General features: G+C 42.1%; 51 protein-coding genes and 1 tRNA gene (1 of these 52 running past the window's edge). 7 read left to right on the top strand and 45 right to left on the bottom strand.

Annotation, left to right across the window (positions count from 1 at the left end):
- The 11 genes from F6K64_RS08005 to F6K64_RS07955 all read right to left on the bottom strand — a co-directional run.
- Positions 1 to 277: the 5' portion of a glycosyltransferase family 4 protein gene (locus F6K64_RS08005; RefSeq protein WP_008179240.1), read on the bottom strand. It extends 1,019 nt beyond the left edge of the window; only the first 277 of its 1,296 coding nucleotides appear in the window; the start codon lies at positions 275 to 277; its stop codon lies beyond the left edge, outside the window.
- A gap of 173 nt (positions 278 to 450) precedes the next feature.
- Positions 451 to 1,638 carry a glycosyltransferase family 4 protein gene (locus F6K64_RS08000; protein WP_008179242.1) on the bottom strand — a complete coding sequence of 396 codons (1,188 nt, stop codon included), beginning with the start codon at positions 1,636 to 1,638 and terminating at the stop codon, positions 451 to 453.
- Positions 1,639 to 1,806: 168 nt separating this feature from the next.
- Entirely contained in the window at positions 1,807 to 2,826 is a 1,020-nt protein-coding gene (locus F6K64_RS07995) for a glycosyltransferase family 2 protein (RefSeq protein WP_008179244.1), read from the bottom strand.
- 259 nt (positions 2,827 to 3,085) lie between these two features.
- A complete protein-coding gene (locus F6K64_RS07990) occupies positions 3,086 to 4,321 on the bottom strand; it encodes an O-antigen ligase family protein (protein WP_287265237.1) in 1,236 nt (411 codons plus the stop codon).
- Complete coding sequence (locus F6K64_RS07985) at positions 4,315 to 4,488, bottom strand: hypothetical protein (protein WP_287265236.1); 174 nt, start codon at positions 4,486 to 4,488, stop codon at positions 4,315 to 4,317. Before F6K64_RS07985 ends, F6K64_RS07990 begins: the two co-directional genes overlap by 7 nt.
- 95 nt (positions 4,489 to 4,583) lie before the next feature.
- The gene (locus F6K64_RS07980) at positions 4,584 to 5,834 is read right to left on the bottom strand and encodes a glycosyltransferase family 4 protein (RefSeq protein WP_008179248.1); all 1,251 of its coding nucleotides are present in this window, start codon (positions 5,832 to 5,834) and stop codon (positions 4,584 to 4,586) included.
- A complete protein-coding gene (locus tag F6K64_RS07975) occupies positions 5,831 to 6,679 on the bottom strand; it encodes a class I SAM-dependent methyltransferase (protein ID WP_008179250.1) in 849 nt (282 codons plus the stop codon). Before F6K64_RS07975 ends, F6K64_RS07980 begins: the two co-directional genes overlap by 4 nt.
- 317 nt (positions 6,680 to 6,996) lie before the next feature.
- Entirely contained in the window at positions 6,997 to 7,911 is a 915-nt protein-coding gene (locus F6K64_RS07970) for a hypothetical protein (RefSeq protein ID WP_008179252.1), read from the bottom strand.
- Between the two features lie 50 nt (positions 7,912 to 7,961).
- Positions 7,962 to 9,173 (bottom strand): glycosyltransferase, encoded by a 1,212-nt coding sequence (locus tag F6K64_RS07965; RefSeq protein ID WP_008179253.1) that lies wholly within the window; start codon positions 9,171 to 9,173, stop codon positions 7,962 to 7,964.
- A 145-nt stretch (positions 9,174 to 9,318) separates the two neighbouring features.
- Complete coding sequence (locus F6K64_RS07960) at positions 9,319 to 9,444, bottom strand: hypothetical protein (RefSeq protein WP_267871980.1); 126 nt, start codon at positions 9,442 to 9,444, stop codon at positions 9,319 to 9,321.
- A gap of 116 nt (positions 9,445 to 9,560) precedes the next feature.
- Positions 9,561 to 10,790, bottom strand: a complete 1,230-nt coding sequence (locus F6K64_RS07955) for a glycosyltransferase family 4 protein (protein ID WP_008179255.1) — start codon at positions 10,788 to 10,790, stop codon at positions 9,561 to 9,563.
- A gap of 26 nt (positions 10,791 to 10,816) precedes the next feature.
- Here F6K64_RS07955 and F6K64_RS07950 point away from each other — a divergent pair, with 26 nt between their 5' ends.
- Entirely contained in the window at positions 10,817 to 10,990 is a 174-nt protein-coding gene (locus tag F6K64_RS07950) for a hypothetical protein (RefSeq protein WP_008179257.1), read from the top strand.
- Positions 10,991 to 11,123: 133 nt separating this feature from the next.
- Here the strand turns inward: F6K64_RS07950 and F6K64_RS07945 are convergent, their stop codons facing one another.
- The 7 genes from F6K64_RS07945 to F6K64_RS07915 all read right to left on the bottom strand — a co-directional run bounded on the left by F6K64_RS07945 (position 11,124) and on the right by F6K64_RS07915 (position 19,579).
- Positions 11,124 to 12,395 carry a polysialyltransferase family glycosyltransferase gene (locus tag F6K64_RS07945; protein WP_008179259.1) on the bottom strand — a complete coding sequence of 424 codons (1,272 nt, stop codon included), beginning with the start codon at positions 12,393 to 12,395 and terminating at the stop codon, positions 11,124 to 11,126.
- A gap of 532 nt (positions 12,396 to 12,927) precedes the next feature.
- Positions 12,928 to 13,434, bottom strand: coding sequence for a KdsC family phosphatase (locus tag F6K64_RS07940; protein WP_008179261.1), 507 nt, complete (start codon positions 13,432 to 13,434; stop codon positions 12,928 to 12,930).
- Complete coding sequence (gene kdsA / locus F6K64_RS07935) at positions 13,431 to 14,273, bottom strand: 3-deoxy-8-phosphooctulonate synthase (protein WP_008179263.1); 843 nt, start codon at positions 14,271 to 14,273, stop codon at positions 13,431 to 13,433. The genes F6K64_RS07940 and kdsA overlap by 4 nt, the downstream gene beginning before the upstream one ends.
- A gap of 301 nt (positions 14,274 to 14,574) precedes the next feature.
- Positions 14,575 to 15,447, bottom strand: a complete 873-nt coding sequence (locus tag F6K64_RS07930) for a hypothetical protein (RefSeq protein ID WP_008179264.1) — start codon at positions 15,445 to 15,447, stop codon at positions 14,575 to 14,577.
- Between the two features lie 356 nt (positions 15,448 to 15,803).
- Positions 15,804 to 16,877: a hypothetical protein gene (locus F6K64_RS07925; protein ID WP_008179265.1), complete on the bottom strand. Its 1,074-nt coding sequence runs from the start codon at positions 16,875 to 16,877 to the stop codon at positions 15,804 to 15,806.
- A 38-nt stretch (positions 16,878 to 16,915) separates the two neighbouring features.
- A complete protein-coding gene (locus F6K64_RS07920; protein WP_008179266.1) occupies positions 16,916 to 18,337 on the bottom strand; it encodes an MBOAT family O-acyltransferase in 1,422 nt (473 codons plus the stop codon).
- 225 nt (positions 18,338 to 18,562) lie between these two features.
- Complete coding sequence (locus F6K64_RS07915) at positions 18,563 to 19,579, bottom strand: glycosyltransferase family 2 protein (RefSeq protein WP_008179267.1); 1,017 nt, start codon at positions 19,577 to 19,579, stop codon at positions 18,563 to 18,565.
- A gap of 66 nt (positions 19,580 to 19,645) precedes the next feature.
- Here F6K64_RS07915 and F6K64_RS07910 point away from each other — a divergent pair, with 66 nt between their 5' ends.
- Complete coding sequence (locus F6K64_RS07910; protein ID WP_267871981.1) at positions 19,646 to 19,780, top strand: hypothetical protein; 135 nt, start codon at positions 19,646 to 19,648, stop codon at positions 19,778 to 19,780.
- A 107-nt stretch (positions 19,781 to 19,887) separates the two neighbouring features.
- On the opposite strand, the gene F6K64_RS07905 is transcribed toward F6K64_RS07910, so the two are convergent.
- The 17 genes from F6K64_RS07905 to patR all read right to left on the bottom strand — a co-directional run bounded on the left by F6K64_RS07905 (position 19,888) and on the right by patR (position 39,905).
- Complete coding sequence (locus F6K64_RS07905; protein ID WP_008179269.1) at positions 19,888 to 20,529, bottom strand: TVP38/TMEM64 family protein; 642 nt, start codon at positions 20,527 to 20,529, stop codon at positions 19,888 to 19,890.
- Between the two features lie 136 nt (positions 20,530 to 20,665).
- The gene (locus F6K64_RS07900; protein ID WP_008179271.1) at positions 20,666 to 21,658 is read right to left on the bottom strand and encodes a glycosyltransferase family 2 protein; all 993 of its coding nucleotides are present in this window, start codon (positions 21,656 to 21,658) and stop codon (positions 20,666 to 20,668) included.
- 129 nt (positions 21,659 to 21,787) lie between these two features.
- Positions 21,788 to 23,350: a glycosyltransferase family 39 protein gene (locus tag F6K64_RS07895; RefSeq protein ID WP_008179272.1), complete on the bottom strand. Its 1,563-nt coding sequence runs from the start codon at positions 23,348 to 23,350 to the stop codon at positions 21,788 to 21,790.
- A gap of 146 nt (positions 23,351 to 23,496) precedes the next feature.
- The gene (locus F6K64_RS07890) at positions 23,497 to 24,435 is read right to left on the bottom strand and encodes a class I SAM-dependent methyltransferase (RefSeq protein ID WP_008179273.1); all 939 of its coding nucleotides are present in this window, start codon (positions 24,433 to 24,435) and stop codon (positions 23,497 to 23,499) included.
- 101 nt (positions 24,436 to 24,536) lie between these two features.
- Positions 24,537 to 26,180 carry a glycosyltransferase family protein gene (locus F6K64_RS07885; RefSeq protein ID WP_008179274.1) on the bottom strand — a complete coding sequence of 548 codons (1,644 nt, stop codon included), beginning with the start codon at positions 26,178 to 26,180 and terminating at the stop codon, positions 24,537 to 24,539.
- A gap of 69 nt (positions 26,181 to 26,249) precedes the next feature.
- Positions 26,250 to 26,984: a 3-deoxy-manno-octulosonate cytidylyltransferase gene (kdsB, locus tag F6K64_RS07880; protein WP_008179275.1), complete on the bottom strand. Its 735-nt coding sequence runs from the start codon at positions 26,982 to 26,984 to the stop codon at positions 26,250 to 26,252.
- A gap of 425 nt (positions 26,985 to 27,409) precedes the next feature.
- On the bottom strand, positions 27,410 to 29,623 hold the full coding sequence (locus F6K64_RS07875) for a carbohydrate-binding protein (RefSeq protein ID WP_287263263.1): 2,214 nt from the start codon (positions 29,621 to 29,623) through the stop codon (positions 27,410 to 27,412).
- Between the two features lie 63 nt (positions 29,624 to 29,686).
- A complete protein-coding gene (locus F6K64_RS07870) occupies positions 29,687 to 30,682 on the bottom strand; it encodes a KpsF/GutQ family sugar-phosphate isomerase (RefSeq protein WP_044492175.1) in 996 nt (331 codons plus the stop codon).
- A gap of 70 nt (positions 30,683 to 30,752) precedes the next feature.
- Positions 30,753 to 31,562, bottom strand: coding sequence for a hypothetical protein (locus F6K64_RS07865; RefSeq protein ID WP_008179278.1), 810 nt, complete (start codon positions 31,560 to 31,562; stop codon positions 30,753 to 30,755).
- 229 nt (positions 31,563 to 31,791) lie between these two features.
- On the bottom strand, positions 31,792 to 32,625 hold the full coding sequence (locus F6K64_RS07860) for a glycosyltransferase (RefSeq protein ID WP_008179279.1): 834 nt from the start codon (positions 32,623 to 32,625) through the stop codon (positions 31,792 to 31,794).
- A gap of 27 nt (positions 32,626 to 32,652) precedes the next feature.
- Entirely contained in the window at positions 32,653 to 33,357 is a 705-nt protein-coding gene (locus F6K64_RS07855; RefSeq protein WP_008179282.1) for an acyltransferase, read from the bottom strand.
- Positions 33,358 to 33,381: 24 nt separating this feature from the next.
- A complete protein-coding gene (locus F6K64_RS07850; RefSeq protein WP_008179284.1) occupies positions 33,382 to 34,659 on the bottom strand; it encodes an ABC transporter ATP-binding protein in 1,278 nt (425 codons plus the stop codon).
- A gap of 2 nt (positions 34,660 to 34,661) precedes the next feature.
- Positions 34,662 to 35,471, bottom strand: coding sequence for an ABC transporter permease (locus F6K64_RS07845; RefSeq protein ID WP_081431980.1), 810 nt, complete (start codon positions 35,469 to 35,471; stop codon positions 34,662 to 34,664).
- 709 nt (positions 35,472 to 36,180) lie between these two features.
- Positions 36,181 to 36,312: a hypothetical protein gene (locus F6K64_RS07840; protein WP_008179291.1), complete on the bottom strand. Its 132-nt coding sequence runs from the start codon at positions 36,310 to 36,312 to the stop codon at positions 36,181 to 36,183.
- Between the two features lie 102 nt (positions 36,313 to 36,414).
- The gene (locus F6K64_RS07835; RefSeq protein ID WP_071107460.1) at positions 36,415 to 38,208 is read right to left on the bottom strand and encodes an SLC13 family permease; all 1,794 of its coding nucleotides are present in this window, start codon (positions 38,206 to 38,208) and stop codon (positions 36,415 to 36,417) included.
- A 461-nt stretch (positions 38,209 to 38,669) separates the two neighbouring features.
- Entirely contained in the window at positions 38,670 to 38,837 is a 168-nt protein-coding gene (locus tag F6K64_RS07830; protein ID WP_154659665.1) for a hypothetical protein, read from the bottom strand.
- A gap of 6 nt (positions 38,838 to 38,843) precedes the next feature.
- The gene (gene patR / locus F6K64_RS07825; protein WP_229414284.1) at positions 38,844 to 39,905 is read right to left on the bottom strand and encodes a heterocyst master regulator PatR; all 1,062 of its coding nucleotides are present in this window, start codon (positions 39,903 to 39,905) and stop codon (positions 38,844 to 38,846) included.
- A gap of 300 nt (positions 39,906 to 40,205) precedes the next feature.
- On the opposite strand from patR, the gene F6K64_RS07820 reads away from it, so the two are divergent.
- Entirely contained in the window at positions 40,206 to 41,054 is an 849-nt protein-coding gene (locus tag F6K64_RS07820) for a tetratricopeptide repeat protein (RefSeq protein ID WP_044492237.1), read from the top strand.
- 74 nt (positions 41,055 to 41,128) lie between these two features.
- On the opposite strand, the gene F6K64_RS07815 is transcribed toward F6K64_RS07820, so the two are convergent.
- From F6K64_RS07815 to F6K64_RS07805, 3 genes are all read right to left on the bottom strand, one after another.
- A complete protein-coding gene (locus F6K64_RS07815; RefSeq protein ID WP_008179299.1) occupies positions 41,129 to 42,856 on the bottom strand; it encodes a succinate dehydrogenase/fumarate reductase flavoprotein subunit in 1,728 nt (575 codons plus the stop codon).
- A 184-nt stretch (positions 42,857 to 43,040) separates the two neighbouring features.
- Positions 43,041 to 43,352 (bottom strand): hypothetical protein, encoded by a 312-nt coding sequence (locus tag F6K64_RS07810; RefSeq protein ID WP_008179300.1) that lies wholly within the window; start codon positions 43,350 to 43,352, stop codon positions 43,041 to 43,043.
- A 757-nt stretch (positions 43,353 to 44,109) separates the two neighbouring features.
- Positions 44,110 to 44,182: transfer RNA gene (locus F6K64_RS07805), tRNA-Arg, on the bottom strand.
- Between the two features lie 650 nt (positions 44,183 to 44,832).
- On the opposite strand from F6K64_RS07805, the gene F6K64_RS07800 reads away from it, so the two are divergent.
- The 3 genes from F6K64_RS07800 to F6K64_RS07790 all read left to right on the top strand — a co-directional run bounded on the left by F6K64_RS07800 (position 44,833) and on the right by F6K64_RS07790 (position 47,636).
- On the top strand, positions 44,833 to 45,492 hold the full coding sequence (locus F6K64_RS07800) for an Npun_F0813 family protein (RefSeq protein WP_008179302.1): 660 nt from the start codon (positions 44,833 to 44,835) through the stop codon (positions 45,490 to 45,492).
- A gap of 93 nt (positions 45,493 to 45,585) precedes the next feature.
- Positions 45,586 to 46,620, top strand: a complete 1,035-nt coding sequence (locus F6K64_RS07795; protein ID WP_008179304.1) for a hypothetical protein — start codon at positions 45,586 to 45,588, stop codon at positions 46,618 to 46,620.
- On the top strand, positions 46,617 to 47,636 hold the full coding sequence (locus tag F6K64_RS07790) for a helix-turn-helix domain-containing protein (RefSeq protein ID WP_008179306.1): 1,020 nt from the start codon (positions 46,617 to 46,619) through the stop codon (positions 47,634 to 47,636). Before F6K64_RS07795 ends, F6K64_RS07790 begins: the two co-directional genes overlap by 4 nt.
- A 179-nt stretch (positions 47,637 to 47,815) precedes the next feature.
- Here the strand turns inward: F6K64_RS07790 and F6K64_RS07785 are convergent, their stop codons facing one another.
- On the bottom strand, positions 47,816 to 48,745 hold the full coding sequence (locus F6K64_RS07785) for an ADP-ribosylglycohydrolase family protein (protein WP_008179308.1): 930 nt from the start codon (positions 48,743 to 48,745) through the stop codon (positions 47,816 to 47,818).
- 549 nt (positions 48,746 to 49,294) lie between these two features.
- On the opposite strand from F6K64_RS07785, the gene F6K64_RS07780 reads away from it, so the two are divergent.
- Complete coding sequence (locus F6K64_RS07780; protein ID WP_044492238.1) at positions 49,295 to 51,217, top strand: glycoside hydrolase family 10-like protein; 1,923 nt, start codon at positions 49,295 to 49,297, stop codon at positions 51,215 to 51,217.
- 129 nt (positions 51,218 to 51,346) lie between these two features.
- On the opposite strand, the gene F6K64_RS07775 is transcribed toward F6K64_RS07780, so the two are convergent.
- From F6K64_RS07775 to F6K64_RS07750, 6 genes are all read right to left on the bottom strand, one after another.
- Positions 51,347 to 54,391, bottom strand: a complete 3,045-nt coding sequence (locus F6K64_RS07775) for a non-ribosomal peptide synthetase family protein (protein ID WP_008179311.1) — start codon at positions 54,389 to 54,391, stop codon at positions 51,347 to 51,349.
- A gap of 98 nt (positions 54,392 to 54,489) precedes the next feature.
- Positions 54,490 to 54,864, bottom strand: coding sequence for a four helix bundle protein (locus F6K64_RS07770; RefSeq protein WP_071986791.1), 375 nt, complete (start codon positions 54,862 to 54,864; stop codon positions 54,490 to 54,492).
- A gap of 88 nt (positions 54,865 to 54,952) precedes the next feature.
- On the bottom strand, positions 54,953 to 55,708 hold the full coding sequence (locus F6K64_RS07765) for an SDR family NAD(P)-dependent oxidoreductase (protein ID WP_008179315.1): 756 nt from the start codon (positions 55,706 to 55,708) through the stop codon (positions 54,953 to 54,955).
- A 25-nt stretch (positions 55,709 to 55,733) separates the two neighbouring features.
- Entirely contained in the window at positions 55,734 to 56,141 is a 408-nt protein-coding gene (locus tag F6K64_RS07760; protein ID WP_008179317.1) for a cupin domain-containing protein, read from the bottom strand.
- A 57-nt stretch (positions 56,142 to 56,198) separates the two neighbouring features.
- The gene (locus tag F6K64_RS07755; protein ID WP_008179320.1) at positions 56,199 to 57,140 is read right to left on the bottom strand and encodes a methyltransferase; all 942 of its coding nucleotides are present in this window, start codon (positions 57,138 to 57,140) and stop codon (positions 56,199 to 56,201) included.
- A 24-nt stretch (positions 57,141 to 57,164) separates the two neighbouring features.
- Complete coding sequence (locus F6K64_RS07750) at positions 57,165 to 57,539, bottom strand: formyl transferase (RefSeq protein WP_008179321.1); 375 nt, start codon at positions 57,537 to 57,539, stop codon at positions 57,165 to 57,167.
- Between the last annotated feature and the right edge of the window lie 132 nt (positions 57,540 to 57,671).

The raw sequence follows: 57,671 nt of genomic DNA, 5'->3' as shown, positions 1-57,671 counted from the left end.
GAATTTCAACGGTGATACGCATAGCAATAATCCCAAATTTATTTCCTTTAAATATCCACCTATTAAAGGAAAAAACTGGTAAATTATGGTAATAAAAATTCAAATTATTGAGGGAGTTTTTAGAGATGAATTGCTCAATACTGGGCTGATTGTTGGCTTCAGTAATCACCCAGACTTCATGCCCCATCTGTGAGAGTTGAAGAACCCACGACCAACCAAGTTCATCCTCAGAACCTTTTTCAGGATTGCAATTGAAAGCAGATATCAGTATTTTCATCTTAAATATTTTCCGAAAATGGTAATTAATTTTCTGAGCTGTACCCAGATCGGTTAGATATCTAGAGCAGTTGTTGTTATCAACATCTGAGCCAGGTAAGTTTTAGACAGAAGAAGCCTGAAGTCATCAAACTACATACCTATAAATATATATTAATGTATATATTTATGTTTTTATTTTAAGACTGAACGATAGACCTCGCTCATAGAAGTCCAATAATTTTTGACATCTAGGGGAACAACACTCGTTCTTGCTTTAGCTCCTAAGGAAATTCTCAAAGACTTATTTTCAATCAGAGACTTCAAGGTATCTGATAGCTGTTCAATATCCCCTGGATTTATGATTAGTCCATTCTCTGCGTGAGTAACTACCTCGGGTATCCCCCCTACTGGTGTGGTGATCACAGGTAAGCCCCAACCCATTGCTTCCAGCAATGCCATCGGCAGACCTTCGTTGTAAGACGGCAAGACAAATATGTTAGCTTTTGCTAAAAGAGCATCCCGTTGCCCTGAGTCTATCCCGCCAGGGACTTTGATATAGTCTCCTAAATCCAGACTCTCAACTAATTGACAGGCTTGTTCTACTTCTCCATCCCCTGCTAATATTAATTTTGAGCAGGTTTTATGTTCAGGAGGGAGGGAGGCAAATGCCCGGATCAGATCAAATACTCCTTTGCGTTGACCGATTTGTCCCAAAAAAACCAACATTATCTGGTTGCAGCTTGTGCGCTCTGGAATTTTCGAGGGGAACTCTACTGGGTTAGGAAGGATTACAACCTGTTCTGCTTTTAGTCCGAAACTAGACTGGTAAAAGTTTTTCCAGCTCTGTGATAGAACAATCAAGTAAGCAGATTGTCGAAACAGCGAGCTAATTATTCGTTTAGCCCATTGAGGCAGCCCAGTGTAAAACAACTTATACTCGCTACCATGGGCGTGCAAAACTACAGGGACATCAAACGCTAGTGCAACGAGCATCAAAATCATTTTCCGGAGCGTGCTACCCCTTTGACAAAAATGCACGTGAATAAGATCAGCTTTTTTTCTTGATAACTTCCACAGCAACTTGCCTAGAGCTTTCCCAAAAGCTAAGATCTTACGAGTAATTGATCCGTTTTCCCCATCAGTACAGGTAGTAGGAATGTGCTGAATTTGAACGTGAGAGGGTGCATTACGAAGAATAAGTTTCTGCACTGATGCGATACCACCCTTGATCTGAAGGTTGTCACCTAACATTAATACCTGCCATGCCACGACAGAAACAGGATTTTGTGTTTTAAGTTCTAAAGTTTTGTCTTGATTTGTGTCTTGACTTGTGTCTTGACTTGTGTCTTTAATTATGTGTAAAGACGGATAGTTAATCATAATTTTTCATAATTTTAATACTTTCAGGACTGCTGCAGTAACTCTACTTGTATGGTTACACGCCGTGTGCTCCTACTACCTATAGAGTTTCAAGTCCAGTTTTGGGTAAATCCTGACTTTAAGGCCCTCACCAAGGCTATAGGGTTAAATAGGTAGTTAAATCGGTAATCAAATCCACTTTGTCCACCTGAGTGCCCAAACTTTTTCAACACCATAAAATGGAGCTAATAGTAGTGTGAGTGCAACCCATACTGGTCCGACTATGTATAACCAAATACCGCCACGATGACGTTTGATAAAACCCTCCAAGGGATAACGTAGTCGTCTATGCCAATAGGTTAGAGGGATCCATTCTTTGGTGTAAGTTTTGTATATCTGCTCTAATTCATAAGTGGCTTTTACACCAGCAATGCTGGTTTTATTATCACCACTTACTGGAGCAATGCTTAGCACCTCGTCGATAACGCGCCAGCGCACACCACAGGAGTAGAAATAATTAAATAGCTCAATATCCATGGTGTACTCATAACTTTCATTTAAAGGTTGAGGTCGATCAAGCAGCTTGCGCCGATAAAAGCAGCTAGGTTGGTGAATTGGACAAGCAACAGCGATTAAGTCAATTTGTTTGAGTGTAGGAGCTTTGATGTAGATCTGGTTTTCTGCATCCTTGATCATAGGTCGTGAGCCTAATCCTAAGGGCAAGACTCGCCCAAACAGGCTCATCCAAAAATTAGCTCCCTTGAGTGGTTGACCTAAATTTTCAGTCCTATATTCAATTTGGCTGCGACCAACTAGGACATCAATATCAGGTGACTCGGCAAAGTATTTGCCCACTGTGTGCAAGGCATCTGGTGCTAGGAGGTCGTCACTGCACAGCCAATTAACGATATCACCATTACACTTAGCAAAACCTTTATTAATGGCATTAGATTGACCATTGTCCTTCTCACTAACCCACCAGGTAATGTATGGTTCAAACTGCTTAATTACCTCCACACTGTTGTCAGTGGAGCCGCCATCCACTACAATGATTTCCAGCTTGGGATAGTTCTGATCGATTAAGCTTTGCAACGTTGCACCGATAGTTGCTCCGCTATTATAGTTAGGAACAACTATCGAAATGGTCGGAAGTTTGGCTAAGTGAGGGGCTTCTTGTTCACAAATGGTACTTTGCTCTGAATTTGTCATGGCTTACTATCCCGTTTAAATTAATGAAATAAATTAATAAAATAAACTTTTAATTATCAGGATAAGTTTAATGATATAGCATTTAAAATTATCTCATTAAACTTAATACTTAGTTAGTAGATAGCGTTTATCGTACTTATGAGGTACAGTCAATTTTATTTCCCCTACTCCCTACTCCCTGCTCCCTACTCCCTGCTCCCTACTCCCTGTTCCCTTTACCCATCAAATCTAGTTTCACATCTCAACTAAAAATGCTAGATCAGACTTGGGCAGCTTTCATTAAGTGGCGATTTTTGACAATTCGACTCTGGTAAACACCTGCGGAAAGAGCGGTTGATACGTATACAGTCCACAATATGTCCTCGACAAGAATTGATGGTTCTAGGCTAAAGTTAGCAATACTGAAAAATATTAGGTAGAGAAACATCCATAAAAATTCTATTTTTTTCCTTAAGCTTAGTAATTTAATTATCCTAAATAATGCCGTCAATAAACTAACCACAAAAAGTAAAACACCTAAAAATCCAAGTTGCAGAGCTAACTCAAGATAACCACTATGAGAATGACCATGTCCTCCATGGGCAAGCCATGTAGAGTTGATTACAGAGTAACCGGCGTCGGAAGACCAGAATCCCTCAAAACCGTAACCTAACCAAGGTCGTTCTAAAATTCTCTCAAATAACAAAGTCCAAATAGGTAAACGCCCGTTAAATTCAAGATCTTTGCCTAGAGTATCAACTACTATGAATTCCAGGTTCCATAAAATTAATATAGATGCAACAAAAGCCAGTAGAGCTGAGACCATGTAAAGAAAAGTTTGTAACTTATAGTGCTGTTTTACAAACTTGTGAAGGGGCAGGAGGGTAATCATAACTAAAAAGATTACCAACGCTGATTTTCCTTGAGAAAGCAGGAGCATCAAAACAGACAAGCTAAATCCAGCCCACCCTACCCAGCGATATTTCCGGTGGTTGAGGGCGGTCAATAAAGACATTATGGCATTTAGGGACATCAGACGAGCCAAATGATTTTTATGCCTAAGGATACCCTGAGCGGGAGCTCCCCCGAAGCCATTACCTAGAGTGACCAATAAGCTTAGAATCGCCACTATGCCTAGCACCCATGCCAGAAGACGCATTTGCTCCTTAGGGTTATAGCGAGCTGCTAAGTATCCTCCGAGGGCAGTTGCACGTAACACAGCTCTAAGTAATGCTGGAATACCGGGAACGGCAGACCATGCAATCGACCACACAGCAGTCCCCACTAAGCATAGTAAAGGTATATCCTTTGTAAAAACATATGCAACTCTTTTCCATCGCCAAATAAGTAAAAAAAACAAGATTAGATAGCTAGCAAGTTTTAAAAGCGTAAGTATAGAGCCTGGTATGTCAAGAAACATGCCAGAAAATAAGCAGATGCCAATCAGAAAAGGTTCTAACTTTAGCAAAAAAAAAGTTATTAATTGATTAGGCGATAACCTTTTGAAATTCACCATAAACTATCTATTAATACGACTTTTATAGCCCTAGTTATCTCAGGAATAATATCTCTCATATTAGTTATATAGCGTTGCTCGCAGTTATGAGGTACAGTCTTCTTTGACACTGATTCCCTGTCTTGATGCAGTCGCTGATGGGGGGAACCCCCAAGACCGCGCTGCATCGCTTAAAACCCTCTTTACTATTGCTAGCATGCCTATTGCCTATTGCCTTAAAGGGATAAGTAATGTCCCTCACTCGTCCTGAGAACTGCTATAATTATACCCCCGATAAAATTTCATTAAAAAGAGATAAGTAGCGTCTTGCTTGAATTTCCAAGGTAAATTCTTTTTCTACCTTCTCGCGGGCGCGGTAGGATAGTTTTTGATGTCGCTCTGTGTTCTCTAGCACCCAAGCAATTCCTTGAGCCAGAGCCTCAATTTTGTAAGGTTGGGCTAAATAGCCGTTTTTCTGGTGCTCAATCAGATCGGGCATCCCGCCAATGTTGAAGGCGACGCAAGGAGTTCCACAGGCGATCGCTTCCATCACTGTGTTTGGCAAGTTATCTTGAAGGGAAGGGGCAACAAATACATCTGCTGCTGCATAGACTAGTGCTAGGGAGAGATCATCGCTCAATGTACCTAAGTAGTGAGTCTTAAAACCAAACTCAGGTGGATTGTCTGGCTGAGAGTCACCAAAAATAACCAACTCTAGTTGATCTCGCCACCCGGATTGGCTCAGCTCTTGCAGCGCTGGTTGTAACAATTGAAACCCTTTTCGTTTGTCACTAGTGGCATTTACTGCTCCAAACAGAATAAGTTGCTTATCCTGGGGCAAACTAAGTAATTCTCGCGCTACCTGCTGATGGATGGGTCTGTACTTTTGAGTATCAATCCCATTGGGAATTAGCTCAATGGGCAGATCCTGGAAAAGGGAACTGGCACTGGCACATTTGGCTAACCATGAGCTAAGGGCGACAACTGTCAGGTCAAGATTTCTCCAAGCCTTGGCTTTGCGCTGCCATACCCAACGGGATAAATCCCAGTCTTTGCTGCTGTGAAGTTGAGGACAAGCACCACAGGAGGCTGTATAGCGATCGCAATCGTGATTGTAGTGACATCCCCCTGTGAATGGCCACATATCATGAAGAGTCCAAACAATCGGTCGCTTTAGTTTCGCAATGGTTTCAATTTGCACATAGCCAGCACAAATCCAATGGAGATTAATAATATCGGGCTGAAGTCGGGCAACTTTGGGGACAACTGCATCGGGAAGCCACTGGGTAGTAAACGTGGTATCTTCCCGTTGAGGGTAAAGCTTTTGAGGTAAAGCGCCAAACGTCCATCTCATCCTGGCTAGGCCCTCTTTCAACTTGATTGTCGGTCCAATTACTGTTTGATCATGACTAAATTTTTCCTGCACTAGGATTTGGGAATCTAAATTAATGCTTTGCAAGCCCTGATGTAATCGATAGGCAGCACGAGCAGCTCCACCAGATATATCGAAACTACTAACAATTAGAGTCTTCATGGTTTAATACCTTCCATGAATAGTGAATCAGGTTTACGCACTTTGCCATCAACCATATCTAGACCGTAGCTATTAAAATCTTGAATACGGCTTGAATCAGCACTACAAACGCGCACCTCCACAAATCCTGAGCGCTCAAGCAGTCGTCGTAAAGAAAAGCGGTCATACATCCAATAATGAATTTCACCTGAATTCCGAAACAACCCTACTTCAAATGCCCGTCGTGCTTCATTGCCTGCGATCAGAGTCACTAGATATTTGGCAATACTATTTCTGAGATTAAAGCTTCTAAAGGTTTTGTAAAACCAATAGGCATCCTTAGATGCTAGTCGCTCTATCAATGATTGTTTTTCAGAGTTTTTATCCAAAAATAGATCGGCATTGCTACCGATACGAGATACTATAAACTCTTTATTAGTAAGATTAGAGTCAGCTAGATAACTAGCCATTTCACCACCTTTAACGTGGCGAACTGTCTGGTCATAAAGTTCTAACATTATCCAGTCATAGTTAGCCTCTGCTTCCGTAAGACCAGACTCAACCTGTTCTAGAGTAGAGATATAATTTCTAGCTATTGATTCTAGATCAGGGACAACTGCCCTAATTATTCCCCGTGGCTTAAGAACACGCCAACACTCAGCCATAAGTTGATCAGCTTCATGCTGCTTGAGGTGTTCTATTACATGAGAACTATAGCAAGCATCAAAATAAGCATCAGGGTAGGGCAAATTTTTCCTGATATCATGATTATCAATATGGGATGATTGTGGTGCTAAATCAACGTTCGTCCACGCAGGATGATTAGAATATGTAGAGCCACAACCTATATTTATTAGTTTGAACATATACTTACCATAAAAATCACATCACTCAAGATAACTATTGGTTCATAAGACCTCTTGGCAAAGGATTGTTTGGATACGACTTTATCAAAACAATCTGAATATTAGTTGGTGTTATCATAAATCATCAACCCCAATGATGATTTATTTGTCAATGCTATAAATAAAAAATGATATCATGCTTTTCAACAGGATTTTTTATTTGTCATACCAAGTTATAGTTTAATATTAACTAATAAATTATTTTCAAAAAATATAATGAATTAACTTTTTTTGAAAATAATTGTTAATTCAACTTTATTTTAATGCTGTCAGCGACATCAAGTTTTGCCTAGGTTATAAAACTTTTTTAATATTTTTTGTATTTTTTTAATTTTCGAGCGTTTAATAAAATTTTCGTAATAGTTTTTATCATAATCTCGATCTACCGCTGTAAAATTGTTATATTGGATCGGAAAGTTAAGACTTAGTGTTTTAAGTTTTGCTAGTTCGTTATCCGTTGATAAGGTATGAGTTGCATCTTCACCAAAACCAATATTTGAAATCAGGTTTACAGCAGGAACAACTGATAATCCAGACTGGGCAAGTATTGCAAAAGTCCATCGGTAATCCCAAGTATCATACTTACCGTTTAGTGTATATTCAAAAGATTTTTTAAGTGCTTTGTAATGCTCTTTATTTGCCAAGACATCCCTGATCCGATTTTTGATCTCAGGATTTGACCAAAGACTCATATTAATATCATAATAGTTCCATGCCCTTCGCCAAGAAGCCCAACCCCAAGTTGCAGTATAATATGAGAAATGATAACTCTGAATATCAGAGTTCCATTGACCTAGAAAGTTACTACCACTAATGAGCATGATTCGCTCATCATCTCGATATCTCTCTAAGAGATTTTCACAAAATGGAAAAAAATCGGGATGTGGAAGACAATCATCTTCAAGAATAATTGCTTCTTCAACGGTGTTAAAAACCCAGTCTATGCCACTTGACACTCTCTGACAGCAGCCCATGTTTACATCAGAGTAGTTTTCCAAAACCTCACAATCCCAATCGACGCGCTCAATAATTGCACGAGCTGCAGCACACTTTTCTGCTTCACCTGGTCGATCGGCACGAGGTCCATCAGCAATGACTAAAAGTTTGGGAGGTTTGGCTTGGCGAATTACCTCAAATACTCTCTCAGTAGTATCTGGTCGTTTGAAGATTATGAACGCAACTGGAGTTTTCATCTCGATCTATAGAATTAATCTAGAAATTATTAGTTTTCAATAGCGACCTGTTAAATACTATTTAAAATAGTCTGAAGTTTCTCTATGAGCTGATCAGTAGAGTGAAGACGTCTATAACCCTGAAAATCCGGTTGCACTTCTTGGTTATATTTTTCCAGTTGACTACAGAGGCGACCGATAGCATAAATACATTGCAGCACATCCCCCTCATTGATACTTAAACCCAATTTAAATTTGCGAACTCTCTCTGCCATACAAAAGTTGCTGCTCACAATCACAGGTTTTTCAAAGACTGCTGCTTTAGTCAGGATATTGCTACTGTGGGGGAAGTTATTATAGGCAGCAAATAAGATATCGCAATTACTAACTAAAGCGTTAAATTTTGCTTCATCAGGAATACGCTCAAAATAAAAAAAGCAGTTAGGTAACTTTAAGTTAAGAATAGTCTGGAGTCTGGCTTGCTCCTGGGAAGTGTAGGTCTGCTTGGATAACTGACCAGCGAAGACAAAAAAATAGTCTTCTTTCACCATCTGCTGAGCAACTTCTAAAAGTGTCAGAACTCCTTTGCGCTTGGATTGTACCCCTAGTAATCCAATGATTTTTTTGCCATCGGCTTGGGCTTGAATTTGTTTCACGATTGACCAATTAAAGTCTGGGGCTGACTCGTCGGCAAAATCGGGAAAAGTAATTACATTTTTACCATTGATTTTGCTTTGTAATTTGTTAGCAATCCCTTCGTCGAGAACAGCAATAGCTGGGCAATGAGAGGACTTTAAAACACCATGAGGTTTTAGAGGACCTCTATTGATAGACCAAAACTTTTGTTTAAGCCTCAAATGACGAGGGTGAAAATAGAGACCAGACCAACGGTAAGGGAAAATCCTGTCTACTACATGGTGTAGCAGGTAAGGTGCTAAGCAACTATCAACCCAGGGAAAAAACACTAGATCGGGTACTTTACCAATCTTCGATGAAGCATGCTGAATGCTAACTTTGGCGTAGCACCAACGTTTTACTGCATTCAGGGCTGCGCGAATTCCATTGATCGGAAATGAGCTAGGCTCTGGTGTTTGACATTCAAAAACCTGGAATTGCTCTTGATACTTAGAGCAGTTAAAGGCAACCCATTCACTCAATTCTGATGGTTCTGGGCAGAAGGCTATCACTTGATGACCAAGCTCAAGCAAAGTTTTGGTGAAAACCTTGAGGTATATTGGACGGTGCCCATTCCAATTTTCCTCAATTAGAGCAATGGTTTTCAAGGTTATAACCTCTTAAAATAGTTACATCTCACGACCAGCTAACAATACATACTGATATAAATACTGGCTACCAGAATTTTCCTTTTCCAGATTTATTGATATGCTCTCTCTAATACTAATTTCAAAAAATATTGCTCACATTTAATCACCCACCACATGAAATTGATATAGCAAAGGGAGTAGGGAGTAGGGAGTAGGGAGTAGGGAGTAGGGAGTAGGGAGCGGTGCGACCCGTGGCGAATTTAATTCGCCACGGGTCGCACCTCTGCATCGCTCCTAAACTCCGAAACGTAAGTCTAAGCTGACTTCTGACTTCTGACTTCTGACTTCTGACGCTAAGCGTAGCGCTATATGAGATGCACCCCTGTTGACGGATGCGATCGCATTCTAGTTTTGTAAGACCTGATGATATAGGTCGATATATCGCTGGGCTTGCAGCTCTATTGAGTATTCTTCCAAGGCAATAGCACGACACTGTTGTGCCATGGTTTCCCGTAGATGTTTGTCTTCCAGTAGCTGCACAATGCCATTACAGAAATCTTGAGTATCCTCTGGTTGAGCTAAATAACCAGTAATACCAGGACGTACTAAATCGGGAACGCCGCCGATTTTGAAAGACACCATGGGTGTACCACAAGCCATACTCTCTTGCAGCACCAAGGGAAGATTGTCCGCACGGGTGGGGAAAAGAAACAAATCAGCAGCAGAATAGGCAATGGCTTTAAAGCGATCATTGCTGGCATAACCAAGATTCAATGCTGGCATGCCAACAGTCTCAGCAATGGTTTCGCCACCACTACCAAACGTTAGCACTACACTTTCAGCCTTGAGGGACTGGGGTAGACTTTGCAACGCTTTCAATAGCAAATCGCCGCCCTTGCGGTTCTCTGCTAAGTTTGTTGCTGCAAACATCAGAACTTTTTTGGACGTGGGAATGCCGAGTAGAGATTTGCAGTGTTTGGATTCGAGAGGCTGATAGACTTCGGTATTAATACCATTTGGAATATGGTGAATCCCAAAGCGGTTGAGCATACTTTGCTTAGCTTGCTCACCAAGCCAGCGACTGGGAGTGACAATTGTTAAGTTTGAGTGACTATAAGCCCAGTTTTTTAGCTTCCACTCTATATGAGTGTTATCTTTTGGAATAGCTGGGTAAGTATCTAGATCGGGACACTTGCCACAACCACTTTTCCAGCGATCGCAGTCATAGCTATAGGCACAATGTCCCGTAAAGCTCCACATATCATGGAAAGTAAACACAGCAGGTTTACGTTTAGTTAATGAAGGGATTGCTAGATAGTTAAAGTATCCACTACTGGCACCATGAAGGACATGAAAATTGAGGACATCGGCGTTTTTGTAAAAGCTGTGCTTAGGAATATTAAACGTGCCCAGTTTATTAATATAGTAGAGTCCTAGTTGTTGGGTAATCGGGGCAGTTAGTTTATCTAGAATGGCTAAACGGGGAGCAGAATCTACGCGATCACTACTAGTTTTGAGCCTCCAGACTAACAAGCGTGAGTCTGCGCCTTGACCCAGCAAACCTTGATGGAGTCGGTAGCCTGCGATCGCGGCTCCTCCAGAAATATCAGACTGATTGATATGTAGGACTTTCATGGTGCTCGGTGAGGTACTTTTGATAAATGCTAGAAGCTAATGTGCATTTAAATTGGTTATTTCCCGTTCTCTGTTCCCTGTTCCCCGTTACCTTTGAGGAATTTAGGTATCCCAATCTAAATGCTGAACAGCTTAAGTGGAATAGCGAACAAAGCGATAAATCTGCAGCCGAGATTAAGATAATCGACGTTGCTGAATAATAGAATGATTTTAAGAGTAGGTGCGCGCCTCCTAGGCCGCGAGGGATTGCTCGCGGCCTTGGGTCGCACCTGTAGAATGGGCATCTTGCCCGTTCGATATCTTGCCCTTGCGGGCAGGATGCCCACTCTACTCCTATCCATTACTTAATTCAGCAACGCCAGATAATCCATTGGTAATGATTGCAGGTACTTCAACTTTGTTGATTGCTGCTCTTAACTCCCCCTCGTGTTCCAACCTACCAGCTGCATAATTTTCATAGAAAAGCTTGGAAGTAATCTGGTCGCCAAAGCCAACAATACTTGGAACATTAAACAGTAGCTTTAGGGACAGACAAGCTGTACTGACGGCAAACACCCTGGGTTGATTATTTCGGCTTGAATCTAGGGGGAGGAAAGCTTCGGAAAAAAATACCTCAAATGGCAGAAAAAAGAGGTCTGGTTCTGATAAAACTATTATTTTATCAAACAAGTAAGATAGGGCATACTCCAACTTCTGGAGTTTGACATTGTCATCTCTAGGATGGGGTTTTAGCACCAGTACTGTGTTTGGCTCTATACCTTCACAGATCAGGAATTCACGGTAAGCAGCGATTTCATTCTCCAGAGACATTCTACCCGCCTCAGACAAATTTGAAGTGAGTAAGATTGAGACGGGAGACTCAGCAATGTTCTTGCGAAACTGGAGAATGTATTCTGGGTTTACCAAACCCCTCAGCTTTTGAAAAGTTTCGAGAAGCCACACCTTATTTAAGGTGACAGTTTTCATGGGAGGTGATTCCCCAAAAACGTCAGGCAATACAAAATAACCGATATCAAATTTTAGTCTAGGTTTTAGGGACGTTTTTATTTTTAATATCGTCTTAACTTTATTTAATAAAGATTTATATCTGGCTTGTATATAGTTAATTAAATTAGGCTTATTTTCTTGAGTTTCTGGAAACAAAGCTTTTGAATTTACTGAAAAATAAAAGCCAATACTATCACCGTAACAAATTTTTTGTGCCGATTTGTAAATATTAATAAGTAGCTTATTTCCAAACATCCAATTCCGGCACAGGTAAATTTCATCAGCCCTGTTAGTGCCAACCATTTCATGGACCATACGGAAAATTTTTGATGGGCTGGAATAGTCTAATCGACTCTCAATATCACTGAGCTGCTCAGGGGTGATGTACACAATTTTATGCCACTCACCCACTAACTCTGCTATAGTTTTGATAAAGGCGGCAAATTCATCAATTTGCCCTGGGGGAGAATAGAGATGATAAATAACAAGGTAGTCTTCGTATTTAATATTAAGGTCTTTTTGCTCTTTTTCTCTGTAACTAAGGACTGATAAGGCAGTCACTAGTTGAATGCTGCCTTGACAGGTAATGATGCGTTTAACAAGTTTAGGATTAGTCATTTTGTTTATGGGAATATTCAGCGTTGCTCCTGGTTAACAGACAAAAGTCTTAACCCTCCCAAGCTGAAGGCTTGCAAAGTCATAGCCAATCCGCTTTGATAACCCCCCTTTAGCCCAGACGAGAACGAAGTCGCGCGTCCACAAACTTTCGTCCGCACCTCAAGGACTAAACTATAAAGGGGGTTTTTAACGCCGATTTGGTATTATCCGAGACTTCTACTTGAGAAGCATTGCCTACTAACCCTTTCAGAAGTTATTTTTTGAATCGGGATAGTATTCTATACTTCCAGTGGGCATAAACTGAGCTTTTGGTTCAGCTGTAGAGTTTAAGTTCTAAGCTGCAGGGGCGTAAGCATTCAGCTATCAGCTATCAGGTATCAGCTCTCAGCTCTCAGCTCTCAGCTCTCAGCTTTTAAATAAAACAAGTAAGCATTGGTTTAATCTCTGTTACGTCAGCCATTCGCGAATGGCTGACCGCTGACCGCTGACCGCTGACTGCTGATAGCTTGTAGCTTATAGCTAAATGCTTACCTTAAACCTGTACTTTCATCAAGAGCTCACATATTTCTCGAACCCCTCCTTGCCCACCTGCTAATCTGGTAACATACACAGCACAGTCTCGGTTTTCTGGCATCGCATCAGCAACAGTTAAGGGACATCCTACAGCTTCCAGAACTGGTAAATCAATGATATCATCACCAACATAGGCGACTTGGGAAAGAGATAAACTCAACTGTTCACAGAGTTCTTTGAGGACAGCTAACTTATCTTCAACCGCAAAAAAACTGTACTTGATTCCTAGCTTTTGGACTCGATGTCGGGTTGCCCTACAACTGCTATTGGTAATAACAGCTACCTCAATTCCAGTCTGTTGCAGTAGCTTGATTCCCATGCCATCCTTGACATTAAACTTTCTGAGTTCTTCACCGCTTTCTGTGTAGTAAAGTCCGCCATCGGTCATGACCCCATCCACATCTAGGGCTAGCAGTTTGACCTGGGATAAACGTGCTTGTAATTCAGCTTCAGGGATTTTGTTCATGGCAAATTTACCCCAGTTGTAGTGTCCAAACCCGCACGAACATTCAGAATTCCCTTTAGCACATTTTCCAGTTCGGCCAAGGGTACCATATTCGGACCATCACTAGGGGCGATGTCAGGATTTTCATGAATTTCCATGAACAGAGCATCAATCCCAACCGCAGCCGCAGCTCTGGCCAAATAGGGAACAAAGTGTCGCTGTCCACCAGACTTATCTCCCTTTCCTCCTGGCATCTGGACGCTATGAGTGGCATCAAAAACCACAGGATAACCTAACTCGCGCATCTGAGGGAGGGAGCGAAAGTCTACCACTAGGGTATTGTAACCAAAACTAGTACCCCGCTCAGTGAGTAAAATATTCTTGGCTCCCCCAGCTTCCAGTTTGCTGACCACATGCTTCATATCCCAAGGGGCAAGAAACTGACCTTTTTTGACGTTAATTGCCTTACCTGTAGCAGCCGCAGCGATTAGTAAGTCAGTTTGGCGACACAGAAAAGCTGGGATTTGCAGGACATCGACTACTTCAGCAACAGTTGCAGCTTGGTGACTTCCGTGGATATCGGTAAGCACTGGCACACCCACCTTCTGTTTGACCTTCTGGAGAATTTCTAGACCTCTGTCTAGAGTTTGTCCCCGAAAGGAGTTTATTGAAGTTCGATTGGCTTTGTCAAAGGAAGACTTGAAGATCAAAGGAATATTCAAGCGATCGCATACTTTGCGGATCTCCTCTGCCATTTTTAAGGTAAAGTCTTCCGATTCAATGACACAGGGACCACCAATCAGGGTGAGTGGGCAGCGATCGCCAATAGAGAGGGTATCAGTGATTTGGGTATTATTCATGAGTTTTAGGACTGTTGGTTTCTCAAGACAGAAGCTTGGAGGTTTATATTATCAATAATTTATCTCATGTCCAGTAACAGTTGTAGGGTATTATCGGTTGAATTAAAAATATCACAATTATTGTAATATAAAGGTTACAAGATGTATGTGATATTTTTTTATCTAGAAAAACGCTATAGATATGATTGATATTAATAAGTATATATAGCGCTTTTCAATTTGGTGAGGTACAGAGTCCCTGGAGGGAACAGGGAACAGGGAAAAAATCCTGTGTACCTCATTAGGATATAAACCGCTATATCTAATTAATAATCTTGGTCAATCCTGCTTTCATTTTTCGATAAAATTGATTATATAAAATCAGTTTTTTATCCCCACGATAAAACTCATTTATGTACTTTTTAGCATGACCTTTAAAATGGATAGAATTAAATTTTATTTCCTTTCCATACTCCACATGTCTACAAAATGGATGACTATCTATCCAATAAATTTTTTTCATTCCATTACACATTTCAAATCCGTCTGAAATATTTACATTAGCATCATAGACGGAATCATTAATAATATCAGATGTCAAGCCAATTTTATCAGCATTTCTCTGATAGTACTGATTCAGTAAAGTCATATCACATATACCACCCCTGGTCTCACCATTATTCCGCTTCTCTGCCAATAATGATCTTAGGATTTCTAGGGTTGATGAAGTTGTGTAGAAATGCATTAAAAGTTCACAAAAGTCTTCTAATCCCTTAAGTTTAATAAACGAGTTGTGTCCAGACCCTTTTTTAGATAAAGTAAAATCAAAAGCTTCAAATTTTACTTGCTCTTCTGAAAGGTTAGTATAAATCATCAAATCAGAATCTATATGGACACATTTTTTTAATTTATTTTTTATCATAAAATCTTTGAGAATTAACCATCTCTGAAAACAAAATAACTCATAACTATAATTATTCCGACTCAGGTGATTATCCCCATACACATCTTCAAATTTTTTAGCACTACTATAATAATCTTTAATATTTTCATGATTCACGAAATTAATCCACTGGTTACTCTCATCTCCAATTAAAAAAATGTCCGATTTAGGATTAGTTTGTTTAGCTTGAGCTAAACTATAGAGTAAGTGAAGAGAATTTCCCCGGTGAAGAGTGATGATAGGTATAGACACAAATGTATCCTCCAAGATAAAAATGTTATATTATCTGAATAATTACACTATAATTACAATTTTTTTATAGACTAGTTTGGGAGTTATGACCAAAAAATAATGTCAATAGCGATCGGCATTCTCTATTGCTAGCTTGCCTATTGCCTCTTGCCTATTGCTAGCTTGCCTATTGCCTCTTGCCTATTGCTATAGCAGTCGCCAGGGCAGTTAGGACATGACAAAAGTCTCAAACCTAAGTAAGCGCAAGAGTTTGACTTCTGACTTCTGACTTCTGACTTCTGACTTCTGCTATAGCTTGCCTATTGCCTCTTGCCTGCCCGTAGCGCTATAAATTTAATTGTGTCCGACTATTTAAATTACTCAACAACGTTTATCTGATCATGATTACTTGTTGTGGTTTGCGACTGTAAGGACAGAATTTCTGACACAAGTTCATTAGTGTAGACCTTGGCAGCAGAGTAAACCAGATGATCGGCATTTTCCATCTGCTCCTTGGGAAAGGTCATTGGCTCTCGGAAAATGTAGTGTACTCGTTCACTCTTGGCAGCATAGGCACCGAGAGTTTCTTGAAGTTGATTAAAATAGGCTTGAAAATCCTCATGCTCATAAAGACCTTCATACATTGGGCTGTTGGCTAAGTAAACATTAAAACCATACTCTTCCGCCAGTGCCACTATTCGTTCCAAAGCTTGACGGTTGTAGGGCGAAAGATTAAATTGATTGTTTCTGGCAAAATTGATATGCGACTCCTTCTGTGCTTCTACATAACTAGGGTTGGGTTTTTCCCAAACCATGAACCCATCTTCTTCTATATTGTAGCTTCTGACTTCCTTGAACGTATCCAGAGGAAACCTGAACCATAACGAAAGACTCTTGTTTTCAGAATAGAGGGGAAAATATCGCTCGATAAATAAAATACCCGGACCGCGTAAACGAATCTTTAGTGGTGGTTCAAGCTCCTGCCAGTATCCCCAACTCAAAGGAACTCTCGCTAGTAACGGAAAGTTAATTCCGCGATGCCAAACATCGTAGACATGCACGATCAGAACATTTTTTGGAGCTCCAGATTGCTGTATATATTTTTCTAGCATCCAGGCATCGTTGAGGCTCAACATGTTGCCGATAGTGCAGAGATTGATTGAGGTAACATCGAGTCTCTCGTTGAGAATACTTGGAACTACCCCCTGGTTACAACTGGAATCTCCTAGGATGAGCCAGTCAACAGGTTGCTTCAAGCCCAGTAACATTTCCCATTTTTCCTTGACCAACCAATAGCCTCGATTAGGTCGATGGTCATTCAGATACCATTTAGCTGCAAAATTGCACAAAATAACAAGTATCAGAGTTCCCAATAGAGATAGCAAGACTCCTCGACGGTTGGCTGAGCCAATAATTTCTTCTGGTAGCTGTTGATTGGCGCGTTGTGCCATGTTTTTCCTTAACTCTTTACTCTCGTCATTAATCAAAATCAGAATTGGAAGTAGATGAATTCTCCAGATGTGCGAACACCGAAAACACAAATCCAGATAATCAAGAAACTGTAGACCGGAACCCGACACCAATAGTTTAGCTTTGTTAGGATAAGCAGGTCACGGGTCACATACTGATAGATCTGAACCATGACCAATGGCAAGCAGAAAAACACTAAGTCATATCCCAAGAGTAAACTCTGATCTGATCTACCCACCCCCACTCTGGTAAGCATGTAATAGATTTGATCGGCTGAACTGGAACGGAAGATTACCCAGCCAATGTTAGTCAGGATAAACATCAACAACATTTTGCCCAAGATCCTTAGATAGGAATACTTACCGCTCCAAGGATCTTGATGTTCTGGATTCTTATCAAAGATGCGGTAGATGATCAGAATCAGCCCGTGAAATGCACCCCAGATCACAAAGTTCCAGGCAGCTCCATGCCAAAGACCGCCCAGAAGCATTGTTAAAAACAAGTTACGGTAGGTGTTTAAACTACCCTGGCGGTTACCACCTAAGGGAATATAAAGATAATCTCGTAACCAAGTAGATAGAGAAATATGCCATCGTAACCAAAAATCACTGGGATTGAGAGCAAAATAGGGTAGCTTGAAATTCACCATCAACTCAAAGCCCATCAGCTTGGAAATTCCTCGCGCAATGTCAGAGTAACCAGAGAAATCTCCGTAGATTTGCACGGTAAAAGCCAGAATACCGATCAGGACATCCAACCCCTGATATTGGGTGTAGTTATTGAATATTGGATTGGCGATAGTCGCCATATTATCAGCAATTACTACCTTTTTAAAATACCCCCAAATAATTAGTAATATCCCCGCATTAATTTGTTCTATATTGAGATTACGTGGTAATATGATTTGGGGTATTAGCGTAGTTGCTCGTTCGATCGGGCCTGCCACCAACTGGGGAAAAAAGGAAACAAAAAGTGCAAAATCCAGGAAATTACTAATCGGCTTCAACTTTCCTCGGTAGATGTCGATGGTGTAACTCATCGTTTGGAAAGTGTAGAAAGAAATCCCTACAGGCAGCAGGATAGTTAAGGTAACCCAGTCAACCTGAAGTCCAACAAGTTTAAGCAAACTGCTGAAACTTTCTGCGAAAAAGTTAAAATATTTGAAGAAACCCAGTAGGGAAAGATTAAAAATTAAAGAGATACACAGGAGTAGTTTTCGTTTTCGCTCTTCTTTGATGTCTTGGAGCTGTTTTCCTACTGTAAAATCAACAACCGTGGAGAGAGCTAGGAGCGAGAGAAACCGCCAATCCCACCATCCGTAGAACACATAGCTAGCAATCAGCAGCAGAATGTTCTGGGCTTTATAGTTCCTATTTAAAAACAGGTAAAGCGTGTAGACAATGATGAAGAAAAGGACAAAAATAAATGAGTTAAATAACATCTTGGAGTTTCCTAAATTTGTTCATGGTCCTCTCATTCTGATCGGTACTCCAGCTTGTAGGGTGGGCAAAAAAAGTTGGCTTCTTTTGAGTAGTCTAGATTAGATGATTTTGCCCACTCTACTTTAATTGATAGTTTTAATTGATATTTTTTTTACAGGCAAGTCCCTTTGTTCACGGTTTTATCATTCGGAGCGGTACTCCAGGTTTAACTGAACTCCACTGATTTAGGCAGTGGTATTGGTCTTGGATTGAGGGAGTCTATATAACCTCAGTGCAAATCGTTGGATCTTGTTCCTTAGCCAAAGTAATTTTATCCTGACTAGGGATAGGAATCCGCCTCTGCTGATAAAGTGGATGTAAATAGACAAAAATCTGGAAAGCTTATTCAAGACAAGAAGCTCAGATTTATCAATAATAGATTCGTAGATGTTAAATTCTTGTTCATTCGGTTTCGGAATTGTCCTAAATTCGATATGGGCCTGTTCATATAGGTTACTTGGATAGCTCATCTTTTCGGCTAAGAATCCTAACAAGTGATCTACAGCCTGTTTATATTTATCTAGGTATTCCGGCGTTCTTTTTTGCTTCTGCCCATAGTGATTGTTGTTACCATGGGCTCTATACCTTACCAGAGGTTTGGCTAGATAAAATTTTCTAGCTCCTACTATTGAAGCTCCGAAAACTAAGCAGTCATCTGCACGAATGCGCCAATCTTCTTGCTGGGGAAGCGGTAGGAACTTCTCGAGTACATGTCTACGCATCGAAACTGTCGAAGTTCGATGACCTACCCATGCTTTTTTATAGAGAGTGGCGATTCTGGAATAGCCCAAATCTCTTGTATTGTTGTAGCAACTGGCGATTCGTTTTTCATTCCCAAATACCTCAGCGCTACAAAACAGAAAATCACACTCTGGGTGCTCTTGGTAAAATTTTACTACTTCTGCAATGTAATTTTCTTTATAAAGGTCATCGGCATCAAGAAAACAGATAATCTCTCCACAAGAAGCAATAAATCCCGCATTAAAACTTGAAAGCTGCCCCTCATTTTTATTTTTCAATACCAGCTTGACTTTTTCGTGATCTGAAAATTTTTCTTTTAAGATTTTGGCAGATTTATCTGTTGATTTATCATCGACAACAATAATCTCATCTACGGGAAATGATTGTTGGAGCACACTATCGATAGCATCACTAACATAATGCTGATAGTTATAGTTGTTAATTAAAACCGATAGTTTCATATTTTTTTAAATGTATAAAAAAATTATTGTTAAATAATCTGACATAATATAGCGTTTATCATAGCTATGAGGTACACATTATTTTTTACCTATTGCCTATTGCCTATTGCCTATTGCCTATTGCCTATTGCCTATTGCCTATTGCCTATTGCCTATTGCCTATTGCCTATTGCCTATTGCCTATTGCCTATTGCCTATTAGCTGCTCCCTGCTCCCTAAAACCCAGAGATTTGTACCTCATGGGTATGAGATTTGCTATATACAGGTACCATCAATTAAAGCTAGAGCTGTCAACCAAATTTTTAAGATTAGGTTCGGTGACTTCGGTACCAGGTAGCTCCCATGACTAAAACTCCTGTCAACCCTAATGCTGCAATCAGTGGCAGTATGTCTCCTGTTCTCAGTGCCTTTAAACCAGAGCTACCTATTAACACAAAAGGGAAAACACCCGGAATGATGCCTAGAACCGTACCCAGAAAATAGTCCTTGAAGCTAACTGAGGTGAGACCAGCAGCAAAATTGACTAAACCATAGGGAATGATTGGCAGTAGTCGAATCGCAAATATGTATAACACCCCTCCGCGATCCACTTCAGTGTCCATCGCCCGCCAACTTTTAGCTAGCTTCTCAACCACTAGCTTACGCCCGACAGTGCGGGTATAAGCGAAGGATACCACTGCGGCAATTACCGCAGCAACACTAGTCCAGAGTGTACCTAACCACGGACCAAAGATGGCTCCTCCAGTTAAATTAAGTGCTGTTGAAGGGAGTATTAACACAGTCGCTACAACATAAAAGATGATATAGATCACTGGTGCCCAGATCCCAGCCTGTCTCAGCCAAGACTGAAGTTGCTCTGGCTCAATGCCTCCAAGTAAATGCATCACTAAAGCAGTTGCAAAGAGACAAACAAATGTGAGCAAGACAACAAACCGCTTATAGTTGAGCATCAAATAACGCTCCTACTTATCCAATCAGTCATTACATTTATCTCCGGTAAAAAGTTATTTTTATCTACCGTAATAGTAAATTTAACAGTTAATTTTATCATAGATAAAACCGTAATCATACCATATTTTTTTTATATTATTTTTTTGAGGAAATCCAATTATCATTTAGTGAATATTTTTTTGGTAAACCGTAGAGTTCACGAACTAGATAAATCGGTCTTTGTTTCGATTCTTCAAAGATGCGACCAATGTATTCACCAATTATACCTAGTGTCAGCAATTGCACTCCTCCTAAAAAAAGTATGACTACCATTAATGAGGCGTAGCCAGGAAGATCAATCCCAAACAGTAACGTACGAACTATTAGGAAAGCAGCATAGAGGAATCCAGCTATAGAAAGGATGAGACCGACATAACTCCAAACCTTTAAAGGCAGGAGACTAAATGATGTAATACCATCAATGGCAAAATTCCAAAGTCGCCAATAGTTCCACTTAGTGATTCCATCATAACGTGGAGGGCGATCGTAGAGTATAGAAGTTTGCTTAAAACCAACCCAAGCAAATATCCCTTTCATAAAACGGGTTCGTTCTGGCATTTGCTTGACAGCATCAACTACACGCCGATCAAGCAAACGAAAATCTCCAGTATTGGAGGGAATTTGCACATGGCTTATTTGACCAATCACTCGGTAGAAAAAATTGGCAGTAAAACGCTTAGCCCAAGTGTCTCCCTGACGAGAACGGCGTGTTGCATAAACAACATCGTAGCCCTCACGCCATTTGTTAATCATCTCCCCCATCATTTCAGGCGGATCTTGGAGATCTGCATCAATTGGTATAATGGCTGCACCACTAGCAAAATCGATACCAGCACTTAGAGCAGCCTCTTTACCAAAATTACGAGATAGATTGATAACCTTAATTACAGGATTTGAGTAATGGTGCTGGAGCAATAACTTTAGCGTGTTATCCTTGCTGCCATCGTTGATACAAACAATCTCATAGTTGATGTTGAGATTGTCTAGCCCTATCGTAAGGCGTTCAAACAGGTAATCAATGTTGGACTCTTCATTATAAAGAGGAATCACAACGGAAATTTCGATATCGTCTTCTGAGTTAGAGAACATAACAAGCAACCTATAATCGCCATTGTATAACAATACAATTATCGTTTATTTTGTTGACCTATCACATAAATAACGGATATATATTAAATATATTTTATAAAAAAAATATCAATATTATTGGAAATTATTTTATTTTTGTAATAAAAAAAATTGTTTGTTATAGGCATAATTTATCCTATATTTTTGCTCAATTTTATGCTTAAATGATTCTGGCGTCTTATATAAAAAAACATCCTGGAATTCCTCAGGAATAGTAGGTTGGTTAGGCTCGATAACTAGCTGAAGTTTGACCTTGGGATCTAGTAAATGACTCAATGCCATGATGTCACCAAAGCTACCACCGCCATTTTTGGAGGCTTCACCGCTAACTACTAATGGCATATCTGCTCGATTAATAATCTCCGCGATTTTTTGATTATCACTGCGACTAGGTCTCACTGATTGAATAGCACCAGACAAAACTCCTGCTGCCATGAGAGTTATGGTAATTATTCGCAAATGCTTCCGCTGCAAAAATTTTATTTTCGTGGAAGTGAACTGAGTAGAAAGAAAGTAAGCAACGGCGAGTTGGCATCCTAAGTAAGACGGAACGAAATAACGAGCGTTAGTTGAACGTATTCCACCAGACACTAAATCTGGAAGAGCTAGACTCAGTGAAATTGGTATGATTAAGGTGACAACAAATAGCCATATTTGCTTGGGGGTGTGTCGGCACAGAACATAAATTGAGTACCCCACTAGAATTGCCATAGCAAAGGCTAGCAAAGTTTTCAGAGATCCTGGAAGCCAAAATTTGGTTTGAAAAAAGACGGATTGAAGATTGAAAATCCAACTTTGTACTAAAGTGTTTACCGGCAGTGACATATCCATCCAGGCTGTTACTTCCTTTAGTTTGTCCAGATGGGTCAAAATCACCAGAAGCCAGGGCGAGAACGCCACAACTGAAACAAATGATGTTAATAAGTAAGCAACAGCTTTCTGACTTAGCCGAAATCCCTCATTGACAGCCACGTAAATTCCATGACCAAATAAGACAAAGACAGAAAATACAGCAGAATAGAGCGATAGTATTGTAGTTACTGTATAAATCACCCATGCAGATTTTGTTCCTAACCTCATTGCCCGCAGCAGTGACACGCTCATTAGTAAAGTCGTAACTGCCCACAAACTGTACTCCCGTATTTCTTGTGAATAGTACACATGGAAAGGAGAGATAGCTACTAATCCCATCGCTATCCATGCTGTCAAATAGGACTTAAAAAGTTCCAGACAAAGCCAGTAGATACAAGGGAGTGCCAACAGGCTGATTAAGACAGGTAAGCTTCTGTTTATGGTTACCGAATCACCTAACCAATGAAACCAAAACCGTGCTATTAAAAAGTAGATAGGCGGGTGATGTTGATCCTCTGTCACCAGCCCATTGATAGTGTCAAAAAATGTTTTTTCATAATTAACACTTTGATACTGTCGTAGTTCTTCAACTCCAATTATGTGACCCGTAAATACTTGTTGAATTACCTCCGGTACCGTATAACCAGAAATTCTTAGTAAGGTGTAACTCTCATCATGCCAATAAGCTCTTGTTTCAAGATTACAAAATCTAAAAAATACTCCTAATATCAATAAAAATATAATCAGTAATTTTAACCAATTTGGTGGAATTATCAACCTGGATTTGATGATTTTATTCATATAATATATCTCATCATATATTATTTATTTTTAATAAAAATTATTTGATATTTTTTATATTATAGTATCCTTATGACCTAGATTTAACTGTGGTTTATGTTATACCTATATACAGGTATACAGGTATAAAAATACTTTATTAAAACCTATTTACCTATACATTTTTTGATAAATTGCTTGACAGCATTCTGGTAATTTCGCCTGATAGCCTTGAAATAGCCTGCTCTGATGGTTTTGTCTTTGATCAGATCCATAAACTTGAGAAGTTTAGTTATAAATGATACATTATTGTTTAATCTTAAAAATTCCATGGGTTTCCCCCCCATTTTGCGATCATACCAAGACAACAACATGCCTTGCTTTAGAAACATAAATGGTGTCAGCCCATCATATTTAGCATTTGCTGCTAGATGGGTAGGTAGATTAGGATTCACCTTTCTAAATGCCTCGGTGATCAGTGCAATGCCATTTGGTTTTAGCATGGAGTGTATATCTCCAATAGCAGCAAATGGATCACTCAGATGCTCTAGCACTTCAAAGGATAAGACTACGTCATATTTACTAGATAGACATTGGTTGTAATCACTTATAAGAGTTATAGATTCATCTAATAAACCATAATTAGCAAACCGTTTTGTAGTAAAGTCGAAGGTTTTGCTACCTGGGAAATCAAAATAATTAACATTGAAGCCATTTTTAACTAAAGAAATAGAATCATTACCGCTACCGTCACCTAGCATGAGAATTTTGATTTGCTTAGGATCTAATCCCCACTTTTCAGTGTATAAGCTGATTCGGTTTAGTGCTGACTCAGTCCATTTTTGTCGAGCAGGGTTTATCCAGAAAACAAGGGTTTCAAAGATAAATCCGTAGCTCTCGCGGTAGAGTTGCTCCATATGTTCGTCATAGTGGTGGGGTGTTACCTGGAAGACAGGTATATCCTGTAGGACATTCCAGCCCAGATTCATACCTTCCATCCATACTCTGTGTCTAACTTCTTGCTCCGATAAATCTGTAAATTTAGTAATTTCATTAACGATATCGTCAAAGGATAAAGGAATATGTGATGCTATGTCTAATTTCATGATTACTAGATTTTTTTACTGACGGTTTCAACTAAATTTTTTATTATTTAAATAATACTTTTATATCTAACTAATTCAGGATTGAATTAGTTTTTAATTAATCATGAATTTCTGATTAACGTCTTTGTCCAGTTCACTAATGGCAGGGAGGACAATCCCTGACTTACCTTCGCCTTAAGACTCAGCTTGGGTACAAACAGTTTTGGTGTAGACTTTACTAAGTGAGCTTGAGAAGGTCTAGTCAGTTTTTGGTAAACCAAACAGGCTCCTACTCCTAACTGATGGTGGGAATTAGCTGCACAAATTCTGATCGGTAATAAACCAGACCATCTTGCTAGTATGCTTAACATTACTTTTGTGAAAATTGTAGCTTTTCCTACCACTAATAAAAATCCCGATTCAGGGAGTTGTGGTTCAATCTCTACCAGAAGCTCCTTGATAGATAGCAGCTTATCCGGCAAATCCACCATTACCATCTGAAATTGTTTGCCCCCTGTCAGCTCTAAAGGCAGACTTTGTAGCTGAACCTGGTCTTTAACCTCAACCTTGGAGCACCAAGTTTTGACATCTGCTAAAGCTTCTGTAGTATTAGCATAAGTAATATCTAACCGTGGCAAGTCTGCTAAATCTGACAGTAGCTCTTTATTTCTACCTTTCCAGTAGAGAAGTTTGATTTGAGAGTTAAGCCGATGGATTTCTTGAATCAGCTCGTAAATTTTTAAACGAATGACAAATTTTTTTTCGTCTATCGGCTGATTAATGTGCAGCACCCGTGTGTCATGTTCTAAACGGAAAGGCGGCTCAATCTCACCCTGTAAGATGTAGCGGTATAACTTTTGCTGTATTGCTTGTTGACTGTAGCAATCTATCAGCTTTTGATGACCTGCTATAGCAATTTTTTCTGCTTGCTCAGGATGCTTTAGATAAAACTCAATCTTATCCAGCAGCTCATTTTCACTATCATAGCACTCTAGGTGAACCCCTTCTTCAAATAGAGAAAATAAACCTGACTGAGGACTGAGACGGTCTGTTAGTAGTAAACCTCCTGCCATGAGTACTTCAAAAATCCGGCGATTTGTATCTCCATTTAAACCACAATTCAATACTATCCGGGACTTACTGTAGTCCTCTAAGGATTCAACATATGGTTTGCGACTGATATCAATTTTGACGCCATTATCCTGCAGGAACTTTAGTAGGTTGCTGCGGTAGACGTGCAGTGATGACTGAGAACCTCGGAAAATAATATCGTAGGATTTGGCTTCCTTCTTCTGAGGAACATAGTGCTCAATGACAGGAGTTCCTGGTAACCAGAAGACATTTTTCAGACCTGCTTCCACAAAGAAATGTAAATGTTGAACCCCCTGATAGACCCAATGGTAATCACAGTCAAAGCTTTGGCAGTATCTAATCATGCCACTTAGAGACTCATCACCCCAGTGAAAAGTATCCCCAATTTTCATGACTTTTGGACATGTTAATTTATCAAGTCCTCGCGGCATGAAGTGCATATTCCTGGCAGACATCTGCACTAGATCAGGATAAAAATCACTGGGTAATTTATCTAAAATAATATCAATAGAGAATTCTCCCATTGGGACGGGAATAGCTTTACCTGCCTTTACAGCCTCTGGCGGTGGATTAGGGCAAGCAGTTAATAGTTGAGGGTCATTTTCTCTTAATCGATTCAGATTGAACTGAGAAATTGATACAGGACCAGAAATAATACGTAGTTCCTTAATCATTAAGGTAGTGCCACAAATTGAGAGGTTGTCATAGAATCAGCTACTTTTTGAGCCAAAGCCTTTAGAGTGCTATGCAGTTGGTGCCATAATCAAGGCTTGAGCCTGCACTAAATCCTCAGGGGTATTAATCTCCAAAACTGCCCTTTCAGTAAGACACACCCGAATGGCAAATCCATGTTCCAGTACTCGCAACTGCTCTAAGCCTTCACACTCCTCTAGGAGTGTGGGTGACAGTTGAGCATATTTGCTCAGGAAATCTCGCTCAAAAGCATAGAGTCCGAGATGGTGAAATACAGGTGCATCTCCAGAATTACGGAAGTAAGGAATGGGAGCGCGGGAAAAGTAGAGGGCGTGACTTTTGCGATCGCATACGACCTTGACTGAGTTAGGGTCTTGATAGTTTGTTGCCATATCCAGAGGACAAGCAAGAGTCGTCATTGCAGGAAACTCCCCTTTGAGATAGGGACTTACCAGCTGGGTCAGCATCTGAGCAGTAACAAAAGGTTGGTCTCCTTGGACATTGGCTATTGCCGTCATTTCCGGATAACGTTGAGCTACTTCTGCAACCCGGTCAGTACCAGTAGCATGGTCTGAGCTAGTCATTTCTACCTCTCCCCCAAACTTCCCCACACAATCCGCAACTAATTCAGAGTCAGTGGCAACTACCACCTTAGTGAAATCAGGACAACGTTTAGCTGCTTCATAAACCCTCTGCACCATTGGGCGATCGCCAATCATTGCCAAGGGTTTGCCAGGAAAACGAGTTGAATCATAGCGAGCAGGAATAACGGCAAGAATATTCATAAACTAAGTTACCTAACGGGTGATATAATGACTGTTATTAAATTTATCAGTAGCTTTTTTTAACTCTCGTAAAGACGAGAAATAACTGGAGTATTGCCACAGGTTTGGGCGTAAAATAAATTATCGAAAAATATACTTTATAGCTTTCAAATCTACCAATATCTCTTACCCAAAACAAAGACTTGATTATGATTCCGAGACCGCAGTTGCTGATTATGGGTATGATTTCGCCCCCCTAACCCCCCAATACTGGGGGGAAGGAAACTCTCAAAGTCCCGCGCCGCCAAATACTGGGGAGAATTAGCGGATGCTTCGATTTTTTACAGATGGGGATTTAGGAGGCAGTAGCCAAATAATACAAATAAATTCATACTTAAATTCAGCAACGCCTTATGATCTATTTGTAAATGCTATAGCTAAGTCTACTAAACCAGGGTGAAAGCATCAGACGTGATAGTTGTTGCTTGCACCCGATTTAGTAAAGCTAACTGTTCACCACCATTGATAATCCAGGTATCATTGGTATTGGAACCAGTACCTTGAGTGATTGTCAGCTGCTCCCACCTTAAACCACCAGATAGTGCCAGCCAATCTTCACCAACTACAAAATCAGTAATGGTCTTAGTTCCCTCTCCTGGGGCTAAGACAAATATGTCGTCACTAGCACCTCCAGTTAGTAGGTCATTACCACCACCACCATTAATGATATTGACATCTCCATCACCTATTAAAATATCGTCATAAGGTGAGCCAATCATGTTTTCAATATCATTAAGAGTATCTTCACCACTATTAGTATTCAGAATGCTGTTGTACCAAACATCAGCAACCTTTCCATAACCTTCTACATTGGGGTGAACACCATCTGGCAAATCACTGGGCACTAAGGCACTGTAAACATCGACAAAAGTTACGTTTTTGTCTTCCTCGACCTTGTCACTGACAATATCGGGTATAGATAAATTAAAATCTATGCCCTGCTGTTGTTGTGCTGGAGTTGGAATAAAATCACTGTCCGGTTGCTCTGGATTTGTACCAAGTGGTGGGATTGAGCTTACCAAAAGCTCTGTATTTGGTAACTGATTAGTAATCTGATCAATCAGATTACTAAGCCGTAATGGTGCATTGCTAACATCGTCACCTTTGAGTATGTCATTGGTGCCGATCATTAACAGCACCATATCTGGCTGATAAGTGTTTAACCAACCATTAACATTATTGGCAATATCACGAATTCTCCATCCCCCAAATCCCGCATTGTCTTTATCAAAGCCATCGGGTCCAGTAGACCGGGGGCCAACAAAATCTATGTTGAAACTATCATCGACTAATAAATTCCACAAATCATCACGGTAAGCTGCTGTATCTCCCCAATCCCGACCAGGCAAGCCGAAGGTGTTGGAATCACCTAGGGGCATAATCTTAAACGGCGTGTCAGGTGAAGTGGCAAATTTGTGAGTGACGATATCAGTTTCCAGGTTGGCAATGATAGAGCCGTTTGCCTGAACATAAGTTATAGTATCAATTCCGTTGCCCCCATTAAACGTGTTGTTACCTGTACCACCATTAATTACGTTGCCGAAGTTGACAGTTGGTGGGTCTAGTTCAGGCTCAGCCTCAGGAGTTGGGGTCACAGATGGTGAGACCGGAATCAAATCAAGGTAGTTGATGTTGAAGCCCCCACTCAGTACATCCAGGCGCAATTGATGAGTCCCGGCACTGAGGCTGAGCACTTGGGAAGACTCGATCGTCTGCCAAGTTCTCCAGCCACCAGTGTTGCCCAAATTCACACTGGCCTGTTCTCCGTCTAGACTGACTTGGAAGCTATGATTGCCATTGAGTGCAGAAGCCACACGAGCTTCGAGTTGATAAGTCCCGGAACTGGGAATGGTGACCTCATAGGTCAGCCATTCTCCTGACTCAATCCAACCCACCAGCGGCGTGCCATCTACATCGCCGCTGTAAGAAATATCCACATCCTCAAAGCGATACTCTCCACCATTATTGCCAGGGTCAAGATCGTAATAAGCTACCCCTTGACCACCAGTATTGTAGTCTTCTGCTTCGATGCGAACAGTAGAGCCGCTTGCCTGAACATCAGTTATAGTATCAATTCCGTTGCCCTGATTAGAGGTGTTGTTATCTGTACCACCATTATTGCCGTTGCCGACCTCAGGAGTTGGGGTCACAGATGGTGAGACCGGAATCAAATCAATGTAGTTGATGTTGAAGCCCCCACTCAGTACATCCAGGCGCAATTGATGAGTCCCGGCACTGAGGCTGAGCACTTGGGAAGACTCGATCGTCTGCCAAGTTCTCCAGCCACCAGTGTTGCCCAAATTCACACTAGCCTGTTCTCCGTCTAGACTGACTTGGAAGCTATGATTGCCATTGAGTGCAGAAGCCACACGAGCTTCGAGTTGATAAGTCCCGGAACTGGGAATGGTGACCTCATAGTTCAGCCATTCTCCTGACTCAATCCAACCCACCAGCGGTGTGCCATCTACATCGCCGCTGTAAGAAATATCCACATCCTCAAAGCGATACTCTCCACCATTGTTGCCAGGGTCAAGATCGTAATAAGCTACCCCTTGACCACCAGTATTGTAGTCTTCTGCTTCGATGCGAACAGAGTTCATAACCTACTCCTAATAATTTTTATTTCCTATTACACGAGTAGGTAGATGCTTCTTCAAGCTTGCTCAAAGTATACCACTTTGAGCAATGTCATGGAGTCGAAGTAAGCCAATACAGCGTTTGTGTTTATCCACCACCGGCAACACGGAGATTTGAGAAGTCCGATTTTCCATAAGCTGTAAGGCATCGTAAGCCAGTTGGTCAGGTTGAACCATTACCGGATTGGGAGTCATAATTGCTACTGCCTTGAGGTGTTCTAGCTCCGTTGGCTTGATTTTGGCAATCGAACGTCGTAAATCACCGTCAGTAATAATTCCGAAAAGTTCACCCTTATCGTCAACTACATTGACTGCTCCCAAACTGCCTTTAGTGATAGCACCAACAATTTCAATCCAGCTGGCTTGAGGGGAAATCACAGGGTTGTCTTGGTCTTTGTGCATTAAGTCTGCGACTCTCAAAGTCAGGCGCTTACCCAAACGTCCTGCCGGATGATTCAGAGCAAAATCTTCTGGCGTTAGCCCCTTAAGTGGCATTAGTGTCATTGCCAAAGCATCTCCAATTGCCAGAGCAACCGTTGTGCTGGTAGTTGGAGCAAGATTAAAAGGACACACTTCTTGATCAACGGAAGCATCAAGCACAACATCTGCATTGCGAGCAAGAGTAGAGTTCAGGTTGCCCACAATCGCAATAATCGGTAATTGCCGACGCTTGAGGTAAGGCATTACAGCCACAAGCTCATCGGTTTCACCACTGTTGCTCAAAGTCACAACCACATCTGAAGAGGTGACGCTCCCTAAGTCACCGTGCATAGCATCCCCTGGATGTAGATAGGTTGCTAGAGTCCCCGTACTCGTCAAGGTAGCAGCAATTTTACGCCCTACAATTCCTGACTTGCCAACTCCCACCAATACCACCTTACCTCGACAATTAGCTAAAAGCTCAACAGCTTGCTCAACTTCCTGAGGTTGAAGTCGATTGGCAGCTAGAGTAATTGCATCAGCTTCAATTTTTAGCCTTTCAACAACCTGTGAAAAGCAAGTTTTTTCCATTAGGGAAAGCATAGGTTTTTATAGATTTTTTCTAATCAAATTACATCCCGCAAAAAAGCAATATAGCTAATAATTTAACTGGCTAACCATCTAAATTATGAATTATTTTATTAACCAGTTTTTTAGGCCATGGAACAGGTGAGTCAGATTGTAATGCAGACTGAGGCAGCTGGCGCTTAGGGCCTGAAAATTCAAAGATAATATTAAATAGTCTGCGATATTTGCCTTGAGGACAAGTGAGGGGTTTGACACCATGCCAAGCATTTGGAGTGTTTTTGAAGATAAAGCTAAAATTATCCAAAAACTGAGTTGGTGTAATGGTTGTGAAGTCAGTAAAATCTGGGTTCATGGCGTCAGTTAGTTTGCCACCCAGTACCAGGGTAGAGCCTCCCCAATCAGGATTCCAGTCTTCACTGGTATTGAAATATAGAATATGAGTACCAATTTTCTTCGGATCATCTGTGTGAGGAGAAACCTCAGAGTTGGTCACTCCTACATGCCAAGCATAACGAACTCGGAAATCATAAACTTCAAACAGGGACTTGATAAAATTTTGATAGTCCAAGTTAGTTTCTAACTCTTCCAGAAACCTCTGCCAGCTTTCAGGTAATTGTTTGAGTTGAACTATACCTTTGTTTTTGCGCTTATGCAAGTGATAATTAGATTTTTCATAGGCAAGATAGTAGCGGTCATGGGGTTTTTGATCATAAACTCGCTTTATAGATTTGTGCTTCTCAAAATAGTTTAAATTAGGAAAATTATGATTTAATTCTTTAAATCCTTCTGAAGTTATAAAATGATTTAAATTTAACCATGGAAATGGATATTTTAATCTGAAAAAATCTTTGTTTAATGAGTGTAATAAATCGTAGTCAATAAATTTTTTATTCATCTCCAATTACTCCATCACGACTTTGAGATGACCGGGTGCATCTCAATGCATACTGTTTGACCCGGTGGTGCGTTACGGGCAGCAACCTAACACTGGCTACGAGGCTTAAAATGGGGGCGAGCCCGTCTTATCACGCACCCTACGCAACTAGAAGCCTGTGCCACAAAGCTGACCGCTGACCGCTGACTGCTGACCACTGACTGCTGACCGCTGACCGCTGAATGCTTACTTAAAACCAACTAGTTTTTTTAACGGATTTAATCGCCCTTTTTAAAGAAGCTATTTCCCGAGCCATGGTTGAGAAATTTCCCTCTAGTAAATCACGCCTGACGTAGGAACGAACAAGGCTTAAATCAATATCATTTTGGGTTATATAACCGCAATCCCTAGCTTCGTTAAAGTACTGAAACCATAGATCTCCATAGGGATGATTGGTATACTTCCAGGGTTGAGTGTAGAGGTTCGTATAGTGGATTAACTTCGTATCTTTGTCATAGTAATCAAAGACATTCCAAAGGGGGTCTAGTTCTCCGATCTGGTAATGGTGATGAGCAAGAAAAGCAGGACTCATACGGGCAAGGTCAGGGTAAGAATACAGACCTTGCTCAATTTCGTCGTAGTAGGTTTCTAAATCAAAGTTGCATTTTTGACAATCGATCAGCATTACGCTCAAGCCCCAAAGGTCTTTAGCTTCACTGCTATAAGCTCTTTTTGCCAGGAAATCACAGCCATTCAAAGGTGTGTCTAATAGTTCACCAATATCAGTCAAACAGATAGTATCTGAGTCAATATAAATAGCTTTACCTTGATAGTTACAGAGCTGTGGAATCAAATATCGGTAGAGACTAAACTCAGTTGTATTCCGATATTTAACTCTTAAGGACATGGGAGCGATATAAGGCTGATCATCATTAAGTTCAATAGCATTGTGGGTGCCATTGAAAACATAAATATCCAGTTCCCTATGGCTATGCTTACGAAGAGAGTAAATTGATACTTTCCTCTCCAGTAGACTCGCTTCGCCAGATCCGATAAATACTCGCACACGCTCTTGATTTTTCATGGCTAATTTTCCTAATAGTGCTAGGAATTATTTATTAGTAATAATTTGATTAGGTAAATCTATGTGACTTTGACTAGTCTTGGAAAAAACTTGATCCTGTTTACTCTCTTTAGGTTCACCACGTTTACGAATAACCTTGCCTGGTACTCCTACAACTACGGAGTAAGGCTCAACACTCTTGGTTAAAACTGTCCCAGCACCGATGACAGAACCTTTACCTATTCTGCAACCATCAAGGATTCTTACTCCCGCTCCTATCCAAACATCATCTTCTATAATGACACCTTTCTTAGTAGACGGTTGAAGGTCGATAGGCGTATCAAGATCATCAAAGGTATAGTTTGAAGTAACAATTACAGTATGGGTAGCGATTCTGACCCAGTTTCCTATAACTAAGTCACCTGCACCATAAAGAAAACAGAAAGGGTTGACACTACAGTCACTACCAATTTTTATCTTACCCTGTGCAGATATGAGCATTGCTGAACTTCGGATAATTGAGCGATCGCCAATATGAATAGCAGAGTCTTCCAAATTACATTTAAGAGTTACATTATTTTCTACAATGACTCGATTTCCAAGAAATAATTTACTTAAATTATTTTTGATTACGCTTTTGCCTATATAACAGTCTTCCCCAAGATTTCCCAGGTTTTTATGGTAATAGTTTTGTATTACTTTTTTTTTATAATTATTCCGTAAATTACGAATTAACTTAAATAAGTTCCACATATTTGATAATGGTTATAAAAAAAATTATTGGGGTAATGCTTTCCATTTTCTAGGTTGATAAAATTGACATTGTGTCATTAATGAATTACTTTTAACTTTGAAGGTTAATGGTACGTGATCGTAGATATACTTAGGTGGCTTTTTGACCCAGACTCTACTAGAGTAAGAACCAGGTCTTAATCCAAGATAAGGCATTTCTAACTGAAGTTCAACTAGTCCATTATAAATTTTTAATATTGTGTTGTCTAGGTGACTATCGAGGTTTAATAATGGTTCCCCTTCTCCTGCAATTTCTCTAATCTGAAAACAAAGGATGCCATGAGAAATTTCTGTGTGAGCTTTGCACTTAACACACAAGTATAAAGGTTGACCACTCATAGGATATTCAATCCTATTTCCTTGTCCATCTCTAAAGTAAACGCCAATAATATCTAAACCAGTGCTTTCTTCTGGTGATTTTTCTTTCAAGAAAACAGCTCCCTGTGATTCCTGTTTGTTATCTAGGAACAAATCTTCATCATATTTTTGCATTACCACAGCCGCCTTACCAACTGCTAGTAATTTTCCTCGTTGAAGATAAATTGCTGAATCACAAATAGATAGAATAGAATTAGGATTGTGAGCTACTAGAACAAACGTTGTACCTTTATCACGTAATTCAGACAGCTTTCTATAGCATTTCATCCTAAACAGAAGATCGCCGACTGCTAGCACCTCATCAATCAGAAGAATATCTGGTTCTGTATGAATTGCACTAGCGAAGCCTAACCTTGCTGCCATTCCAGAACTATAGGTTTGTACCGGCGAATCAATCGCATCCCCAATTTCCGCAAACTCTAGAACTTGATCAAACCGCTGATCAATTTCTTCCTTCGACAACCCCAAAATCGACATATTGGCATAAATATTTTCCCGCCCTGTCAAAATCGGATTAAACCCTGCTCCCAAAGCAATCAATGGTGCCAACCGACCTTTAACTTCCACAGAGCCAACATCCGGCTTAATCAAACCACTAATAATCCGCAACAATGTCGATTTACCACTACCATTTGTCCCCACTAAGCCAATAGCTTCTCCTCGTCGCAATTGAATACTGACATCATTCAGTGCCCAAAACTCCTTTTTCCGCAGCTTCTCATCCTTCTGCCTCAATCCTACTAACTCAGTGGCAATATCATGGACCCCATATAATAAAGACCGCTTCAAGTCCCGACAAAACTTTTTAGAAACCCCATTAACCGAGAGAATGACTTCACTATCCTGGGATTTGTCCGCAACGTCTCGCTCAGTGCTACTAATCATAATTAAGAACTGATCCTCTCAACTACAAAAGGGATGGATAGACGATAGACAATCCAAGCTAGGAGCAATCCCACAACAGCAATCCCACTCGTAACCCAAAATCCCAGAGGTTCTGATATCACACCTGTCGTTGCCAACTCTCGTGTTGTCACCAGCAAAGGAGTGACTGGATTCAATTTCACAATAGCGCCAAATACCCCCTCACTAGGAACTGGGTAGACAACTGGAGTCAGAAACAACCAAAATCCAGTTGCCAAAGTAAGACCCATAGAAAAATCTTTATACAAGGCTCCCATCGGGGCTAATAACAAGCCAATAAATGTTCCGAATAAGACAAGATGAATGAAAGCCACTGGTGCTATAATCACGCTCCAACTTACTGGCATCCTGAACCAGATAAACAAGCCCACAATCAGAATCAGCTTGATACCAAAGTTAAAAAATACTTGACCCAGTTTGCTAAGAATAATGGCTTCACGGGGGAAATTAATTTTAGCCAACATCGCCTTTGCCTCGGTCACCGCTTGGACAGGACCATTCAGTGTTTCCACAAAAGTCTGCCACAGGGTCATGCTAAACATCACATAAGCTGGATAGGGCAAGCCCGTGCTACCAACATTAATCACCCCGTTACTCTTAGCCAAAGTAAAGCCAACAGCCGTCACAATTGGTGGTATAAAAGCCCAGATAATTCCCAGCAATGACTGGCGGTATTGAGCACTGATATCCCGGACCAGAAGTCGCCAAGCTAGTTCTCTAGAAGCCAGCAAGTCTCGCCCCATCTCTTGAAATAATTGAAGCGGATGCCTCATCTGACTCTCAGGGGTATAAACCACCCTGGGTAATCTCTGATCTGATCTTTGAGTCCGTTTCAAAACTATCTCCTCACTAAAATCCCTATGGTTACTCTGGTTTAAACTTGTGGAATAACAATCAATTATTTTATCGAATCGATTATATAATAATAAATTTTAAATTAATTTAAAATTTATTATTATCATAGCTTTACCATAGCGCCCTGCTAGGTTTTAGCTCTGAGGTATTTATACTTATTTAAGGTATTTTTTAAAAGAGTGTAATGGCCATTAATAAAACGTAATAATATAGGTTTTATTGCTAAAATATCAATGGTTTACAACTCTTTAAAGCTTGAATAATTTGATACTATTTTTTTGCTATAATCTACAGGTTATGGTGAGATTTTAAATCTAGAATTATGGTTTATAATAATTATCTGTTCAGTTATTCAAGAGTTATTGGTTAAATCTGGATAGTTTAGCCAATCAATTAAATTCATTGGTTCAGAAAAAAAACTCTACCCCAGTTGACCAAACTATTCTTCAGCCAATTTTTTTTCCAATCACCAGCCTTGATATCAAGTTGCGTTCAAAGATATCACGATTCACAATCAGGAGGGGGAAGAGGGGAAAGAGTCCAGAGTATACCATCGGGCACCTCTGGTTTAGAACCGGACTTTCCGACCCGTCTGTTGCCGGTAATATCATGTCAGGATAATTACCCTTAATAAAAATCTCCCCCATCTGGCCATCTGGCCATCTGGCCATCTCCCCACACTTCCCACCCTCCCCAAGCTCCCCGCGCCCCCCAAAATTGATGGGTATTCAACCAGACTTGATATAAGGGGTTAATCATTTCCCGACTCTTCGGATTTCAGCTCTCGGATCACTTAGCAGTTGGATAGTAAAAGATTTAGCTAAAGCTTCAAGAATCCCGGTCTATTTATAGCGGGGAGACTCAAGACAACCCATACAGGGCAATCACCAGTGGCGGAATAATCAATGCCATCAACAAACTTAATGGGGCACCCACCCTAGCAAAATCCAAAAACCTGTAACCCCCTGGCCCATAAACCATGGTATTGGTCTGATACCCAATCGGAGTCATAAAACTATTGGATGCTGCAAACATCACTGTAAACATAAATGCCAGAGGATTGAGACTCAAACTCTTAGCTACCTCCACAGCAATCGGCAATAGTAACACCACCGAAGCATTATTAGACAGCACCTCTGTGATCAGGACAGTAACCACATAGAACAGTGTTAACAACCAATAACCAGGGAGATTACCCCCTAGTGCCACTAGATTTTCCGCTAACCATTGGGTTGTGCCTGACTCCTTCATGGCTATTCCCAAAGGAATTAACCCAGCCAGCAGGAAAATAATATCCCAGCGTACTGTTCCGTACAGTTCCCCAGGCTTGAGACAACCAGTGATCACCATCAAGACTACTCCCAACAAGGCACTCACCATAATCGGTAGTACATTAAAGGCAGCTGCTAAGACTACCCCTACACTAATTGCGATCGCAATCCCTGCTTTGTCTCGCCGTAGGGTTTCTAAATCTCGCTGTCCAATCACCAACAAATCTCGACTGGTTTGCAATCCCAACAAACTTTGCCTCGGACCTTGTACCAACAGCACATCACCAAAGTGCAAGCAAACTCTTCCAAGTCTTTCTCTGACCAGTTCCTGTCCCCGTCGAATTGCCAAAACCGTACCGTTATAGCGTTGTCGAAACCGCATATCCTTTAAGGTTGAGCCAATTAAATTAGAGTTAGCCAGGATCAACACCTCAGCAATCCCTTCCTCCCCAGAGGTAAGACCCGTTTCCAAGGGTTGCTTTCCAAATTGGACATCAGCTAAGATTTCTATCCCTCGTTCATCTTTGACTCTCAGCAGACACTCCCGACCAGACCTCACAATCAAAATATCCCCTGGTCGCAATACTTTATCTGCCAGCGGTTGGGGAAAACGGCTACCATTGCGAATCAGTTCCAAAACGTCCAAATCAAACTTCCGCTGAATTTCACTGGCACGTAGGGTTTGCCCCACTAGGCTGGAATCTGGTGTAATTACAATTTCACTGACATACTCTTTGAGATTATAGTCCTGAGTGACAATACCATTGCTGGCTACTTTACGGTTGGGCAAAAGTCGGGGTGCCACTAGAGCCAAATATGCCAATCCTATGGTGAATGTAATTAGCCCCAATCGGGTGAATTGAAACAAGCTGAAATCACCATAGCCCAACTGTTTAGACAACCCACTGGCCAAGACATTAGTGGAGGTGCCAATGGTAGTGATCATGCCCCCTAAGATAGTGACAAAGGATAAGGGCATCAAAAGCCTAGAAGGGGAAATACTTTGCTTGCGGCACCAATCTTCTACAATAGGAAGTAGTACAGCCACCACAGCGGTATTGTTAATGAAGCCTGTTATGGGCCCAGCAATTATTCCCATGGTAAAGATTTGCTGGGTTGACTCCTTGCCTCCCCACTTCAGCAGTAGGTCATTCACGATTTGAAGCGCCCCAGTTCGGGCAATCCCAGCACTGAGGATAAACATAGCCATCACAGTGATCGTGGCAGGGTTGCCAAAACCAGAGATTCCCTGTTCTGGGGTGACTAGCTTTAGAAGCATAAGTAATACCATCACTGCGATCGCAGTGATATCCACTGGCATCCATTCCCTAATGAAACTGATTAAAGCTAGTAGGACAACGCTCAGGGTTAGAAATATAGTCATAGATAGCGATCGCTCTCACCAAAAAAGACTACCTTAGTTAGGTAGCTCATGGACATCCATCAAACATTTTGATAAATTTACCTATCCATGGAATTTATCTCGCCATATACTAGCCAAAATGATTCAATAACGCTATTAGTTAGCGTATCCTTTATCAAACTAATTTATAGTTATAGCAATGAGCATAAGCCTTAGGAAATCAAATTAATTTAAAGGTAACTTCGGAACTTCGGAACTTTGGAACAAGCATGTACTAATCTTTATTCCCCGAATTCATCCGTGACTATGAACTTAATTATTCATTATTATCTAGTCAAGTAGATCCCTTAATTAAAACTTTAAATTAAGACACCCTTGATTTAAAAAAAATTAATAATAAACTGTCAATTATTGTTGACTGTTAACTGTTGACTGTTAACTGTTGACTGTTAATCTTACCATCCCGCCAACAAAAAAATCAATTAAATTAAAATTGAATAAACTCCTGGGGGTTGCTCTGAGGATGCCAGGGGAACAGGTAGCTTCTGGAGTAGGGGAGTAGGGGATATTCCATGTCCGTCCCGATTCCCCCATCCCCCCATCTTCTTCAAAGTAAAGCGTGGTAGCTCACGCTTCGAGCAATTTTCCACTTCCCATCAAGCAGAATTCCCAGAGGGATCACCCTTACTACCCTTGTCAATACGCTTGATCGGTTTCGGTCTTGGTCTTTGGGGTTTGGGTGCTGTGGCTGTAGCCACGCCATCCTTTTTACGAGGAGGGCGTGGCTTCGGGTAACTCTTTTTAGCACCAAAACGTTTTTTATTTTTATTAAATGGTTTCCTCTTTGGTCCAAATTTGTTGAGAAAACCAATATCGTTTCCTTCCTGGATCACCAGGGTATTGGCTTGCAGCTGTGCATGTAAATCCCAAAAATGACCAACGACCCTTTCTCCCAGGCAACCCTTAAGCTTTAACTTGAAAAACTTAGGCTTATCTGACTCTTTACGAGGTAATTGCCTAATTTTAACAACGACTTGTTCCTTCTCCCGCGAATGGTAGATCACCTCGCCACGAATGGAAAAATAGCCATCCTTCGGAATCGGTTCCGCCTCAGCTTCTGAGGAGTCATTTGATGTCTCGACTTCTGCTTCGGACTGAGCAACTCCCGAGTCAGTTGTTTCAGCTGAAGCTGTGGGTTCGAGAGTTTCTGGTTCCCAGACGCCAACAATTTGGACATGTAAGTTATCGTCTGCTTGCCTGATGCGGGGATAGACAACCCAGAGGTGGGGCTGATTGAGATCTAAGTGATTCTTGACCAAACTCATGACCCGACCGAGTAACACCGCATCAATCAAGGTTCCATCTGCCGCTACAAGTGTTCCCCTGGTCAACTGCTCTGCGGAAGGCATATATTTGCCATTGACCAGACCAATGGCGCGGTATTGCCTAGGTTCACTGGGGGCAGGAATTGGGTGCTGTCTTGAGACCTTACTTGAGACCTGAGTAGTTACTTTCCCATTAGATTCAGCTAAGGGAGCTGATTTGGTGGTATCTTGAGAGCCACCAGTTGGTGTTTCTGGGGGCTGGTTTTGCACACTGGATACTTCCGGTGGTTGGATTCCAGATGACTCAGCTGAGTCGGGAAGCCGATTCACAGACGAATTCATATAACCTCCTAGCGGCGGAGACACATTCCCATGGGTGGTTTTGACTGACATTGGCAGCATTGTTTTGTCAACATCTTCCAGCTTTCCGGTGTCCTTTCCAGAAAAAATTATCCTGGATTCTTGCCACCACAAAACTGGAGGGTGAGCGCACTTGGTACTAGTCTACCCACTGTACAGAATGCAGTGAGATAAAGGCTAGATCCGCAAAGTTTATGGAATCTTTAATCTGAGCGGTTTCTAGCCGATTTAACTGAGCTTTAATGCTAGCTTATTTAATAGATAGGATTTATGGGAGGATACTTTAAAACCCCCAAATCGTTTCATAATGGCAATAGAGTTCAAGAAGGTTTTGTGTCTCAAAAGCGCAGTCTGTGGATCAAAATAGTGCTAGTACTAGCTGTGCTAGCGTTTATCGGTATTTCGATGATTCCTTTGCTAGGGAATATTTTCAAGGATAATCCCGCCTCTGTTGGGGCAACACCTACAGCTACACCAAATATGTCTGCCCAGCAGCAAGCAGAACTAGAAGCTCAAGCCAAGGGTTATGAACTAGTCTTGCAGCGAGAACCAGAAAATTTAACGGCTTTGAGAGGTCTGCTGGAGATACGGCTGCAGCTAAGAGACATCAAAGGCACGATTGAACCCCTAGAAAAGTTAGCCAAACTCAATACTGACCAGACAGATTATGGAGTCTTGCTGGCTCAGGTAAAACAACAAATTGGCGATCGCGAAGGAGCAGCTCAAGCCTATCGGGACATATTAAACGCTAAGCCTGGGGATATGAATGCTCTGCAAGGGTTAGTTAGTTTGCTAACCCAGGAAAACCGCCCAGAAGCAGCCATCGGTTTGCTGCAAGACACCTTAAAAAGTTCCCAGCAAGTCAATGAAATTAAGCCTGGGAGCATTGATGTCATTTCTGTGCAGTTGTTGTTAGGTCAAGTTTACGCGAATCAGAAGCGTTATGACGAAGCCACAGCTATATATGACCAGGCAATCAAAGGCAACCAAGATGACTGGAGACCAGTGCTAGCTAAAGCCATGATTTTTCAAGAACAGGGTAACACTGAAAAGGCTAAACCCCTCTTTGACCAGGCTACATCCCTAGCACCAGCCAAGTACAAAGACCAAGTCAAACAGTTGGCAGCCGAAACTCCAAAAACTCCGGAAACTCCCGAAATTCCCGAAACTCCCGAAGATTAGTGATGAGTAACCGACACAGAGTACTAACGCTAGTTACCCATGACTCGACCACTGAGGCAGTCTCGGACTAGTAATCAATACTTCCGCTCTTTCGGTTCAAACAAGGTCATGCTTACCGGTTTATATTGCAGGTCAATACCTGCGGATGAGTAAAAAGCTAGGGTGTGTTTGAGAAAATTGGGATCATCCCGTTGGGGATAATCCTCCCGGCTATGGGCACCCCGGCTTTCTCGTCGGTTCAGGGCAGATGTAAGAATGATTTCTCCGACTATCATTAAATTGCGCAGTTCCAAGGCTTCGATAATTTCCGTGTTCCAACAGTTGCCTTTGTCATCCAAATAAATTTGCTGGTACTGTTGTTTCAATTGTTCCAGTTGGTTTAACCCCTCCTCCATGGAAGCTTGGTTACGGAAAACGCCACAGAATTGGGTCATACAGTCTTGGAAGGCTTGACGCAACTGGTTAAGCCGTAAGGTGCCAGATTTTTCCACAAGGGCTTTGATTTTTGCCTGGGCTGCATTGAGGTAGGATTGCTCATCAATGTCTGGTAACTTCCGGTCTTGGACGTATTTTGCGATCGCAGCACCAGTTCTTTTGCCATAAACGACACATTCCAACAGGGAATTACTCCCGAGGCGATTTGCCCCATGAACAGAGATACAGGCTGATTCCCCAGCGGCAAAGAAGCCCTCAATTAACCCATCTTTACCACTATGGACTTGCCCATCGGTGTTGACAGGGATTCCCCCCATGGAGTAGTGGGCAGTTGGTCGTACTGGCATTGGTTGATGTACTGCGTCAATACCAAGCAAGCGATGGGCTTCTTCCCAGCAAAACGGAATCCGACTCATAATCTTGTCTTTGCCCATATGGCGCAGGTCAAGGTAAACAAAAGGTCCACCTGCACTGCCATCAGGATGAATTCCACGACCAGCTCTGAGTTCTAGGGTAATCGCTCTTGAAGTAATATCCCGGGGTGCCAGTTCCATTTGTTTGGGGGCGTAGTCGCTCATAAAGCGATCACCTTCTGAGTTAATCAGATAAGCCCCTTCCCCTCGTACCGCCTCAGAAATCAAAACCCCCACCGGATACAAGCCCGTAGGGTGAAACTGTACAAACTCCATATCTTCCAAAGGCACCCCAGCCAGAGCTGACATTGCCAGACCATCCCCAGTGGAGGCAAAGTCATTGGAGGTCGTATTAAATACCCGTCCATAACCCCCGGTAGCGAACATGACAGCTTTTGCCCGTACTACTTCCACCTTCGTGTCTAGGAGCTGGAACATAACCACCCCTTTTGCCTGACCCTCTTCCAAAATCAGCTGCATAACGTACCACTCATCGTAGAGTTTGACACCGTTATGCCGGAGATTGTTCACCAGTTCATGCAAAATGGCGTGACCCGTCTTATCTGCCGCGTAGCAAGTGCGCCGATGGGAATGACCTCCAAAAGCCCTCTGAGCAATCCGACCATCCGGTAAGCGGGAAAACAGCACCCCCATGTGTTCCAGCTCAATGACTACCTCTGGAGCCTCTTTGGTGAGGATTTCTACTGCATCCTGGTCTGCCAAGTAGTCAGACCCTTTAACCGTGTCAAAGGCATGGGCTTCCCAGCTATCGGACGCATCAACATTCTTCAGAGTAGCTGCCATACCCCCTTGGGCAGCCACCGAATGGGAACGAATTGGGTGAGTTTTAGCCACAAGGGCGACATCCAGCTTAGGCTCAGAGCGTTTAATCTCTAAAGCAGCGCGACATCCAGCTAATCCCCCACCGACAATAATGACATCGTGTTCTAGCATCTCGGTCGTATTATGGAATCCGAATTCCTATTTTATGCTCTAGGTTATAGCCTCTAGGCATCTAGCCTCTAGGCATCTAGCCCCTAGGATTCTGACAAAGAATGAAGCGCCCCTCATCAAGCACGGAGGCTCTCAACTCTCCTTCCCCGGGTTCTGAAAAAGCCGGGGATGGTTCGGATTCTCTTCAACCGGTCGCCTCAATCGGTTTCTGTCTAGGCGCTCTGCCGACCGCTGTTGATGTGGTTTCCTCCTCTTCCATCTGAGCAATTTCAATATGGTTTAACAATGTAGTCACGAAGGCAAAGAGCAGGAAGGGCAGAGATAGTACCAAAATCAGCCCGACAGTTGCCAGAGCGTAAATTTGGCGGTCAGCACTCCAAAGAGCTAAGGCTGAGGCGAGACTCAGGAAAATTACGATTAACCAAACCATAATTTGTCCATAAATGTCACCAAAGCTTAGGGTGCAGACAATGCGATATCGTTGTAAGTTATCCATGGCATCTCTTGACACATTTCTTTATTTTTGTGACATACTCCCGACGCTGACAAGCGCGGTACAGCGCGGGCTTCTTACCAACTCCAGCCATCGCTTCGGATACTCGGTAAGCTTTATTAACGACACGGGATGCCCCTCCGCGCCGGAACAATACAAGAAGTTCTAGAACCAAAGTACTGCAGGTGCGAGCCCGTTGGTGCGACCCAAGGCCGGGGAACCCGGCCTTGGGTCGCACCGCCACGCGAATTTAATTCGCCGACGGAAAGCGCACCTATGGAATTTTACCCATTCACAGATAACTCAAACTATCGAGTTTTTCTGAAGGTCACCCCATATTCTTTGTTGTCAAGGTTTAATTAGTAGGTGGCGATTAGCTCTTAATTTGATGTCCCTACTATACCTAGTATGTCACAGTTAATTGGCAAGCTCCGTTACGACCCTTGCCCCGCTGTCATCCTAGAGATGAAACCTTAGAATAGGGTCGCCTTAATCAATGAGTTTTAACCTTTTTCCGCATAGCCTGCCAACCATAAAGGCGACCCTATTCTTACGGTAACTTCAAGACACTTACCCTATCGGGTAAAGTGCGGGGCTTCTCGCGGTTTAGCTAAGCATATGCGTCTCATCCAGGTTTGGGGGATTTCTCAATAATTTTTAAGAGGAGCGCAACATCACTTTACATTTAGACCTTAGTCCTATGTATTTTGTGAGCCAAATTAAGCCAGATGGTATTGACTTTTGACCAATAACCAAAGAGCGCCCTCGGTAGGATTTGAACCCACGACCCAGGGATTAGAAATCCCTTGCTCTATCCACTGAGCTACGAGGGCATAGCTATATCATACATCAGAAAAAACTGTTTTTGCTTGGCTGGTGATCGGGTACCAGTCTCTGTGTGGCTAATACCTAGTCCTATCAAGGCGCTTTGGGGGTATTCACTCCTGTGTCGGTAAACCATAAACAACTATTATACCAATTTCAAACGGGACAGTCAAGGTCAAGGAGGAACAGGGAACTTAGGATCAAGCAACAATGGCTCCGGTAACAGAAAGCATTCCCCGTTAACCGTTGCCCGTTCCCCGTTCCCGATCTCAGGAGAGCCTTGGGCTTAAGTGGATAGCCACCACAATTATCGATTGCTTGTCTCAATTAGCGGTAAGACTCAAGGCACTTAGCTCGAACCCGAGTTAAGGTAGGTACATAGTCAGTGTCACTGATCAGAACTTAGTCAGACCCTGTCACAAGGATTCTGATCAGGAGATAGTGACTAGTACTCTGTCAAAATTGAATTGAGGGGTAAACTATACTTTTCCGGATTAGGCACGCTTTTACTAGGCATTAGGTATGACTTAACACCTTGCCACCGTGCCACCGTGCGACCTTGCCCTAACCCTCAAAACTAAATTGACAGAGTACTAGGGGGTTAGAACACTTCGTCAACAGCACCCCCTGACCCTGTCAGGAGTCATGTGCCAGTATCATGTTTATTTTGAAAAGGCAGGATGTTGAAATCTCTAGTATTCAGCACCCACAGAGGGAGCAGCAAATCCCGATTCTCAATTACCAGGGGCAAACCTTTCGCCTGCTCAGTGTATTTGGTTCCACTCAGGAAGAGGAAGCCATAGCTTTCTGGCGAGACCTCACCGATAATCGGGGCAAAGCTTGTGTATTGTTGGAAGAACCTGACCGCTACAGCGTTTGGGGAAAAATCCGTCTGGAGCAATTAGGCACTGAACCCAGCTCTGAGGGCACTAGGGTATCCTACATTCAAGCCTGTCTTTTGCTACTACAGACGGTGTATATGGATGTGGAAGACTTCTTAGGAGCTAGACAAGCTGGGTTGTTTCAGAAGGATATCGCCAAGATCTTGATAGATTTAAACTTTCCCCAGGTTGAATCGACCCAAGCTGTACAACAATTGCTCAAAATCGACCCCCTTACCAACTCTGATTTTCCTACCTGGGAAGAACATGATTTGATCACCCTGTTGCAAGAACTCTATCGCTTAGGTAAAGACTATTTTGGCAATACCAACTTTGCTCAGGGGGTTAGCGATATATTGCAGGATATGCCCCCTCAGGAGCAAACTCAGTTTATCAACTGGCTTAACAACTCTGATCTTGGTAATCTATGGCAATAATCTACAATTGAAAATAAGCTTAAGAATCATAGATATTTTAGCTGCCTAACCATAGTCTTATTGTGCTAGTCAGTGATAAGTGTGAAATTCCTTATGAGCAGCTCTGCAGAACGGTCATCAGGTAATCTATCCCCCCTCAGCAGCAATACCATCATCTATGGTGGTATTGCTTGGGCGATTATCTCCCTATTATTCTTCTTGCTGTTTGGGATTACATCCCCTGGGCAAGAAAGTCCATTTTGGTACCTGATTACTACCTACTTTTTAGAATGTATACCCTTCCTAGTAGCAAGTATTCTCTGTTTCAGAAATTGGCGTAGCCCTCAGATTGCCAGTGGACGAAATGTCTGGCTAGGACTTGGTCTGGGGAATCTGTTCTATTTGATGGGTGACTTGATATTCGGTGTGTGGGAGCTGTATTTTCACCTTAACCCTGATGTATCACTAGCAGATGTGTTTTACTTATCGTCCTACGTATGTCTTGGGGTAGGCATGTTTTTAGCAGTTATTCCCAGGCGCTTAAACTTAGAACTTTGGCAAGGGTTAACGATTGTAGCGATTGCCATAGTGGGGATGGCCTTAGCTGCTTTGCTGTTACTTGCCCCTTCCCTCGAATCCAGCACTCCTGAATCTGGTGATTTGATAATTGCGTATTCTATTTCTGACTCGACCACAGCAGTTCCGGTCAAGGACAATAATGCTATGGTCATCTCGGCAGAGCCATCTGAAATAACCAACTCTGAGGCAAATCAGAGTACCGATCATAATTCTCCAAGGTGGGCTATTGAACTTGACAACTCACTGAGTGCCTATTCAAACCAATTGACGACCCTCTACATTGCTTTCGATGTAATTCTGCTGATTATTGCCTCATCCCTACTGTTAGCGTTTTGGGGTGGACGTTTTTCCCAATCCTGGCAAATGATTGCCGCTGCCACATTTTGCCTGTACATTGCAGATATGTGGTTTAAGTATGCTGAGACTAGACCGAACTACGAAAGTGGCGGTTTACCAGAAGTCTTTTTTGTATTCAGTGGTGTATTGTTTGCAATAGGGGCTGCCCTGGAATATCAAATATCGAGCCGTTCCCGTCGTGGTTCACGCAGGCGAGCTGAAAAAGTAGCATGAGTCCAAGAAAACTATCTGATGTCGATAAACAGGACATCCTAGAACTATATCGACAGACAGCAGAGACAACTTCAACGCTGGCTGACCGTTATGGAGTTAGTAACTCCACCATTAGCCGTATCCTTAAGAGCAACTTGTTGGAGCCAGAATACGAGGCTCTAATCCAACAAAAGCGCTCTAATCGTACTGCTGATCATGTTTCCTCTTCTACTGTCAAAACGGCTAAGCCTGTGGTAGATTCAGCAGCTCAATCATCACTAGTTGGACTCGAAAATGAACCATTAGCAAATGAACCATTAGCAGAATCTATCAGTGATTTATTGACTTCAACCTCTACTGATGGACGTCGGCGGCGTAAGCGTTCCTCTGTGGCTACTCAACCACCAGTGGAGGAAGAGGAGCAACATACCCAACTGCAACTAGATATTACCACATCAGGTTCAGATGAAGATAAGTCTGTTGATGACCAAGATGAATTCTTACCTGAGGATAAGGGACTAGCAACTAGGAGATTCGCTGAGTTGCTGGACGAAGATTTAGGGGATTTGGATCAAGATGATGATTTAGAGGATTTGGATGACCTAGATGATCTAGATGACCTAGATGACCTAGATGATCTAGATGACCTAGATGAAGATTGGGACGATGACTTGCCAGATCCTGAGATTCACGAATCCATCAGAACCTCTGTGGCTAAAAGCGGTTCTTACATTGAAATTTTGCCCCTCTCGGAAGCTTCTCTTCCTAAAACCTGCTATTTGGTAGTCAGCCGAGCGGCGGAGTTAATTGCTCGCCCTCTGAATGAGTTTAGCGACCTCGGACAAATTCCTGACGAAGAAGTTCAAGAGACAACCTTGCCAGTATTTGAAAACCATAGGGTAGCACGGCGTTTTTCTAACCGTTCTGAGCGAGTCATCAAGGTTCCTGATGCTCAGATGCTTCAGAAGACCTCTTCCTATTTGCAAGCTAAAGGAATTACCCGATTATTAATTGATGGTCAGGTCTATTCTATTTAATATCAAGTCCCCTGGCTTCTGGGTGAGGGACTTTCGCCCTTAGGGTTTTAGGGAGTCGGGAGTCGGGAGTCGGAATTCCCCCTACTGCTGGCGGAAGGGTGGGAGGGGGGAAGCAAATGGAATGTACTTCATAAGTATTTGAAACGCTATAACTATTGATATAACTTACTTGATATAACTTAAGCGCTTTGAGCGAGGGCAAATAGTTGGTCAGCTGTGGACTCAATCAGCTCCCGTTTAACTAGTCGGTAACGCCAAGATTCTGGTATCCCTTGATATCCATAAAATGCCCCTGCCAATTGTCCGTAAACTGCCCCGGTGGTATCAGCATCATCACCCAAGTTGACGGCTAACAGACAGCCTTCCCGAAACGAGCTACTGTGCTCAAAGGCCCATAACGCGGCTTCTAAGGATTTGACTACATAACCTGTCCCCTTAATTTCTGGGGGCTGGCGGTATTTGAAGGATCCTGTGGCAATTTCGTGTATTTCCCCAACCATTGGGTTTTCTTGCCAGTATTGAGGAATGGGGCAATAGAGTTCCGAAAGCAGTTCTTCTTTGCTTACTCCATTAACTGCTCCCACTAGCAGGGCCCCCAAGTAGCGACAAGCATCGACAGCGGTTGCTACTCCATGAGTGGTGCGTGAACTATCACCAGATTTCTCGATCGCTTCTCTGGGTTTTTTAGCATAAAACAAAGGCACAGGAGCCAAGCGCATGATAGACCCATTACCAGCACTACGGGGAGCTGTGGAACCACAGTAAGGGTTTTGGGTTATTTGAAATTGCTGCAAGGCTTGGGATACTGTGTTTCCAATGTCAAAACACTGACCTGTGCTGCTGAGATAACCTTCTCGGGACCATCGCAGATACTGCTGTAATTGATCAACTGGATCAAACCCCTGTTGCTCAATCAAACTATGGGCTAAACACAGAGCCATGGATGTATCATCAGTCCAGTAGCCAGGCTTCAAACCAAAAGTCCCACCACCCACCATATCTTGAATCGGGGTAAAAGAGCCTGGTGGCTTAAACTCTAAAGTAGTACCGACTGCATCCCCGACAGCCAATCCTAAGAGACTGCCACGGTAACGGTTAATTAGCTCCATGAGATAATTCCTCCTGTGACATACTCCCACACTGACAAGCACGGTTCAGTGTGGGCTTCTTACCAACTCCACCCAACGGTATCGGCTTTCGCCGACGCGGGGCGCGTTCGGATACTCGGTAAGCTTTATTAACGACACGGGATGCCCCTCCGCGCCGGAACAATACAATAATTTCTATTTTTAATTAGTAGGTGGCGGTTAGCTCTTAATTGATTTTCCCTACTACATCTAGTATAGACGATATTCAATTGTAATTGTTTCCTTATTCCATGCAATAAGAGCGCAAAATTCATCCCATAAGACGCGCGCCTTAGATAGGGTCGCTTTACTACATGCATATTTAACCCTTTTACGCATAACCGACTAACCATAAAAGCGACCCTATCTTACGGTAACTTTAAACACTCATGCTGCGCATTGAGATGTGGGGCTTCTTTTGCTAGAAGCTAATCCATCACCTCTGCTACTCTAGTGTTGGTGTTTTTTGCATCTTCGCGGTTAATCAAAATCCTGATTAACCCAACACCTCACCCGGAGCTTGTTCAACCCATGAAACCGTTACTCAGACTCTGGCCTATAGCCTTGGTAAATAGACTGGTTTCCTTTCAGCAAACCATTAAACATCAGGGTTGGTGGATTTTGCTATTTGTGATCGGCATGATAATTCCTCTATGCCAGCTTTCCCCATCCTACGCCAGTAGTACCTTTAAGGATGTCCCAGAGAATTATTGGGCACAGCCGTGTATCACCAAACTAGCACAACAAAATATTATCAGGGGTTACCCAGATGGTACCTTTAAACCGAATGCTCCGATCACCAGAGCTGAGTTTGCTGCACTGCTTCTGAAGGCTTTCCCTAGTGCTCCTCAAGTGCGCACTGACCAAAAATTCGTGGATGTACCAACTAATTACTGGGCTAATCAGGCTATTCGTAATGCTGATAAAACGGGATTTTTGGCTGGCTATCCTGGTAGAGTTTTCCGGCCTAAGCAAAATATCCCTCGTGTCCAAGCCTTAGTATCTTTAGCGAGTGGATTGAAGTATCAACCGGTTAACCCTTCCGTAGAGACTTTAAAGGCAGCGTTTACTGATGCTACGGCAATTCCGAACTATGCCCAAAATGCGATCGCAGCAGCTACGGAAAATCAGATTGTGGTCAATCCCCCTAATGTGAAGCAATTCAAACCTAACCAACAAGCTAGTCGAGCTGAGGTAGCTGCTTTCTTGTGCCAAGCTACCCAAACCACTGGATTGATTCCTAATCAATACATTGCTAAGGTTGAGCCACCAACTCCTGGTTCTACTGAAGCGGAGTTAAGGGGGGTATGGCTGACAAATATTGATAGTCAGGTACTGTTTTCTACTACAGCAGTAACGGATAGCCTAGAAAAACTTAAGGAGCTGAACTTTAACACGGTATATCCTACAGTGTGGAATTGGGGTTATACACTATATCCGTCTCAAGTAGCTAAACGGGTAGTGGGACTGGAAGCACGAATATCCACGGAGTTAGAAAAAGACTTATTTGACCCAGAAAAGGGGGTACAGGGAGGACGAGATGTTCTCAAAGAGATTGTCGAGGTGGGACATGACAATGGTTTGAGAGTTATTCCCTGGTTTGAATTTGGCTTCAAAGCACCTTCTTATTCTGAATTAGCCAAACGCCACCCAGATTGGCTGACCCAAACCAAAGATGGGGTCAAGACTCAAACTACTAAAGGATTAGAACCAGAGGATGAAAGACTACAAGAGATTGTTTGGCTCAATCCTTTTAAACCAGAGGTACAGCAATTTATTCAAGATTTAGTTATCGAAGTTGTCAACAACTATGATGTTGATGGGATCCAATTCGATGACCACTTTGGCTTGCCAGTGACCTTTGGTTACGATGATTTCACAGTAGAATTGTACAAAAAAGAACACCAAGGTAAATCTCCCCCCACTGACCCAAAGGATGAGGAATGGGTACGGTGGCGAGCAAATAAAATTACGGATTTCCTAACCAAGCTGTTTCGAGCAGTTAAAGACAGTGTTGAAGACAGTAACAATGATGTGATTATTTCCCTATCTCCCAATCCCCAGCGTTTTTCTTACCAATTCTTTTTAGCTGATTGGGCAACTTGGGAACAACGGGGTTTGGTAGAGGAACTAATTGTCCAGATTTATCGAGATAATTTCAGCACTTTTATCTCGGAATTAGACAAGACAGAAGTCAAAAGAGCACGGAGTCATATTCCGGTAGGAATTGGGATTTTAAGTGGTCTCAGAACTCGTTTAGTTCCGGTATCACAAATTCAGCGGCAAGTGGATGCTGTCCGACTGCGGGGATTTGCTGGTGTGTCGTTTTTCTTCTATGAAACCTTGTTGAATATGAGTGATGAACCAGCTTCTGAGCGTCAGAGCGGTTTTGAGGTCATGTTTCCTGAGTTCGTGAAAGCACCAAATATAGAGGATTGGAAGAAATCGAATTGAGCCGTTGCTGAATTGAAGTCTGTTGCTATAAACGCTATTTTCTATTAGTTTACCACAATTTAATTATTTTTCGGAGATGTCTAGTCGTCGGAGTATATATCGAAATCATATCAATCGATTCTATCCCTCCTACATGCTAAATGGAAACTCTTCGATTTGCCGAAGGTAAACCCGAAGCAACTGGCTGTCTGGGGACGCGCAAGTAATACCAGACTTAGCAAGTCCCTTAACAGTATTTTCGCAATCCAACTTTGACGTGAAAGAGGATGCCTCTAAATAGGTTAGCTGAGTTCCAGGAATTTTTTTCGTTAAAAACGGCAAGATGGGACTTAAAACATTTTCTGGGGAACTCAAGATCACATCCCGCATTTTTGATTCCCAATCGGGATAGTCTATTTGCTCGATAAGGTAGCCGAGAGAACGAATGAGATCGACTAGCTCCCCTATCTGCAAACACTGAGGATTGACTAAGTGGAAGCTTTTTCCTAGGGATTCTTTCTGCCTAGATAGATAAACAATGGCTTGACTAACATAGTCTACTGGTGTCAAATCGAATTCAATATTGAGATCGGGAGCAATGCCTTGCTCGACAAAGCTCTTGAGCAGGCGACCTAAGGTTTGCTCGGCATTAGATGCGCCAGTTTTACTGTGCCCGCTAATCGTCCCTGGTCGGTATATACTAACCGGAATACCAAAAGAATGTGCGGTTTTCAACAATTTTTCTGCTACCCATTTACTTTGAGCATAGCCTCCATAGACTACTTCACAATCTTCCAGAGGGTCTTCTTCTCGAATGGATGGCTTGTTGAAATACCCTGTTGACTTAAAAATAGCGGGTGAAGAGATAAAATGGACGGACTTGAGTTTGATTTGACTGGCTAATCTCAAGATTTCCTGAGTTCCTCCCACATTGGCTGCTCGCATAGCTGTGTAGGGATAGGCTAAATTCAAGAAAGTGGCAGAATGATAGATAATATCGATTTCCCGCGCTAGCTCCTCGAACTGTTGGTCGTGTAGTCCCAAAAGTGACTGGGACAAATCCCCTATCACTGGAATAATCCGGGAGTTGAAATTTTCATATTCCAGTAAATAGCGATCTAGGTTGTTGGTAATTTTCTGCTTGCCTTCAGCAGTAGTCTTACAGCCACGAACCAGGCAATAAATCCTGGCTTGGGTTTGTCTGAGGAGTTCATCGAGTAAAAAAGCACCGAGAAATCCCGTTGCTCCAGTCAATAAAATAGCATTGGGTTCGGAATAATACCCAACAGAAGTAAAGTTCGGTTTGATGGTGGGATCTAGAACGGCTTCTGAAAGCAACTCTTCCACAGTCATGCTTTCAATCCCTGCAGCCTCTTCTGAGTTGCTGAATTTATCGATTGCTTCAGCCATGTTAGCTACTGTGGGTGCTTCTAACAAGGTGCGTAGGGGGAAATCAACTCCAAAAGCGTGTCTTACTTGGAAAAGGAGCCGAATTGCTAGCAGAGAATTTCCTCCTAATTCAAAGAAGTTGTCCCTCAGGCCAATTGGATGGATGTGTAAAACCTGACTCCAGAGTTGGGCTAATTTTGTTTCTAGTGAGGTACGGGGTGGGACAAATTCTTGCTCTAAAATAGGTCGTTCGGGATTAGGTGCAGGGAGCGATCGCCTGTCTAACTTACCATTAGGGGTTAGGGGCAACTCGTCTAAAACCACAAATGCGGCAGGAAGCATGTATTCTGGCAGCTTTGCTTGGATAAGTCTTCGCAATTCTGGCACAATTTCTATCCGAGATTCTTCACCCACAGTGCTGACAATATAAGCGACTAAGCGCTTGTCACCCGGAATATCTTCCCTAGCAATTACTGCGGCTTGTCTCACCACAGGGTGTTGAGTAAGTACTCCTTCAATTTCCCCTAGTTCAATGCGGAAACCGCGAATTTTTACCTGATGATCGCTACGACCGAGTAACTCAATATTACCATCGGCAAGATAGCGAGCTAAGTCTCCTGTTTTGTATAATTTTGACTTTTGACTTACTCTTCGAGAAGCCGCTTTCGCGTCTATGACTTTTGAATTTTCAAAGGGGTTGGTGATGAATTTTTCTGCTGTTAATTCTGGGCGGTTGAGATACCCCCTGACGAGATAGTCTCCGCCTACGTAAAGTTCCCCAGTTTCTCCTCTGGGAACGGGTTGCATTTGCTGGTCTAAAATATAAATTGGCAGGTTAGCAATCGGGCGAGTTATAGAAAAGTTACGCGGTTCTGGTTCTGGTTGACAGTTCCAGGAGCTAACAACAATGGTTTCAGTAGAGCCGTAGATTTCAATTGCTTCGCAATTGGGAAGGCTCTCCCAAAAGCGTTGTTTGAGAGCAAAGGGAAATGCTTCCCCACCTACAAAGATTCGTCTGAGATTCCTGCAACTCTTCAAGCCCGGATCTTCCAGGAAAATCGAGAGCATAGAGGAAACAAAATAAGCAACGGTAATTTGCTCTTGGGCGATTAGCCGAACTATGTAAGCACTATCTTTTTCACCGTCTGGTTTTGCTAAAACAACGCAAGCTCCAGCCATTAGAGGCCAAAATAACTCCCAGCGACTGGAAACATCAAAGCTGAGAGAGGCTTTGTGCAAAACGCGATCGCTTTTCTGATAGGGAAAAGTCTCTTGAAGCCAGCCCCAGCTTTGACAAACCGCTCTATGGGGCATCATTGCCCCTTTTGGCTTTCCGGTTGACCCAGAAGTATAGGTAATGTAAGCTAAGTTTTCTGCTCCAACCCTACCGACTGGGTTAGTATTGCTTTCTACAGCTATTTTCTGCCAATCTGTATCCAAGCAAACTAGATGTCCTTGATATTCGGGAATTTCCGCCACCAATTTCTGTTGCGTCAACAGCACTGACACCTGGGTATCATGGAGCATGAACTCCAAACGCTCGCTCGGATAGGATGGATCTAAGGGCACATAAGCCCCCCCTGCTTTAAGAATCCCCAAAAGTCCGATCGCTGTATGGATAGAACGCTCCACACAAATCCCCACAAGGGTTTCCGGTTCTACACCTAAGGAGCGCAAATAGCTGGCTAACTGGTTCGCTTTGCCATTAAGTTCTCGGTAGGTTAACTGCTGGTTGTCACACACAACCGCAATAGTATCAGGTGTTCGTTCTACCTGGGCTTCAAATAACTGAGGTATGGTATTCATATACTTTGAGGTTTTGGGTGTTAGGTATTAGGTGTTAGGTGTTAGGTGTTAGGTGTTAGGTGTTAGGTGTTAGGTAAAACACCAATTCTTCCGATGACCTAATTTTTCTTATTATCCTTGAGTTTTTCGATCAGAATGTTGAGCATTCTTCCTATTTCATCGCTTAGCTCTAAAACAGGTTGTAACTCCGAGTTTTTAAGATAAGATAATCTACCAGTAATTAGCAAATGTGTTTCCAATTCTTTCAGAGATCCATTAGCTATGGAGAGATGATGGATATAGTCTCCCAAATGCAGTCTCCCTTTCCCCTCAGCGATGTTAGCTGGAATTGAAACGGCAGCTCGTTGAATTTGGCTGCTCAGTCCATAAATCTCAGTTTTTGGTAACTTAGAAGTAAGTTGGTAGCATAGTACAACCAAGTCCATTGCCCGATTCCAAACCTTTAAGTCTCGATAACTCTTAACTTCGATCACCTGGATCACCTTTTTCGTTTAGTCATTATCTAAAGCCCAACATCTAACACCCAAAACCTAACACCTAACACCACTTCTCTGATGCACTCTAGCGCACGTATGAGGCTCCATTAATATCAATGTTGGTTCCAGTTGCCGAGGGGACTTGTCCGGATAAGAGGAAAACCACCATGGCAGCAATTTCCTCTGGCTGGGCGATTCGCTGTAGGGGAATACCTGATAATATCTCAGACAGAGGATAGTTTTGGGTAAATTCCGCAGTCATCTCGGTATCAACAAAGCCGGGACAAATAGAATAGGCTAGTATGCCATCAGCCGCGAAGTTTCGAGCAATACTTTTAGTGAAATTACTCAGTGCTGCTTTGGAGGCTGCATAGTGCATACACTCTGGGGTGTCACCACGATGAGCTGCACGACTGGAAATATTGACAATAATTCCTCCTCCCTTGGACTTAAAGTGTTCTATGGCGCGTCTGGTGATGGAACTAACAGCAATCAGGTTAACTTGAAGAGTTTTGAGCCATTTTTCTTCCCAGACTGAGGGATTATCATCCAAGCTGAGTTCGGTCATGATGGCGGCATTATTAACAACACCATCAATGGCATATCCCAGATTAATAATTTCCTCCACTAATTCTTGTCCTGCTTGGGGCTCGGATAAGTCTTTTTGAATTACAACACAATCCGTTTTTGCTTCGGATGCTAACTTCTGGGCTGGCTCAATATGGGAATTACAGTGCACCACAACTCGTGCTTCTGACCCAATAAGATGTTCGGCGATGGAGTAGCCGATTCCTGTTCCTGCTCCTGTTACCAGAAATGTTTTTTCTGCGATCTTGATCATTGCATTAGTTCCATTAGGTTAAGATTCAGGATTTCTGGCTAGGAAAGAAATCTGGTTTCCAATCCGCAGGCACTTCTCCCACTTCGTTCTTAAAATCGTGAAAGCTGTTCGGCGAAGAAATGGCTATAAAGTGTAGGTCATTGCTTGATTCATTCCTAATTTGATGCAGCGCTCCCGGAGATATTAGTATGCCATCACCCGAATTAAGAACATGTGTTGTGTTCTCAATTACTATAGATGCTTCACCCTCAAGTATAAAGAAAAACTGTTGGGCAACTTCGTGGTAATGTTCTACTCCCCTGCTGTTGGGAGGCATAATTTCCTGTGCAACGGTTAAATTGTCATTGGCTAATAAATGCCATCCTTGACAGCCAGTTCCCCATTGAAAATTTTCGGCAGTAGCTTTATTGATGATCTTTGCGTGGTTTGACATTGCTTTTTTCTCTTAAATCTAAAGTTACTTTAGCATGAGCAAAACTTAGGAGTTTACTCATGCTTTCTTGGCACGGATAAAATATAACTGCTGATAGAGATTGCCCTCTTCTTCTAGAAAGGGGGAGGGTTCTCCTTCTAGATCTGCTAGTTTTTGATAGCTTTGGACAAACTCTGTGTGATAGTTAGCTAAGGCAACATTAATTCTGTGGACAACAGCCCAATTGGCATCACCCCGCTCTTCCCAGTTAATAGAATAGTCTAAAGGATTGTCACTATCGCTTTCAATTCCTTTTCCCCAGTATTTTTCCATTAACCTATGGGTTAGTCTGGGGCCATTTTTACTGGTGGCGATGAAGAGAATTTCCCCTCCTGGTGCCAGGTAGGAACTACCTTGGGTAATTAAAGTGTCCATTACTAGTCTGCCGCGATCGCCATTGCGGTTCCATTCTTCACCCCGAAATTGGTCAGCAAACTTCAGCCTTGCTTGCAATTTTTCCTCCGTATCAGGTAGTGCTGGCGGGTTGAGATAAATGCGATCAACTTTCCCTTCAATCTCTCGATTCCCTTGAATTGCAGCAAAGCAGTTAGACTCAAAACTTTGGAAATCTTTTGGGTTAAGACCATTCAATGCCCAATTGCTTCCTTGCAGGGTAACGGCATAAGGGTTTAATTCCGTGCCAATTACCTGAGCTGCACCACCTTTTCCGGCGACTATGCCAAACATGCCTAAGCCACCAGCAAAATCCATCACCACCTTGCCCCTACAATCATCAGCAGCTACTAGCTCACACATTGTGAGGGAAAATAGTGAAGAAGGTGTCCAAGCATTAGGATGGCTTTCTAGTAAAATATCTAAGTCATTACTGAGATGATATTTGACAATCGTGCCCGCCTCTAAAGACTGATAATCAATGTTACTGTCCGAGTCGTAGGTAATAATTGTTTTTTGTGTACAGAAATCTTTGTCTGTTTCTAAATTCAGATCTGGAGTTTTCATTAATTCTATTTGTCTTCGGTAAAGCTACACTAATTGGAAAGTTTCAACTGTTTTTTCTAGGTAATAATATGCTAGAATTTCGCAAAATTCACTGTAATAAAATAGTTGTATGCCCAAATCCTCCATTTGATTAACTTCTTGGTAAGTGGGAGTACGATAATATGTTCTTTTACTAAGATCCTGTTTTACATCCCAAGAAAAAGGAAAAGAATATCCTTGAGCTAACTCATCGATGTATTCTAAAAATATTTGGGCACCCTTTTTGTAAATTAAACATAAATTTTTTAGATAGCTGTAGTTTTTATTAAGATCTACAGAGTAAGCTCCTATGATGCTACCTGTATCAATTCCTTCCTCAACAATATGTAAAGTGCCGTAAAGAGATTTTCCTTCAGCCATATCCCCTGGGGGGGCGACGAAAATAGTTATAAAGCAGACAGGACAAGCGATTTAGCTCTCATTCCTCGTAAATAATACTTCCATTTATTACGATTAAGTCTCATTAATTCTCGTACTAAATTAATACACTCA

Origin of the sequence: Moorena sp. SIO3A2 (assembly GCF_010672265.1) — a bacterium.
Taxonomy (GTDB): domain Bacteria; phylum Cyanobacteriota; class Cyanobacteriia; order Cyanobacteriales; family Coleofasciculaceae; genus Moorena; species Moorena producens.
The sequence above is the reverse complement of the archived record's forward strand: the minus strand, read 5'-3'. Positions and strand labels throughout refer to the sequence as shown.

Coding starts and splice junctions, on each gene's coding strand:
- F6K64_RS08000 (WP_008179242.1), bottom strand. CDS start 1,638: ATGATTAACTATCCGTCTTTACACATAATTAAAGACACAAGTCAAGAC.
- F6K64_RS07995 (WP_008179244.1), bottom strand. CDS start 2,826: ATGACAAATTCAGAGCAAAGTACCATTTGTGAACAAGAAGCCCCTCAC.
- F6K64_RS07990 (WP_287265237.1), bottom strand. CDS start 4,321: ATGGTGAATTTCAAAAGGTTATCGCCTAATCAATTAATAACTTTTTTT.
- F6K64_RS07985 (WP_287265236.1), bottom strand. CDS start 4,488: ATGCAGCGCGGTCTTGGGGGTTCCCCCCATCAGCGACTGCATCAAGAC.
- F6K64_RS07980 (WP_008179248.1), bottom strand. CDS start 5,834: ATGAAGACTCTAATTGTTAGTAGTTTCGATATATCTGGTGGAGCTGCT.
- F6K64_RS07975 (WP_008179250.1), bottom strand. CDS start 6,679: ATGTTCAAACTAATAAATATAGGTTGTGGCTCTACATATTCTAATCAT.
- F6K64_RS07970 (WP_008179252.1), bottom strand. CDS start 7,911: ATGAAAACTCCAGTTGCGTTCATAATCTTCAAACGACCAGATACTACT.
- F6K64_RS07960 (WP_267871980.1), bottom strand. CDS start 9,444: ATGCAGAGGTGCGACCCGTGGCGAATTAAATTCGCCACGGGTCGCACC.
- F6K64_RS07955 (WP_008179255.1), bottom strand. CDS start 10,790: ATGAAAGTCCTACATATCAATCAGTCTGATATTTCTGGAGGAGCCGCG.
- F6K64_RS07950 (WP_008179257.1), top strand. CDS start 10,817: ATGCTAGAAGCTAATGTGCATTTAAATTGGTTATTTCCCGTTCTCTGT.
- F6K64_RS07945 (WP_008179259.1), bottom strand. CDS start 12,395: ATGACTAATCCTAAACTTGTTAAACGCATCATTACCTGTCAAGGCAGC.
- F6K64_RS07940 (WP_008179261.1), bottom strand. CDS start 13,434: ATGAACAAAATCCCTGAAGCTGAATTACAAGCACGTTTATCCCAGGTC.
- kdsA (WP_008179263.1), bottom strand. CDS start 14,273: ATGAATAATACCCAAATCACTGATACCCTCTCTATTGGCGATCGCTGC.
- F6K64_RS07925 (WP_008179265.1), bottom strand. CDS start 16,877: ATGGCACAACGCGCCAATCAACAGCTACCAGAAGAAATTATTGGCTCA.
- F6K64_RS07920 (WP_008179266.1), bottom strand. CDS start 18,337: ATGTTATTTAACTCATTTATTTTTGTCCTTTTCTTCATCATTGTCTAC.
- F6K64_RS07915 (WP_008179267.1), bottom strand. CDS start 19,579: ATGAAACTATCGGTTTTAATTAACAACTATAACTATCAGCATTATGTT.
- F6K64_RS07910 (WP_267871981.1), top strand. CDS start 19,646: ATGAGGTACACATTATTTTTTACCTATTGCCTATTGCCTATTGCCTAT.
- F6K64_RS07905 (WP_008179269.1), bottom strand. CDS start 20,529: ATGCTCAACTATAAGCGGTTTGTTGTCTTGCTCACATTTGTTTGTCTC.
- F6K64_RS07900 (WP_008179271.1), bottom strand. CDS start 21,658: ATGTTCTCTAACTCAGAAGACGATATCGAAATTTCCGTTGTGATTCCT.
- F6K64_RS07895 (WP_008179272.1), bottom strand. CDS start 23,350: ATGAATAAAATCATCAAATCCAGGTTGATAATTCCACCAAATTGGTTA.
- F6K64_RS07890 (WP_008179273.1), bottom strand. CDS start 24,435: ATGAAATTAGACATAGCATCACATATTCCTTTATCCTTTGACGATATC.
- F6K64_RS07885 (WP_008179274.1), bottom strand. CDS start 26,180: ATGATTAAGGAACTACGTATTATTTCTGGTCCTGTATCAATTTCTCAG.
- kdsB (WP_008179275.1), bottom strand. CDS start 26,984: ATGAATATTCTTGCCGTTATTCCTGCTCGCTATGATTCAACTCGTTTT.
- F6K64_RS07875 (WP_287263263.1), bottom strand. CDS start 29,623: ATGAACTCTGTTCGCATCGAAGCAGAAGACTACAATACTGGTGGTCAA.
- F6K64_RS07870 (WP_044492175.1), bottom strand. CDS start 30,682: ATGCTTTCCCTAATGGAAAAAACTTGCTTTTCACAGGTTGTTGAAAGG.
- F6K64_RS07865 (WP_008179278.1), bottom strand. CDS start 31,562: ATGAATAAAAAATTTATTGACTACGATTTATTACACTCATTAAACAAA.
- F6K64_RS07860 (WP_008179279.1), bottom strand. CDS start 32,625: ATGAAAAATCAAGAGCGTGTGCGAGTATTTATCGGATCTGGCGAAGCG.
- F6K64_RS07855 (WP_008179282.1), bottom strand. CDS start 33,357: ATGTGGAACTTATTTAAGTTAATTCGTAATTTACGGAATAATTATAAA.
- F6K64_RS07850 (WP_008179284.1), bottom strand. CDS start 34,659: ATGATTAGTAGCACTGAGCGAGACGTTGCGGACAAATCCCAGGATAGT.
- F6K64_RS07845 (WP_081431980.1), bottom strand. CDS start 35,471: ATGAGGCATCCGCTTCAATTATTTCAAGAGATGGGGCGAGACTTGCTG.
- F6K64_RS07840 (WP_008179291.1), bottom strand. CDS start 36,312: ATGATTAACCCCTTATATCAAGTCTGGTTGAATACCCATCAATTTTGG.
- F6K64_RS07835 (WP_071107460.1), bottom strand. CDS start 38,208: ATGACTATATTTCTAACCCTGAGCGTTGTCCTACTAGCTTTAATCAGT.
- patR (WP_229414284.1), bottom strand. CDS start 39,905: ATGTCAGTCAAAACCACCCATGGGAATGTGTCTCCGCCGCTAGGAGGT.
- F6K64_RS07815 (WP_008179299.1), bottom strand. CDS start 42,856: ATGCTAGAACACGATGTCATTATTGTCGGTGGGGGATTAGCTGGATGT.
- F6K64_RS07810 (WP_008179300.1), bottom strand. CDS start 43,352: ATGGATAACTTACAACGATATCGCATTGTCTGCACCCTAAGCTTTGGT.
- F6K64_RS07800 (WP_008179302.1), top strand. CDS start 44,833: ATGTTTATTTTGAAAAGGCAGGATGTTGAAATCTCTAGTATTCAGCAC.
- F6K64_RS07795 (WP_008179304.1), top strand. CDS start 45,586: ATGAGCAGCTCTGCAGAACGGTCATCAGGTAATCTATCCCCCCTCAGC.
- F6K64_RS07790 (WP_008179306.1), top strand. CDS start 46,617: ATGAGTCCAAGAAAACTATCTGATGTCGATAAACAGGACATCCTAGAA.
- F6K64_RS07785 (WP_008179308.1), bottom strand. CDS start 48,745: ATGGAGCTAATTAACCGTTACCGTGGCAGTCTCTTAGGATTGGCTGTC.
- F6K64_RS07780 (WP_044492238.1), top strand. CDS start 49,295: ATGAAACCGTTACTCAGACTCTGGCCTATAGCCTTGGTAAATAGACTG.
- F6K64_RS07775 (WP_008179311.1), bottom strand. CDS start 54,391: ATGAATACCATACCTCAGTTATTTGAAGCCCAGGTAGAACGAACACCT.
- F6K64_RS07765 (WP_008179315.1), bottom strand. CDS start 55,708: ATGATCAAGATCGCAGAAAAAACATTTCTGGTAACAGGAGCAGGAACA.
- F6K64_RS07760 (WP_008179317.1), bottom strand. CDS start 56,141: ATGTCAAACCACGCAAAGATCATCAATAAAGCTACTGCCGAAAATTTT.
- F6K64_RS07755 (WP_008179320.1), bottom strand. CDS start 57,140: ATGAAAACTCCAGATCTGAATTTAGAAACAGACAAAGATTTCTGTACA.
- F6K64_RS07750 (WP_008179321.1), bottom strand. CDS start 57,539: ATGGCTGAAGGAAAATCTCTTTACGGCACTTTACATATTGTTGAGGAA.